The 56787-nt window shown below is 53.3% G+C and carries 56 protein-coding genes, 3 tRNA genes and 1 CRISPR repeat array; of the genes, 28 read left to right on the top strand and 31 right to left on the bottom strand.

Annotated elements, in window-relative coordinates; genetic code table 11:
- The first annotated feature begins 18 nt into the window (after positions 1 to 18).
- From NBE99_RS09155 to NBE99_RS09170, 4 genes are read left to right on the top strand one after another with little or no spacing between them, the layout of a single operon-like run.
- A complete protein-coding gene (locus NBE99_RS09155) occupies positions 19 to 159 on the top strand; it encodes a hypothetical protein (protein WP_250681784.1) in 141 nt (46 codons plus the stop codon).
- 42 nt (positions 160 to 201) lie between these two features.
- The gene (locus NBE99_RS09160; RefSeq protein WP_250681785.1) at positions 202 to 450 is read left to right on the top strand and encodes a hypothetical protein; all 249 of its coding nucleotides are present in this window, start codon (positions 202 to 204) and stop codon (positions 448 to 450) included.
- A gap of 13 nt (positions 451 to 463) precedes the next feature.
- Entirely contained in the window at positions 464 to 1840 is a 1377-nt protein-coding gene (mgtE, locus tag NBE99_RS09165) for a magnesium transporter (protein ID WP_250681786.1), read from the top strand.
- Between the two features lie 3 nt (positions 1841 to 1843).
- The gene (locus NBE99_RS09170; protein ID WP_250681787.1) at positions 1844 to 2545 is read left to right on the top strand and encodes an MgtC/SapB family protein; all 702 of its coding nucleotides are present in this window, start codon (positions 1844 to 1846) and stop codon (positions 2543 to 2545) included.
- Between the two features lie 5 nt (positions 2546 to 2550).
- On the opposite strand, the gene NBE99_RS09175 is transcribed toward NBE99_RS09170, so the two are convergent.
- A complete protein-coding gene (locus tag NBE99_RS09175; protein WP_250681788.1) occupies positions 2551 to 2952 on the bottom strand; it encodes a hypothetical protein in 402 nt (133 codons plus the stop codon).
- Positions 2953 to 3102: 150 nt separating this feature from the next.
- Positions 3103 to 4506 carry a 3-isopropylmalate dehydratase large subunit gene (gene leuC / locus NBE99_RS09180; RefSeq protein ID WP_250681789.1) on the bottom strand — a complete coding sequence of 468 codons (1404 nt, stop codon included), beginning with the start codon at positions 4504 to 4506 and terminating at the stop codon, positions 3103 to 3105.
- A gap of 613 nt (positions 4507 to 5119) precedes the next feature.
- Here leuC and NBE99_RS09190 point away from each other — a divergent pair.
- The 3 genes from NBE99_RS09190 to NBE99_RS09200 are packed head-to-tail and all read left to right on the top strand — an operon-like array spanning position 5120 to position 8902.
- Positions 5120 to 5428 (top strand): hypothetical protein, encoded by a 309-nt coding sequence (locus tag NBE99_RS09190; RefSeq protein ID WP_250681790.1) that lies wholly within the window; start codon positions 5120 to 5122, stop codon positions 5426 to 5428.
- Positions 5429 to 5436: 8 nt separating this feature from the next.
- Positions 5437 to 8175 (top strand): pitrilysin family protein, encoded by a 2739-nt coding sequence (locus NBE99_RS09195; protein WP_250681791.1) that lies wholly within the window; start codon positions 5437 to 5439, stop codon positions 8173 to 8175.
- Positions 8176 to 8179: 4 nt separating this feature from the next.
- Positions 8180 to 8902: a cytochrome c biogenesis protein CcdA gene (locus NBE99_RS09200; protein WP_250683714.1), complete on the top strand. Its 723-nt coding sequence runs from the start codon at positions 8180 to 8182 to the stop codon at positions 8900 to 8902.
- A gap of 294 nt (positions 8903 to 9196) precedes the next feature.
- A CRISPR array of direct repeats spans positions 9197 to 10026; the repeat unit is 35 nt; unit sequence GTGCTGGGATTCTTTCCCAGCCGAACTAATGGAAA.
- A gap of 44 nt (positions 10027 to 10070) precedes the next feature.
- On the opposite strand, the gene NBE99_RS09205 is transcribed toward NBE99_RS09200, so the two are convergent.
- Positions 10071 to 11252: a F420-0:Gamma-glutamyl ligase gene (locus NBE99_RS09205; protein ID WP_250681792.1), complete on the bottom strand. Its 1182-nt coding sequence runs from the start codon at positions 11250 to 11252 to the stop codon at positions 10071 to 10073.
- 75 nt (positions 11253 to 11327) lie between these two features.
- Here NBE99_RS09205 and NBE99_RS09210 point away from each other — a divergent pair, with 75 nt between their 5' ends.
- Together NBE99_RS09210 and trpB are read left to right on the top strand one after the other, a co-directional pair.
- On the top strand, positions 11328 to 12104 hold the full coding sequence (locus tag NBE99_RS09210) for a DUF1350 family protein (RefSeq protein WP_250681793.1): 777 nt from the start codon (positions 11328 to 11330) through the stop codon (positions 12102 to 12104).
- Positions 12105 to 12137: 33 nt separating this feature from the next.
- Complete coding sequence (gene trpB, locus NBE99_RS09215; RefSeq protein WP_315897331.1) at positions 12138 to 13382, top strand: tryptophan synthase subunit beta; 1245 nt, start codon at positions 12138 to 12140, stop codon at positions 13380 to 13382.
- Between the two features lies 1 nt (position 13383).
- Here the strand turns inward: trpB and asnS are convergent, their stop codons facing one another.
- From asnS to NBE99_RS09230, 3 genes are all read right to left on the bottom strand, one after another.
- Entirely contained in the window at positions 13384 to 14772 is a 1389-nt protein-coding gene (gene asnS, locus NBE99_RS09220) for an asparagine--tRNA ligase (protein ID WP_250681795.1), read from the bottom strand.
- Between the two features lie 11 nt (positions 14773 to 14783).
- Entirely contained in the window at positions 14784 to 17168 is a 2385-nt protein-coding gene (locus tag NBE99_RS09225; protein ID WP_250681796.1) for an endonuclease MutS2, read from the bottom strand.
- Between the two features lie 68 nt (positions 17169 to 17236).
- Complete coding sequence (locus tag NBE99_RS09230) at positions 17237 to 18223, bottom strand: FHA domain-containing protein (protein ID WP_250681797.1); 987 nt, start codon at positions 18221 to 18223, stop codon at positions 17237 to 17239.
- Positions 18224 to 18390: 167 nt separating this feature from the next.
- On the opposite strand from NBE99_RS09230, the gene NBE99_RS09235 reads away from it, so the two are divergent.
- Complete coding sequence (locus NBE99_RS09235) at positions 18391 to 18867, top strand: Dps family protein (RefSeq protein ID WP_250681798.1); 477 nt, start codon at positions 18391 to 18393, stop codon at positions 18865 to 18867.
- Here the strand turns inward: NBE99_RS09235 and NBE99_RS09240 are convergent.
- Positions 18864 to 19256, bottom strand: a complete 393-nt coding sequence (locus NBE99_RS09240) for a hypothetical protein (protein WP_250681799.1) — start codon at positions 19254 to 19256, stop codon at positions 18864 to 18866. The two genes, NBE99_RS09235 and NBE99_RS09240, sit on opposite strands and share 4 nt — an antisense overlap.
- 82 nt (positions 19257 to 19338) lie before the next feature.
- Positions 19339 to 21261 (bottom strand): bifunctional diguanylate cyclase/phosphodiesterase, encoded by a 1923-nt coding sequence (locus NBE99_RS09245; protein ID WP_250681800.1) that lies wholly within the window; start codon positions 21259 to 21261, stop codon positions 19339 to 19341.
- A gap of 25 nt (positions 21262 to 21286) precedes the next feature.
- Between NBE99_RS09245 and NBE99_RS09250 the strand changes: the two genes are divergently transcribed.
- A complete protein-coding gene (locus tag NBE99_RS09250; RefSeq protein ID WP_399371026.1) occupies positions 21287 to 22249 on the top strand; it encodes a transposase in 963 nt (320 codons plus the stop codon).
- Positions 22250 to 22272: 23 nt separating this feature from the next.
- Here the strand turns inward: NBE99_RS09250 and NBE99_RS09255 are convergent, their stop codons facing one another.
- The gene (locus NBE99_RS09255) at positions 22273 to 23751 is read right to left on the bottom strand and encodes a PAS domain-containing protein (protein WP_250681801.1); all 1479 of its coding nucleotides are present in this window, start codon (positions 23749 to 23751) and stop codon (positions 22273 to 22275) included.
- A gap of 289 nt (positions 23752 to 24040) precedes the next feature.
- Here NBE99_RS09255 and NBE99_RS09260 point away from each other — a divergent pair, with 289 nt between their 5' ends.
- Genes NBE99_RS09260 through mutL form a run of 3 tightly spaced genes read left to right on the top strand, consistent with a single transcriptional unit; the run spans position 24041 to position 27079 of the window.
- On the top strand, positions 24041 to 24256 hold the full coding sequence (locus NBE99_RS09260) for a DUF2555 domain-containing protein (protein WP_250681802.1): 216 nt from the start codon (positions 24041 to 24043) through the stop codon (positions 24254 to 24256).
- Positions 24243 to 25460 (top strand): bifunctional phosphopantothenoylcysteine decarboxylase/phosphopantothenate--cysteine ligase CoaBC, encoded by a 1218-nt coding sequence (gene coaBC / locus NBE99_RS09265; RefSeq protein ID WP_250681803.1) that lies wholly within the window; start codon positions 24243 to 24245, stop codon positions 25458 to 25460. The genes NBE99_RS09260 and coaBC overlap by 14 nt, the downstream gene beginning before the upstream one ends.
- Complete coding sequence (mutL, locus tag NBE99_RS09270; protein ID WP_250681804.1) at positions 25457 to 27079, top strand: DNA mismatch repair endonuclease MutL; 1623 nt, start codon at positions 25457 to 25459, stop codon at positions 27077 to 27079. Before coaBC ends, mutL begins: the two co-directional genes overlap by 4 nt.
- On the opposite strand, the gene NBE99_RS09275 is transcribed toward mutL, so the two are convergent.
- Positions 27076 to 27567: an NADAR family protein gene (locus tag NBE99_RS09275; protein ID WP_250681805.1), complete on the bottom strand. Its 492-nt coding sequence runs from the start codon at positions 27565 to 27567 to the stop codon at positions 27076 to 27078. The genes mutL and NBE99_RS09275 overlap by 4 nt on opposite strands.
- A gap of 243 nt (positions 27568 to 27810) precedes the next feature.
- On the opposite strand from NBE99_RS09275, the gene psb27 reads away from it, so the two are divergent.
- Both psb27 and NBE99_RS09285 read left to right on the top strand, forming a co-directional pair.
- Entirely contained in the window at positions 27811 to 28215 is a 405-nt protein-coding gene (gene psb27 / locus NBE99_RS09280; protein WP_250681806.1) for a photosystem II protein Psb27, read from the top strand.
- 11 nt (positions 28216 to 28226) lie between these two features.
- Positions 28227 to 28934 (top strand): M15 family metallopeptidase, encoded by a 708-nt coding sequence (locus NBE99_RS09285; protein WP_305879871.1) that lies wholly within the window; start codon positions 28227 to 28229, stop codon positions 28932 to 28934.
- Between the two features lie 14 nt (positions 28935 to 28948).
- Here NBE99_RS09285 and rpmB read toward each other — a convergent pair whose 3' ends face one another.
- From rpmB to pcrA, 5 genes are all read right to left on the bottom strand, one after another.
- Entirely contained in the window at positions 28949 to 29185 is a 237-nt protein-coding gene (gene rpmB, locus NBE99_RS09290; RefSeq protein WP_024125479.1) for a 50S ribosomal protein L28, read from the bottom strand.
- A gap of 81 nt (positions 29186 to 29266) precedes the next feature.
- On the bottom strand, positions 29267 to 29905 hold the full coding sequence (locus NBE99_RS09295; protein ID WP_250681807.1) for an LON peptidase substrate-binding domain-containing protein: 639 nt from the start codon (positions 29903 to 29905) through the stop codon (positions 29267 to 29269).
- 59 nt (positions 29906 to 29964) lie between these two features.
- Positions 29965 to 30048: transfer RNA gene (locus tag NBE99_RS09300), tRNA-Leu, on the bottom strand.
- Positions 30049 to 30107: 59 nt separating this feature from the next.
- Positions 30108 to 30542 carry a hypothetical protein gene (locus tag NBE99_RS09305; protein ID WP_250681808.1) on the bottom strand — a complete coding sequence of 145 codons (435 nt, stop codon included), beginning with the start codon at positions 30540 to 30542 and terminating at the stop codon, positions 30108 to 30110.
- A gap of 117 nt (positions 30543 to 30659) precedes the next feature.
- Entirely contained in the window at positions 30660 to 32981 is a 2322-nt protein-coding gene (gene pcrA / locus NBE99_RS09310) for a DNA helicase PcrA (protein ID WP_250681809.1), read from the bottom strand.
- Between the two features lie 295 nt (positions 32982 to 33276).
- Between pcrA and menB the strand changes: the two genes are divergently transcribed.
- Genes menB through NBE99_RS09330 form a run of 4 tightly spaced genes read left to right on the top strand, consistent with a single transcriptional unit; the run spans position 33277 to position 36409 of the window.
- Positions 33277 to 34113: a 1,4-dihydroxy-2-naphthoyl-CoA synthase gene (gene menB / locus NBE99_RS09315; protein WP_250681810.1), complete on the top strand. Its 837-nt coding sequence runs from the start codon at positions 33277 to 33279 to the stop codon at positions 34111 to 34113.
- A 44-nt stretch (positions 34114 to 34157) separates the two neighbouring features.
- Positions 34158 to 34406: a Ycf34 family protein gene (locus NBE99_RS09320; RefSeq protein ID WP_250681811.1), complete on the top strand. Its 249-nt coding sequence runs from the start codon at positions 34158 to 34160 to the stop codon at positions 34404 to 34406.
- 55 nt (positions 34407 to 34461) lie between these two features.
- Positions 34462 to 35880, top strand: a complete 1419-nt coding sequence (locus NBE99_RS09325) for a TrkA-related ion transporter (RefSeq protein ID WP_250681812.1) — start codon at positions 34462 to 34464, stop codon at positions 35878 to 35880.
- A gap of 4 nt (positions 35881 to 35884) precedes the next feature.
- Entirely contained in the window at positions 35885 to 36409 is a 525-nt protein-coding gene (locus NBE99_RS09330; protein ID WP_250681813.1) for an SRPBCC family protein, read from the top strand.
- Between the two features lie 43 nt (positions 36410 to 36452).
- Here NBE99_RS09330 and NBE99_RS09335 read toward each other — a convergent pair whose 3' ends face one another.
- Complete coding sequence (locus tag NBE99_RS09335) at positions 36453 to 37631, bottom strand: transposase (RefSeq protein WP_250681814.1); 1179 nt, start codon at positions 37629 to 37631, stop codon at positions 36453 to 36455.
- Positions 37632 to 37724: 93 nt separating this feature from the next.
- Here NBE99_RS09335 and NBE99_RS09340 point away from each other — a divergent pair, with 93 nt between their 5' ends.
- The 4 genes from NBE99_RS09340 to NBE99_RS09355 all read left to right on the top strand — a co-directional run bounded on the left by NBE99_RS09340 (position 37725) and on the right by NBE99_RS09355 (position 43043).
- Complete coding sequence (locus NBE99_RS09340; RefSeq protein ID WP_250681815.1) at positions 37725 to 38489, top strand: hypothetical protein; 765 nt, start codon at positions 37725 to 37727, stop codon at positions 38487 to 38489.
- 91 nt (positions 38490 to 38580) lie between these two features.
- The gene (gene clpB / locus NBE99_RS09345) at positions 38581 to 41244 is read left to right on the top strand and encodes an ATP-dependent chaperone ClpB (protein WP_250681816.1); all 2664 of its coding nucleotides are present in this window, start codon (positions 38581 to 38583) and stop codon (positions 41242 to 41244) included.
- A 32-nt stretch (positions 41245 to 41276) separates the two neighbouring features.
- The gene (locus NBE99_RS09350) at positions 41277 to 42149 is read left to right on the top strand and encodes a ParA family protein (RefSeq protein WP_250681817.1); all 873 of its coding nucleotides are present in this window, start codon (positions 41277 to 41279) and stop codon (positions 42147 to 42149) included.
- A gap of 90 nt (positions 42150 to 42239) precedes the next feature.
- Positions 42240 to 43043, top strand: a complete 804-nt coding sequence (locus NBE99_RS09355) for a ParB N-terminal domain-containing protein (protein WP_399370417.1) — start codon at positions 42240 to 42242, stop codon at positions 43041 to 43043.
- On the opposite strand, the gene NBE99_RS09360 is transcribed toward NBE99_RS09355, so the two are convergent.
- The 5 genes from NBE99_RS09360 to NBE99_RS09380 all read right to left on the bottom strand — a co-directional run bounded on the left by NBE99_RS09360 (position 43040) and on the right by NBE99_RS09380 (position 45865).
- Entirely contained in the window at positions 43040 to 43237 is a 198-nt protein-coding gene (locus NBE99_RS09360) for a hypothetical protein (RefSeq protein ID WP_250681819.1), read from the bottom strand. The two genes, NBE99_RS09355 and NBE99_RS09360, sit on opposite strands and share 4 nt — an antisense overlap.
- Positions 43238 to 43486: 249 nt before the next feature.
- Positions 43487 to 44011 carry a DUF192 domain-containing protein gene (locus tag NBE99_RS09365; RefSeq protein WP_250681820.1) on the bottom strand — a complete coding sequence of 175 codons (525 nt, stop codon included), beginning with the start codon at positions 44009 to 44011 and terminating at the stop codon, positions 43487 to 43489.
- Positions 43992 to 44681, bottom strand: coding sequence for a response regulator transcription factor NblR (nblR, locus tag NBE99_RS09370; RefSeq protein ID WP_250681821.1), 690 nt, complete (start codon positions 44679 to 44681; stop codon positions 43992 to 43994). Before nblR ends, NBE99_RS09365 begins: the two co-directional genes overlap by 20 nt.
- 63 nt (positions 44682 to 44744) lie before the next feature.
- Positions 44745 to 45224 (bottom strand): hypothetical protein, encoded by a 480-nt coding sequence (locus tag NBE99_RS09375; protein WP_250681822.1) that lies wholly within the window; start codon positions 45222 to 45224, stop codon positions 44745 to 44747.
- A 152-nt stretch (positions 45225 to 45376) separates the two neighbouring features.
- Positions 45377 to 45865 carry a hypothetical protein gene (locus NBE99_RS09380; protein WP_250681823.1) on the bottom strand — a complete coding sequence of 163 codons (489 nt, stop codon included), beginning with the start codon at positions 45863 to 45865 and terminating at the stop codon, positions 45377 to 45379.
- A 268-nt stretch (positions 45866 to 46133) separates the two neighbouring features.
- Between NBE99_RS09380 and NBE99_RS09385 the strand changes: the two genes are divergently transcribed.
- From NBE99_RS09385 to frr, 3 genes are all read left to right on the top strand, one after another.
- Positions 46134 to 46207: transfer RNA gene (locus NBE99_RS09385), tRNA-Arg, on the top strand.
- 64 nt (positions 46208 to 46271) lie between these two features.
- The gene (pyrH, locus tag NBE99_RS09390) at positions 46272 to 47000 is read left to right on the top strand and encodes a UMP kinase (RefSeq protein ID WP_250681824.1); all 729 of its coding nucleotides are present in this window, start codon (positions 46272 to 46274) and stop codon (positions 46998 to 47000) included.
- On the top strand, positions 46987 to 47535 hold the full coding sequence (gene frr, locus NBE99_RS09395) for a ribosome recycling factor (protein ID WP_250681825.1): 549 nt from the start codon (positions 46987 to 46989) through the stop codon (positions 47533 to 47535). The genes pyrH and frr overlap by 14 nt, the downstream gene beginning before the upstream one ends.
- Positions 47536 to 47586: 51 nt before the next feature.
- On the opposite strand, the gene NBE99_RS09400 is transcribed toward frr, so the two are convergent.
- The 3 genes from NBE99_RS09400 to NBE99_RS09410 are packed head-to-tail and all read right to left on the bottom strand — an operon-like array spanning position 47587 to position 50213.
- Positions 47587 to 48225, bottom strand: a complete 639-nt coding sequence (locus NBE99_RS09400) for a histidine phosphatase family protein (RefSeq protein WP_250681826.1) — start codon at positions 48223 to 48225, stop codon at positions 47587 to 47589.
- A 52-nt stretch (positions 48226 to 48277) separates the two neighbouring features.
- Complete coding sequence (locus NBE99_RS09405; protein WP_250681827.1) at positions 48278 to 49447, bottom strand: SpoIID/LytB domain-containing protein; 1170 nt, start codon at positions 49445 to 49447, stop codon at positions 48278 to 48280.
- A gap of 37 nt (positions 49448 to 49484) precedes the next feature.
- Positions 49485 to 50213, bottom strand: a complete 729-nt coding sequence (locus NBE99_RS09410; RefSeq protein WP_250681828.1) for an HpsJ family protein — start codon at positions 50211 to 50213, stop codon at positions 49485 to 49487.
- Between the two features lie 214 nt (positions 50214 to 50427).
- Between NBE99_RS09410 and glmU the strand changes: the two genes are divergently transcribed.
- Positions 50428 to 51777 carry a bifunctional UDP-N-acetylglucosamine diphosphorylase/glucosamine-1-phosphate N-acetyltransferase GlmU gene (glmU, locus tag NBE99_RS09415; RefSeq protein ID WP_250681829.1) on the top strand — a complete coding sequence of 450 codons (1350 nt, stop codon included), beginning with the start codon at positions 50428 to 50430 and terminating at the stop codon, positions 51775 to 51777.
- On the opposite strand, the gene NBE99_RS09420 is transcribed toward glmU, so the two are convergent.
- The 7 genes from NBE99_RS09420 to NBE99_RS09450 form a co-directional block, all read right to left on the bottom strand.
- Complete coding sequence (locus NBE99_RS09420; RefSeq protein ID WP_250681830.1) at positions 51774 to 52106, bottom strand: hypothetical protein; 333 nt, start codon at positions 52104 to 52106, stop codon at positions 51774 to 51776. The genes glmU and NBE99_RS09420 overlap by 4 nt on opposite strands.
- 54 nt (positions 52107 to 52160) lie before the next feature.
- Positions 52161 to 52232: transfer RNA gene (locus NBE99_RS09425), tRNA-Val, on the bottom strand.
- A gap of 52 nt (positions 52233 to 52284) precedes the next feature.
- A complete protein-coding gene (gene pyrF / locus NBE99_RS09430; RefSeq protein WP_250681831.1) occupies positions 52285 to 52989 on the bottom strand; it encodes an orotidine-5'-phosphate decarboxylase in 705 nt (234 codons plus the stop codon).
- Positions 52990 to 53021: 32 nt separating this feature from the next.
- A complete protein-coding gene (locus NBE99_RS09435; RefSeq protein ID WP_250681832.1) occupies positions 53022 to 53618 on the bottom strand; it encodes a DUF3611 family protein in 597 nt (198 codons plus the stop codon).
- Positions 53619 to 53648: 30 nt separating this feature from the next.
- Positions 53649 to 54485, bottom strand: a complete 837-nt coding sequence (locus NBE99_RS09440; protein WP_250681833.1) for a sulfurtransferase — start codon at positions 54483 to 54485, stop codon at positions 53649 to 53651.
- A gap of 6 nt (positions 54486 to 54491) precedes the next feature.
- Positions 54492 to 55643 carry an NAD-dependent epimerase/dehydratase family protein gene (locus NBE99_RS09445; protein ID WP_250681834.1) on the bottom strand — a complete coding sequence of 384 codons (1152 nt, stop codon included), beginning with the start codon at positions 55641 to 55643 and terminating at the stop codon, positions 54492 to 54494.
- Between the two features lie 93 nt (positions 55644 to 55736).
- Complete coding sequence (locus NBE99_RS09450) at positions 55737 to 56750, bottom strand: hypothetical protein (protein WP_250681835.1); 1014 nt, start codon at positions 56748 to 56750, stop codon at positions 55737 to 55739.
- Between the last annotated feature and the right edge of the window lie 37 nt (positions 56751 to 56787).

Here is a 56787-nt window from a genome sequence, read left to right on the forward strand (position 1 = left end):
TCGCAACGGAGAGTGTCTATGTTTGAAGTTTGTCTGTTCAGCCTGATGGCCGAAATGCTGGGGATCACCCTTTCGGAAGTTCTGGGTGTTGCCCTTGGACACCTAATCATTACGGCGATGAGTCAAGCGATCGCCACCTCAGGAGAGTTCTCCCGTTAGACCAAATAACCCTATTGTCGTTTCTCAATGGAGCGTAGAACCATGATGACCCGCGATGTCAAGCAGGCATTTCTGTGCCCTTATACCCTCTACCGTGGGCACGTCACCCTAGACGCGCTGACCTTTGATGCCTACTTACAGAAATTTGCTCACCGGGCTGGGTTTATTGCTGCCCTCCACACCAGTGGCAAGCTTTCCACCACCCAAGCCTACAACGAGTTGGCCAATCTCTGGCATCAATTGAGCGAAGCCTATGCCTCTGCCTCACCCACCCTAAATTCTCAGCCATAGAAGGAGCAACGCGATGGTAATCAATCCCCTCAATGATCTGCTGACCTATCCCCAAGGTCTCGGTGCGGCCAAACGGACAGCCAACCAATTGACGATTCCTGAGCTGGTGCGTGCCCTGCGCCAAATTGACCCCCATAAGCGGGTATTGGCCTTTCGCCTTCTGGAAAAAGACAAGGCGATCGCGGTCTTTGAAGCCCTCACCCCCGACGAGCAAGCAACCCTGACGGAAGGGATGACCGATCCAGAGATTCTGCATTTTCTCGAAGCCCTTGAGGCGGATCAACGGGTGCGTCTCTTTGAGGAATTGCCTGCCAAGGTCACCAAACGCTTGCTCAGCCAGTTGAGTCCAGAATCGCGGGAGGCAGTGAACCTGCTATTGGGCTATCCGGAGGGCACCATTGGTCGGCGGATGAATTTGCGCTACTTGGCGCTGCGGCAACATTTGATTGTGGCGGAGGCGATCGCTGCCATTCGCGAGAGTGCCTTGGATGCCGATGACCTGAGCATTATTTTTGTGATTGATGAACAGCGCTTTTATCGTGGCTTTGTGCGGCCGATTCAGTTGATGAAGGCCAATCCTGACCAACCGATTCAAGATTTGGTTCAAGGACAGGAGCTGGCGATCGCTGTGACCGCGCCGGAACTCGCAGCAGCCAAACTTCTCAAGGAATACGATGTCCCGGCCATTCCCGTTGTTGATCAGGAGGGGCGACTGGTGGGCGATATCAGCTTTGATGATGTGATTGACCTGATTGAGGAGGAAGCTACAGGTACAATTCTGGCGCAGGCGGGTGTGGGCAACCTGCTCAACCGCGATCAAGTGTGGAGTGAACGACTGGTACGTGGCCCCATTCGCTACGCGGTGCAATTGCGGATTATCTGCCTGATCATTACCCTCATTGGTGGCATGATTGTTGGTGGGGTCATTCAGTACTTTGAGGAAATTCTCGAAGCTGTCGTTGCTGTAGCAATTTTTATTCCTGTGGTCATGGACATGGGAGGGAATGTCGGTACCCAATCCACCACTGTGTTTGCCCGTGGCCTTGCGTGGCAGCACATTGATATTCGTCGCTATGGCGGTTATCTCTTTCGCGAGTTTCGCATTGGTGCGATTATGGGTCTCATCTTGGGAGCTGCTGGCGGCTTGATTGCCTTCCTCTGGCAAGGGCTGCCCAACAACATTCCCCAACTGGGCTTGGCCGTGGGATTGTCTCTGTTTGTGGTGATTACTTTTGCAGCGGTTCTCGGTGCCTTGCTGCCTTGGGTGTTGCTGAAATTTGGCTTTGACCATGGCCCAGCGGCGGATCCCTTTATCACAACCATTAAAGACTTCACAGGGCTGTTGCTCTATTTCTACCTTGTCAGTCTCTTCCTAGGGCTGTCGTTTTAACCCATGTCAACGAGTGATTTTATTGTGCGTTTGGTGGCGGCCTTTTGTCTTGGGGCAGCCCTCGGCTTGGAGCGACAATGGCGGCAACGCATGGCCGGTCTGCGCACGAATACCCTAGTGGCAACAGGGGCAGCACTATTCGTCATGCTCTCGACTCTCACCCCAGGGGAAGCGAGTCCAACGCGGATTGCCGCCCAAATTGTCTCTGGTATTGGGTTTCTCGGCGGGGGCGTGATCCTGCGGGAGGGTCTCTCAGTGCGGGGCTTGAATACGGCAGCTACTCTCTGGTGTGCAGCGGCAGTGGGGGCACTGTGTGGATCGGGATTACTCTATCAGGCAACCTTAGGGGCAGTGGCAGTGCTCATGGCCAATCTGCTCTTGCGTCCCCTCGGCTATCGCATCAATCAGCAACCCCTCAAGGGCACCGAAGTGGAATTATGCTACCGCTGTGATATTGTCTGTCGTGCTGAGGCAGAGGCTCATTTGCGCGCCCTCTTGTTACAGTCGCTGGCGGGCAGCCGCCTGAAGTTGCGATCGCTCCTCAGCGAGGATATTGAAGACACCCCCGATCGTGTCCATATTGAGGCAGAACTCCTCAGTCAAGAGCGCAATGATGACTTTGTAGAAGGGCTGGTGAGCCGCTTGAGTTTAGAACCCAGTGTTCTTTCGGCGCGCTGGCGGATTACAGAGCAGGAGTATGGTTGATTGCTCTAGGGGTAGAGGCGCATATTCAGACGAGCAGTGGTGCCCGCTTGCGGACATTGGAGACGCGGCGTATAGGTACCGCCAACTCGCCACACGGAAATATAGCGATTATCCCGCACCCATTGGATGGTTACTTCGCCACTACAGCCAAAATTGCCCCCCAGATCGCGATCGCTAAAAAAGCCGCGCACGAAGCCATTGCCAATTGCCGTGACGTTAATTGTGCCCTCATAGACTCGTCCATTGACCTTTGTCGTGTAGGACAAAACATCTCCCGGAAAGTGAGTAAACTGATAGTCGTAGATTTGGGTCAGACCGCTATCAGAAACTAGCGTCTCAGCGGCAGCAGGCAAGACAGAGGCCACCCCCAGAACGATTGCACCCAACCCGCCCTGTAACGTCTTCATAGAATAGCCTCCTGAGTAGAAAGACTTGTGGAGAGATAGCCAAAAGGAGACCTGTCCTCCCTGTCTCTATTCTCCAAAGGGCTGACGTTACGGATCGGTGAATGTAAAGGGTCTGAAAAGGAACTTTATCGGCATTCAAACAATCAAAGCCTAGAGGAATGCCCGTACATCTGTAACTTCGCCAGTAATCGCTGCTGCTGCCACCATCGCCGGACTCATCAGGAGCGTGCGCCCCGTTGCGGATCCTTGGCGGCCTTTGAAGTTGCGATTGGAAGAGGAGGCACTGATCTGACGCCCTTGCAGCTTATCGGGATTCATGGCGAGGCACATCGAGCAACCGGGATTGCGCCATTCAAACCCTGCGGCTTGGAAAATGACATCGAGACCCTCCGCTTCCGCTTGCGCTTTTACCCGTTCTGAACCGGGAACCACAAAGGCTTTGACACCGGGTTTAACTTTGCGCCCTTCCACCACTTTGGCAGCCTGCCGCAGATCACTGATGCGGCCATTCGTACAACTGCCAATAAAGCAGACATCAATCTTGGTTCCTTGAATAGGCTGCCCCGGTTGCAGATCCATGTAGGCATAGGCCTCAGCGGCAATGGTACGTTCTGCCTCCGGCAAACTCTCTAGGGTGGGCAAGGTCTCATCCACTGCAACGCTCTGACCAGGGGTAATGCCCCATGTTACTGTCGGTGCAATATCTGCAGCCGCAAATGTAACCACATCATCGTATTCAGCATCCGCATCACTGGCTAGCGATCGCCACCACGCCACCGCCTGATCCCAATTTTTTCCTTGGGGTGCAAAAGGTCGACCTTGCAAATAGGCAAACGTGGTTTCATCGGGATTGACATAACCACAGCGGGCACCCCCTTCAATGGCCATATTACAGACGGTCATCCGCTCTTCCATGGACATTTGGCCAAAGGTACTGCCAGCAAACTCATAGGCATAACCGACACCGCCCTTGACACCAAGGTGGCGAATAATGTGCAGGATGACATCCTTTGCATAAACCCCGCGGGCAAGAGAGCCATTCACTTCTACCTTGCGGACTTTTAGCTTATTGAGGGCAAGGGTCTGCGTGGCCAAAACATCCCGCACTTGACTGGTACCAATTCCGAAGGCGATCGCCCCAAAGGCACCGTGAGTCGAAGTGTGACTATCCCCGCAGGCGATCGTCATTCCCGGTTGCGTTAACCCCTGCTCAGGGGCAATCACATGGACAATGCCCTGACGGCCAGAACCAATCCCAAAAAACGGGATATTGTGGGCGCGGCAATTGGCTTCGAGGGCTTGTAGCATCTCTTCGGCAAGGGTATCTTGGAGGGGGCGCGCCACCGTATCTGTCGGGACGATATGATCCACCGTGGCCACGGTTCGCTGCGGATACAGCACCGGCAACCCCCGCTCCCGCAGCATGGCAAAGGCTTGGGGACTCGTGACTTCGTGAATCAGGTGCAGGCCAATAAACAGTTGTGTTTGCCCTGAGGGCAGTGTAGCCACCGTATGCTGTTCCCAAACCTTATCAAAGAGTGTGCCGCGACTCATAGACTCGTTAAAAAATCCAGTCTATCAATTATAGGCAAAAGCAAGAGATTGACATACTCCCCCGCCTAAAGGCGCAGGGCAAACGCATACTCAGGCAGTAGCAAGGAGGCGAGCAAGGCAGTCATCCTCCCCAAAAGCCACATTCAGCACCCAATGCCCTTGGTTTTCAATCCCCCAACGCACCACCTGCGCAAACCGCTCTACCCCACCGTCAAGACTCAGCAGAGAGTAGCGTCGCTCGATAGTTGGTGCGTGTCCAGAACACCGACGTGCTGACTGGCCGAAGCACTGACCCTGTGAATTGCTCCTCGTTTTCCGCCTTGCTCGTAAGAGTGCCGCAGGGTCTTGCTATCGATGGCAATGACTTCTCCTTCTCGCAGTTGAGCCACGGCTTGCCCCCAAAGTCTCTGCACCACAGAGGATGGTACAGATGGTTAGAGCAATGATGTCAAGGAGTTGATGGTCGAGCAGGCGGGCAGAGGCATGGTGGCATTCCCACCAACGATTGGCTTACTTTTCTAGTATGCGTTTGCCTTGGTGCCCTAGGTGCTTTTTCACCTTCTCTGCCAAGATTCATGCAAGATAGAGATAGAACGTTCAGGGGAGCTAGCAGATGAGTGAGCAGGAATTTCAAGCCAAGGTACTCAGTGAGTTGCAGGCACTGCGCACAGATGTGGAGAAGCTGCAAACAGATGTCACGAATCTTCAAACCGACCTACACAAGCTCCAAAGTGATGTGAGTGAGTTGGCCACTGAGGTGAAAAATCAAGAGTACAAATTTGAGGTCTATCAGCGGGGAACTGATGCCATGGTGCGGATGGTAACAACGATTATTATTGCGGCGGCATCGGTGGTGGTTCTGGCGAGTCTTTCCCCGTCGATTACGGCACTTGTGAGCGCGATCGCCCACCAAGGGAATTAACTGCAACGATGACCCTAGGGCTAGTTCCACGATTCGTTAAAATCTTCTTATTTATTGGCTTGATGCTCTTGAGTACCAGTTTAGCTGTGATTTTTCCCCTGCACACGGTAGAAGGACTCGGTAGTGGTGTGACCAAAACAGTTCTAGAGAATGGCCTCACGGTGCTGATCAAAGAGATTCCCACAGCACCCGTCGTGAGTTTGCAGGTGTGGTATCGTGTGGGTTCTCGCCATGAACCCAAGGGAGAAAACGGGATTGCCCACCAACTAGAGCATTTGATGTTTAAGGGCACCAAGAGCCGTCCCGTACAGTTTGGTCAGTTGTTTTATGCCCTTGGCAGTTCTTCCAATGCCTTTACCAGCTACGACATGACCGCGTACCATCATACGGTGCGCGCTGACCAACTGGAGCCACTGCTGATTCTCGAGGCCGATCGCCTGGGCAATACCCTGATGACGCCCGATGCCCTTGAGAGTGAAAAGCGGGTGGTGATCTCGGAGCTGCAAGGCTATGAAAATAGTCCCGAATATCGCCTCAGTCGAGCAGTGATGGCAGCCCTCTATCCCCATCATCCCTACGGCTTGCCGGTGGGGGGAACCGCTAGTGACGTTGAGCAATTCACGCTGCCAGCGGTGAAGGCGTTTTACCAGCAGTACTATCGTCCCGATAATGCCGTTGTTGTCATTGCTGGCGATGTTCGCCCTCCAAGGGCACTAGAACTGGTAAAGCAGACCTTTGGTGCAATTCCGCCGCCAACCGACCCCCTAAAGTCTCCCTCGTTACCACCCCCAATGGCAGGTTCATCCCGGCGAATTCGACTGACCGAACCGGGGAGTGCCCCCCTATTGCAGCTGGTGGTGCCGATTCCTGCCATGGCGCACCCGGATCAGGCAGCGTTGGATGTGCTGGATATGCTCCTGAGTGGCGGCCGCAGTTCGTACCTCTATCAGGAGTTGATGGAGACGGGTCAAGCCAGTTCAGCCTACTCCTATGTGGCAGCGTTACAGGAGGGGGGCTGGTTTGAAATTGGCGCGATCGCGGCTCCGGAGCAATCCCTTGAGACGATTGAGCAAACCATTGGCAAGATTCTGATCCAACTGGCAGAGCGTCCCTTGACCACCGCTGAACTGCAACGCGCCAAACAACAGTTGAAGGCCAATTTTATCCTGCGCAATCGCGACATTGATGCCCAAGCCAGTCAACTGGCCAATGATGAAACCCTGACGGGAGATTACCGCTTTAGCGATCGCCACCTTGCGGCCATTGAAAAGGTCACGGCTGCGGATGTTCAACGAGTGGTGCAAACCTACTTTGGGCGCGATCGCTGGATTGTCGGGGAATTTATTCCCAGTGAATTTGCTGATGTCGAGCTTTCAGGTCGGCCGAGTGCCCAAACCACAGCCCATAATCTTGTCGGTGAGCCAGAGGATCCCCAAACCATTGCCGCCTATTTACCCCAAGGGCGTGGGCAGGCTGCCCCTGAGGTCAAAAACAACGGGGTGGAAACCTTTACCCTGAAAAATGGCCTGCGGGTGCTCTTACTCGTGGATCGCAGTACGCCAACCATTACCCTAGCAGGACGCATTGATGCAGGAACAGCCTACGATCTACTGACGCAACCGGGGGTGGCCAACCTCACTGCCGCCAATCTGCTCAACGGCACGCGTCGCAAAAATGCCCTCACGCTGGCGCAAACTCTTGAGGATCGCGGTATTAGCCTAGAATTTAGTACCTTCCGCGATGGGGTGGATATTGAAGGCTATGCCCTTGCGAGTGAGCTACCCACCCTCTTGCAAACCCTTGGTGAAGTCCTCCAAGAAGCCACCTTCCCAGAACCGGAGTTTAAGCTCAGCCAACAACGCTATCTCACGGCCCTCAGTCTTGAAGCTGATGATCCCGTGCGCTGGGGACGCCGTGTCCTCCAAGAAACCCTCTATCCGCCCAATCATCCCCTGCATCCCTTTGCCACTCCTGAATCTGTACAGGCGATTCAACGCCAAGACCTACTGAACTTCTATTGTGCCGCCTATAGGCCGGATCACACGATTTTGACGCTGGTGGGAGATTTTGACCCAGTGGCGGTGCGATCGCGCCTCAATGAAATTTTTGGCTCTTGGCAACCCCAAACGCATCCCCTGTCCCTAACCTTTCCTGCGGTTTCGCCGCCCGAGCAAACCCTCTTTAAGAATGCGGTGATTGCCGGTAAAAGCCAAGCCATTACCTATCTTGGATCGCCGGGGATCGATCGCCGCGATCCTCGCTTCTACGCAGCAATGCTGATGAATCACATGTTAGGGGGAGACACGCTGGCCAGTCGCTTGGGCACAGAGATTCGCGATCGCCAAGGGTTGACCTATGGAATCTACAGCTTCTTTAGTGCCAGTCGTCAAGCAGGGCCTTTTATCATTCAACTGCAAACCGCCCCTGAAGATACCGCCAAGGCCATTCAGGCTACCCTCCAACTCCTAAGGGACGCCCGTCGCCAAGGATTCACCGTCGCTGAACTGGAAGCCGCCAAGCGCAGCCTCAGTAATACTTACCTTGTCGAATTGGCTAATGTGGATGTGGTGGCGCGGACACTCGTAGGCAATGCCAGTGTGGATTTACCCCCCGAAGAACTCCAAGAGTTCAGCGATCGCTTGCAAGCGGTGACACTAGAGGAAGTGAATCAAGCCCTACGCGATCTCCTTGATCCAGAGCGATTGGTGATTGTGACGGCGGGTCCCCCTGTTGCCTTTACCCCTTAATACCATGGCCAGCTTGACGCTCCAACTCTATGAACTGGAACAGTGGGCAAACCAATGGGTGAGTGGTCAACTGAGCAGCCTCACCGTGATCAGTGTCGGTATTGTCTTTCTCGCAGGACTCCTCACCAGTCTGACGCCCTGTACCCTCTCCATGCTGCCGATTACGGTTGGTTATATTGCTGGCTACGCCACAAAGCAAAATGGCTCCGTCGTCCGTCAGTCCCTTTGGTTTGCGCTGGGTCTTGCCAGCACGCTAACGGCTCTGGGCATGGTGGCTGCCGTTGCGGGACGGATTTACGGTCAAGTGGGATGGGGATTAACCATTATTGTGAGTGTCGTGGCGATTCTCATGGGCTTAAACTTGCTCAATGCCTTACCCCTGAGCTTCCCCCGCAGTCGCTTTCTTGAGGAATTACCCGATCGCGTCCCTGCTAGCTTACAGGCCTATACCTTAGGAGGAACATTTGGCCTAGTCGCCGCTCCCTGTAGCACACCAGTATTGGCAACGCTCTTGGCTTGGGTAGCCACGACCCAAAATCTCCTCGTGGGAGCCGGACTACTCTTGGCCTACACAACAGGGTACGTTGCCCCCTTGATCTTAGTGGGAGTGTTTAGCGGTACTCTGCAAAAGCTACTGGCACTGCGGCAGTGGTCGAGTTGGATCACGACGATGAGTGGCGTGCTCCTTATTGCTTTTGGGGTCATTGCCTTGGCCATTCGGCTTTAGTGGGCAAGCCAAGGGGTCAGTGGTTTGCCCGTCGAGGGGGCATGCAAGCACCTCTGGACAAAAATATCCTCTCAGCTCAGCAATTTTCTCAAACCCAGTCTCTACAACGCTTTGAGCAGTTTCTAACAGATTTGGAGGTGCTTGAATTTTCTCGAAACTCAGTTCCAGAGAGACTTTTGACTCCTGTCAACCCGCGGATCTAAAAATTTTACAAAAACAAAAAAATGATCTCGTCTAGGTGCTTGCAAATGACTTGTGCTATAGTACTCCTAGAGCACCTTCCAGAAGGGTGCTGTGCTGGGATTCTTTCCCAGCCGAACTAATGGAAAATCCTCGACAGTCAAAATTCTTTGGTTGGTCATATGCTCTGAAAGTGCTGGGATTCTTTCCCAGCCGAACTAATGGAAAATGGTAAACTCGATTACTGCGCCGGAAACCGTGATGTGCTGGGATTCTTTCCCAGCCGAACTAATGGAAACGCAAATAGGGACGAAAAACCCCTAGGGCGGGAGGTGTGCTGGGATTCTTTCCCAGCCGAACTAATGGAAACACAACCTGTGGTTGCCTATGACGATGGCCTCGATCGTGCTGGGATTCTTTCCCAGCCGAACTAATGGAAACGTTATGATCAATTAAATTTAAGAGGCCGGAAAATGATTGTGCTGGGATTCTTTCCCAGCCGAACTAATGGAAACTCACGAAAACTACTTTTTCGATTCCGGCTGCAGTGCGTGCTGGGATTCTTTCCCAGCCGAACTAATGGAAACACCTTTAGGGTAGGGACAGACCGCCTCGGGCTCGGATCGTGCTGGGATTCTTTCCCAGCCGAACTAATGGAAACGCGGATCTCGCGGAAACTTTTCTTGCGCCGAAGTGTGCTGGGATTCTTTCCCAGCCGAACTAATGGAAACTTGCGGCAGGTTGCCCTCTGTGTGACAACCGTTGGTGCTGGGATTCTTTCCCAGCCGAACTAATGGAAACGAAGTAATTCAAAAAATTAACGAAACAGCGAGGTTCGGTGCTGGGATTCTTTCCCAGCCGAACTAATGGAAACTCTCGTAATTTATCTCTTTTAGTAGGAACGGATAGTGCTGGGATTCTTTCCCAGCCGAACTAATGGAAAGAAACTTAATGGAAACAGGAAATGGAAATACAAATGAAAACAATCTTATTGGGAATAAGGTCGAATAAGCACGATCGGCGTCTGCTCATCGGCATTACCAGCAGGGTTTTTCTTCAGAGCAGCAGTTAGTAGTTCGGTGGAGACTCCCTTGCTGGCTGCAAGAACCTTGACTGCCCCTAGGTCGTTGACATCCACAATGGCGATACCCAAGCCCGTTTTTGCGGCCAGATCATCCACAACGGCTTGGGGGTTGGCCGGTCCCATGACAATGAATTGATCGTAGGGGGGAAGGGTACCAGTGACATCGTCAATCAGGCGAGCTTGTTCACCCGCCAATTGATAGAATCCACCCTTGTGGCCAAAGACTTTGGCGATCGCCCCCCCCAAAAAGGCCAAAAGCACCCGCAATTCCCCCACTTCCTCGACGAGGGCTTGCATGCCACAGGCCGTGGCCAAACTTGATGTTGGTAAAAAGAATTGACACGCCCGCGTTGCTACCCAGCCGGGGCGCAGTTGGGCGGGATCCTTGAGGCGGCCTTGGATAATGGCAATCGGTGTTTCGCCAATGGCAACAATATCTCCCGCTTGGGCATGGGGCAGCACATAGCGATTGATCACCTCTAGGGGAATATCTAACGGTGTCAGTAAATGGGTACGAATGGGCAGGACTTGACATCCCTCCGCTTGCCGCCAAAGACCGGTTTCCCCCCTTGCTGGAAACTTGAGGGGGATAAACTCATGGTGGGTTTTGGCAAAACGACCGTGGGGACCATAGGCAATGTAGTGAATTTTCACCCAAGCAGCCTTGACCTCAGTGAGACCCACACCCCGCAGATCCACACAAATCTCAACGCTGGTTTGCTTGGTGGATTTGACAATATAGGCAAACCAATAACCATCGGCACGGGGTGGAAACTCTGGCTCTGGGTGGCGGGGAATCACCTTGACATCCGTCTGAATTGCCTCCACACTGCCGTCGGACAGCAGCACCACCTCAGCCCGTAAATCGGGCACCATCACCTCCAACCCCCGATGGGGATTGCTCAGTCCCAACAGGCCAACAAAGCGGTAGTGGGTTGGTTCATAGACCTCCAGATTCCAAGTCGCGCGGATGACTTCGAGGGGATGGGCAGGCCGCTGCCGATACCACCATTCCAACCCCAAGAGCACTAGACCAACCAAAGACCCTAGGGCTGCTGCGCCAATGCCAACGATTGTCTCAACCATGCCGTTTTCCCTACCACCGCATCTCCCGTATTCGTTAGATTACAGTCAGTTAGGCATCTTTGGAGTGACTGGATTTTGGAGTGGCAAGAGGTTCGCGGCAACTGGCTATTAATCCCCCAGCGTCCCTTGGGATGGATTCACTTTTTGGGAGGTGCCTTTGTGGCAGCAGCACCCCAATTGACCTATCGGCGCCTGTTGGAGCATCTCGCAGAAGCTGGCTATGGCATTATTGCCACACCCTTTGTGAATCACTTTGACCATGGGGCGATCGCCCTCGATGCTCTCAATAAACTCGACTACGCCTTGGATTGGCTAGTGTACCGCCGAGGCTACCCGCCTGCCCTGCCGATCTACGGTCTGGGACACAGTATGGGCTGCAAATTGCATTTGCTGATCAACAGTCTCTACGATGGCGATCGCGCCGGCAATCTCTTCATGGCCTTCAACAACGCCTCCGCGAGTCAATCCATTCCTTGGATGGAAAACCTTGCCCCTGTGGGCGTCGAGTTTAGCCCCAGTTCCACCGAAACGGAGCAACTCATCCAACAGCGCTACCCCGTGCGCCGCAACCTCCTCATTCGCTTTCAAGACGACGACATTGATCAAACACCGCGCCTACGTAGCCTGCTGCGGGCGAAATTTGGCGACATGGTAACCGCCCTCAAGCTCCCCGGCAATCACCTCACCCCCCTCAGTCAAGGACTCAAGTGGCAAGTGGGCGCAGAATTTTCTCCCTTGGATGCTGTAGGCCAATGGCTCAAGCAAAGCCTCTTTCCAGAAATGCAAATTCTTGAGCAATCCCTCCTAGAGTGGCTGAATCCCTTCGGCACAGTCCGCCGTTGCCACCCGTAACATGGCACAATCTCATAAAGAACCCCCGAGAGTATAAGGACTTTGCCCGTGACTGCTGCCCTGAGTGCTGCTGTTCGCCCCGATTCCCGCGGTCGCTTTGGTCGCTTTGGTGGCAAGTACGTTCCCGAAACATTGATGCCCGCCCTCAGTGAATTGGAGGAAGCCTTTACCCACTACCGCCAAGACCCTGAATTCCAAGCAGAATTCCAGCAACTGCTGCGGGATTACGTCGGTCGCCCCAGTCCTCTCTATTTTGCCGAGCGCCTCAGCGCCCACTATGCCCACGACCAAGCACAGCCCCAGATCTATCTGAAGCGGGAAGACCTGAATCACACTGGCGCCCACAAAATCAACAATGCCCTCGGTCAGGTTTTACTGGCAAAACGCATGGGCAAACAACGCATCATTGCCGAAACGGGCGCCGGTCAGCATGGGGTGGCCACGGCAACCGTTTGTGCCCGCTTTGGCCTCCAGTGTGTAATCTACATGGGGGTTCAGGACATGGAGCGGCAGCGATTAAACGTGCTGCGGATGCGCCTACTGGGAGCAGAAGTAACCCCCGTCAGTGCAGGCACGGGTACCCTCAAAGATGCCACCTCCGAAGCCATTCGCGATTGGGTGACCAATGTGGAAACCACCCATTACATCCTTGGCTCGGTGGCCGGTCCCCATCCTTATCCGATGCTCGTGCGGGAATTCCATGCTGTCATTGGTGCCGAAACCCGACAGCAGTGCCTTGAAAAATGGGGAGGACTGCCGGATATTCTGCTGGCCTGTGTCGGCGGTGGCTCGAATGCCATGGGCCTCTTCCATGAATTTGTCGAGGAACCGCAGGTGCGTTTGATTGGCGTCGAAGCTGCTGGCCAAGGGGTGGACACCGGTCACCATGCCGCCACCCTCACCAAAGGGGAAGTGGGAGTGCTCCACGGCGCCATGAGCTACCTGTTGCAAGATGCCGATGGTCAAGTGGTTGAAGCCCACTCCATTAGTGCCGGTTTAGACTATCCCGGAGTCGGACCAGAGCACAGCTACCTCAAGGACATTGGTCGGGCAGAATACTACAGTGTCACCGATGATGAGGCTGTGGCCGCCTGTGTGCGTCTAACCCAATTGGAAGGCATTCTCCCGGCGCTTGAAACCGCCCATGCCTTGGCCTATCTGGAAACGCTATGCCCGCAATTGACGGGGCAGCCGCGCATTGTCATCAATTGTTCAGGACGCGGCGATAAGGACGTGGAAACGATTGGCCGCTACTTTGAGGCACAGCAAGCTCCCTGAGCTAGAACTCCGCATTCCCCGGTGTACGGGGAAAGGGAATGACATCACGGATATTGTCCATGCCCGTCATAAACTGCACCAGCCGCTCAAAGCCTAGACCAAAGCCGGCATGGGGGACACTGCCATAGCGACGCAAATCCAAATACCACCAGTAGGGGGCAGGATCTAACCCTTGGCTGACAATACGCTCCTGCAACACGTCAAAGCGTTCTTCCCGCTGCGAGCCACCAATAATCTCACCAATTTTCGGGGCAAGGACATCCATGGCAGCAACCGTTTTGCCATCGTCATTGAGGCGCATATAGAAGGCTTTAATGTGGGCGGGATAGTCATAGACAATCACGGGGCGTTGGCAGTATTCCTCGGCGAGGTAGCGTTCATGCTCCGACTGCAAGTCCAGCCCCCAGGCGACGGGAAATTCAAACGCACGGCCACTCTTTTCAAGGACTTGAATGGCTTCGCTGTAACTGAGGTGGGCAAAGGGTTGGGTTGCCATCTGCTCAGCGGTTGCCATGACGCTATTGTCAATGCGCTCCTGAAAGAAGGCCATATCCTCAGGGCAGTGTTCTAGAACATAGCGAAAGACGTACTGCAAAAAGGCCTCGGCCAGTTCCATATCTCCCATGAGGTCACAGAAGGCCATTTCTGGCTCCACCATCCAAAACTCGGCAAGGTGCCGCGAGGTATTGGAGTTTTCGGCGCGGAACGTCGGGCCAAAGGTATAGACATTGGTAAAGGCGGTGGCCATAATTTCTGCTTCTAGTTGACCACTCACCGTCAGGTAGGCGCGGCGGCCAAAAAAGTCCTGACTAAAGTCAATATTCCCCCCTGGGGTTTTGGGGGGCTGGGCTAAATCCAGTGTGGTGACGGTAAAGAGTTCCCCTGCCCCTTCACAGTCGCTGGCGGTGATGATCGGGGTATGCACCCACAGGAACCCCCGCTCTTGGAAAAATTGGTGAATGGCCGTGGCACAGGCATTGCGCACCCGCATTACCGCCCCAAGGGTATTGGTTCGCGGTCGGAGATGACCAATGGTGCGTAGAAATTCAAAACTATGACGTTTCTTTTGCAGGGGGTAGGTTTCTGGATCGGCACCGCCCCAGAGGTGAATGCGCTCAGCATGGAGTTCAATGGCTTGGTTTTTGCCGGGGGAGCGCACCAGTTCGCCACTAAATTCTGCTGCGGCACCGGTGGTGAGGTCTTTGATGGCGGGGGTGACCGCTGCCACAGTGTTGGGAATCACCACCTGCAACCCAGCGAGGGTTGAGCCATCATTGACGTTGACAAATGTGCATTCCTTGAGTTCGCGCTTGGTGCGCACCCAGCCCTTGACAGTGACGCGATCGCCCACTTGACCTTGATGGAGAATGTCCTTAATCCGCTGCTGCATGTGTGTCTCCCCTATAACTGCACAATGGTTACCCCACGGCCGCCCTCTGCAGGGGGAGCCAAGGTATAGCTTTGAACACTGGGGTGCTGCTCGAGAAATTGATGCACAAACTGGCGTAGGGCACCACTGCCATGGCCATGGATAATCCAAACAGTTCCTTGGTGGCGGTTGAGGAATTCCTCCAAAAGGGGTTCTGCTTGGTGGGTGCGCTTGCCCCGCAAGTCGAGGGTACGGCTCTCCGTGCGAATGGCGGGTGCTTGAGCGCTGGATGGGGGGGGTGGCGTGTTGGTGTGGGACTTGGGTTTCAGCGGTGGTTGCACAGGTTCTCCCTTGAGGGATTCGACCGCGTGGGGCGGCACAGTAAATTTCACGGAACCGACTTGGACGACAATATCCCCCTGCTGGCTGACACTGAGGACTTCGCCCACCTGTTGCCATTGGGGCAAACGCACGCGATCGCCCGGCTGGGGCACAAATCCGGCGGGGGGAGGGGGGGGGAGATAGGTTTTCTCAATCTGATCTAGAGCCGTTTGGGCAGCTTGTACCTGTTCAGGACTGTTGGCGCGTTGCAGTTGGGCAATGACTTTGGCAATTTCCTGCTGTGCCCTACTAAGAGCCGTGCGTACCTCTTCTTCCAATTGCTGCCGCAGTTGCTGCTGTCGCTGCCGCAGTTCCTGCGCCTTGGTGGCAATTTCTTGGTAGAGGGCTTCAGTATCCCGCAGGAGCGCCGCTGCCGCTGTGGTTTTGGCCTCCTGGGCTTGGCGTTGGGCCACTAGCCCTAGAATCATTTCATTGACGCTGTTGCTGTCGCTACTGAGAAAGGCTTTGGCCTCCTCAATAATGCTGGGATACAGCCCCAACCGCTCGGCGATCGCGAAGGCATTGGACTGTCCGGGAATGCCCCACAGCAGCCGATAGGTAGGCGCAAGGGTTGTCTCGTCAAACTCAACGGCGGCATTTTCAAAGCGGCTGTCCTGATACTGGAGTGCCTTGAGTTCACCATAGTGGGTGGTGGCCAATGTGAGACTGGCATGCTCAGCAAGATAGCACAACAGGGCGATCGCTAGCGCTGTCCCTTCACTGGGATCGGTACCGGCCCCTACCTCATCAAGGAGCACCAACGTATTGCCCCCTGTCATCTCTAGCTCCGTGAGAATGTCGTGGATATTGCAGATATGACTTGAAAAGGTGGAGAGATTTTGGGTGAGGGACTGCTCATCCCCAATGTCCGCCCAAATCCCCGTAAACCAAGGCAACTCCACAGGCACTGCCGCTGGTACATACAACCCCGCTTTCGCCATCAGTGCTGCCAAGCCCACGGTTTTCAGGGTCGCTGTTTTCCCGCCGGTATTCGGGCCTGTAATCGTCACCACTTTCGTGGGCGGCTGCAATTCAATGTCAATGGGAACCACTGGCTGTCCTTGCTCATGGTGCGCTTGCCATACCAAGAGGGGATGCCGCAACGCCTTCAGGTGCAGCCGCGTGTCACTGACAAACTGCGGCGGATTGCCCTGCAACCAAAGACTATAGTGGGCACGGGCGACCGCCATATCCAGCGTTGTTAGCACCTCTAGCAAATACCACAGATCATCGCTAATCGTGGCCAGCTGATCCGAGAGGGCTTGACAGATGGCGCGTTCTGCCTCTGCCTCCTGATGGGCCAGCTGTTGCAGGCGGTTTTGCAACTCAATCGTTTCCTGTGGCTCAATGTAGAGGGTGGCACCACTGGCCGAGAGATCGTGGACAATTCCCGGCATCTGGTCTTTGTGGCTTGCTTTGACCGCTAGGACATAGCGATCGCGCCGTTGCGTAACCACCGCCTCTTGAATGGCACTTGCTCGCTGCTGGAGAATCTGCTGAAGTTGCTGCTGGATGTGGGCACGGCACTGCCGTTGCTGCTGGCGAATCTGAGCCAATTCTGGACTGGCGCGATCGCTCACTTGCCCCTGATCGGTAATGCAGCGGTAAATTTCTTGAGTCACCTCAGGATAGGTACGGACACCGGCCACCAGTTGTTGGAGTTCATTGAGCTGCTCGTGTTCCTCAATTTGCCGCCGCTGTTGCCGCGCGGTACTCAACAGATGGGCGATCGCCAGTAGCTCCGTTCCCTGCAAACAGCCTTGGCGATCTAGCCGCGCCAGCGCAGGTTCAATATCTGTAACCTGACTGAAATCGAGGTGCACTTGGTGAACCGTTTCAAGGGTAATCACCTCTGCGGTTTGCGCCAACAGCACTTGACTGGCTGCTTGGGTATCCCCTAGAATCTCCCCTCCTTGAAGCTGGTGCATTCCCCGTTTTGTGGCAGCAAACGTCGCCAACTGCTGACACAGACGCGGCCACTCCAGCCGCCCTCGAGATTTGTCTAGTGCACTAACTTGTGACGTTGTAACAACCAATGTTCGCTATCTGCTGAAAACACTACTTTCACTGACTGTAGCACTGCTCAACAACCTCTGCAGCGGTTCTAGAGGACAATCCCCGACATTTCCGTATCCACCGCATCTTGCAGTTTCAGGAGGGTATTCGTCAGCGCTTCAGCATTGAGGTAAGGCCACTCAATCGCTTTGGCGATCGTTTGTAATCGCTCCGTGATGCTCGTCAGCTCCGCAAACATATTTTCGCGCGGTAAACCTGCAAATAGCGCCATGGCTCCTTGATTGACCGCCCACTTGCACTCCGATTCATGGACGCGGGTGCGCATGCCACTGAGGAGAATGACATTCATTGCTGGATAGCGCTGCCGATACTGGCGACAAAAGTCGTAGGGATTGGTTTTAGGCATCCCCAAATCCAAGAGCAAGAGGCTGATTTTGCAGTTGAGGGACTCCACATGGGCAACGATTTTTTCTAACTCAAAATGGGAAGTCGCCCAAATCGTCGAAATGCCTTGGGAGTTCAGCAATTCTCGCCACATCTCCCCTTGGGTGCGCGAAGAATGGGTCATCAGCACCGTGGCTTGGCCATAGCTTTCATGGGAGTGCTTGGTGTAGGGATGCGAACTGGGCACATCCCGCAGGTCAATGTATTCAAGTTCTGACTCACCAATGGAAATGCGATCGCCATGCTTGAGGATGTGGGGAGCATTGATGCGGTTGTTGCCAACAAACGTCCCGTTCATGCTCTTGAGGTCAGTGAGCCGATAGCGATGATCCGCTTGACGTTCAATGCGAAGGTGATGGCGCGAACACCAGCGATCCGGCAAGACGATGTCACAATCGCGACTGCGACCAATCTGCCAAACCGGTAACTGATCCAAGACAATTGAACGTTGCATGTAAACTGAATGCAATAATAATCTTGGTGTCGGTGCCGCCAGAATCAGCTCACTGGGACGCATAAATCCCCGTTGCTGTTCACCAGAGCGAGTGGATGATTGCAGGTGGGGAACGTAGGTGTCGGGGCGATTGGCCGAGGCATCCATAGCAGCAGCAAAAAACACTAAAATGAGCAACTTTATTTTTATGCTGCCTATCCTAACGTTGATGAGCAGCAAGGAACTACTTCCATCTTAAATGTCAATAGAATGGCAGTAGCATCCCCACAGGTTGCTAAAACATACTCGTTATGAGTATGATTAAGTAAGACAGGACAGTTGGATGACTGTCAAAGGAGACCGCTATGAGTGCAACAACCACGCTAAAAGAGCAAGTGCTGACCACGCTGAAACGGGAACAGGCCAATGCAGTGGTCATGTACCTGAACTATAAAAAGTACCATTGGCTGACCTACGGCCCCTTATTCCGGGATTTGCACCTGCTGTTTGAAGAGCAGGGGTCAGAAGTCTTTGCCATGATTGATGAACTGGCTGAGCGCAGCCTCATGCTTGATGGTCAACCAGTGGCAGACCCGGCAGATTACCTAAAAGTAGCAACGGTGACTCCCTCGACTGGCCAACTCACAGTCAAGCAAATGATCGAGGAGGCGATCGCCAACCATGAGTTGATCATTACCGAGATGCACCAAGATGCCGAAATCGCCACTGAGGCTGGTGATATTGGTACTGCCGATCTCTACACCCGCTCAGTGCAAACTCACCAAAAACACCGCTGGTTCCTCAAGGAGTTTCTGGCCAAAGGCGATGGCTTGGTCAGTTAGTTGCGGATTGGGCCGTTGTAGTCAATGGTGGTGCGACCATCGGGAGCCACAGTAGCTACGGTTTCAATGCTGGGCATGGATTCGGGGACACCATTTCTCACGCGGTAGCCCAAAATCCGAAACGTGTAGGAGCCGTCGGCATTGCGCACATAGGGGGCTTCACGTACAGGACCATGCATGGACTGCTCGGCTCGATAGCGGGTTAATCCACCATTGACCCGTTCTGCCGCTTGGCGGGCATAATTGCGCGCGCGTACTAACTCGGCAATGTTCACTGGCTCAGCAGCAGGGGTTGCTTGGGCAACGACCCTCGGCGAGAGGGCAAAGGGCGGGATCACTCCCCCAAGGAAAACACTGAGCAGGAGAGCTGTCACGGGTTGCTGTCCCATCGTTTTTTTCTCCACCATCTTACTGTTTCAACGATAGACAATGACTTCTCTTGGCCACCGGGTTCTTTTCTGAACGCAACAATTATTTGCTTTCCGTTTGATAAGACGTGACCCTCGCTTGTAATAACTGGCGGGCTTGCTTCTCAGGCAGTGGCTCACCAAAGAGAAACCCTTGCCCCCGTTGACAGCCCAACTGTTGCAGACAATTCCGTTGATAGGCATTTTCAATACCTTCGGCCACCACTTCTAACTGGATGGCCTGAGCCAAGCTAATGATGGCGCGAATAATTTCTAAATTGTGGAAACTGGTTTCGAGGCCTTGGACAAATGACTGATCAATTTTCAAGGCATACAACGGCAATTGACTCAGCCGACTGAGGGAGGAGTAGCCAGTGCCAAAATCGTCAATACTACAACGAATATTCATGGCTTGGAGTGCCTCTAGCTGCTCGCGCGCCAACTCTGGATTGGCCATGATCACTTGCTCAGTAATCTCAAGAATGAGTTGTTCCCCACGGATGCCATAGGTGTTTAAGAGGTACTTGAGTAAGTTCACTATTTGGCCAGAGTCAAAAAAGGCATCGGAGATGTTCACGCTGAGGGTGAGATCAGCCATCCTTGAGCCAAACCCTTGTTGCCATTGGTAAAGTGTGGCAACGGCTCGGTGGAGTACCCATTCATCTACCTTTGTGGCCAAGCCTAAGCCCATAGCGAGGGGCAAAAACTCAGCAGGGCCAATCCAGCCCATTTCCGGATGCTGCCAGCGAACTAACACTTCAAACCCGACAAGGTTCCCCTGACTGAGGGTGACAATGGGTTGATAGAAAATCTCCAGTTGCTCCTGCTCTAGGGCGCGGCGAAACTCCTGTTCGCGGTGTAGGCGGGTGTAGGCGACTTGGTGGTGCTCTGGTTGAAAGAGTTGCATGCAGTTGCGTCCACGTCCTTTGGCAGCGTACATCGCAATATCGGCATCCCGCAGGAGTTCACCCGCACTCTGGTAACGAGAGTTGACAATGGCGATGCCAATGCTGACGCCAACACTTACTTCAGTGCCCTTGAGCACATAGGGTTCACTGATGCGATAGCGCAGGCGATCGCCACACTCATAGACATCTTGGATTTGCTGGATGTTTTCAATGATGGCAATAAACTCATCTCCGCCTAATCGGCCAAGGGTGTCCTGCTCGCGCATACTCGACCGTAGGCGATGGGCAATTTCTAGAAGTAACTCGTCCCCGGCACTATGACCCAAGCTATCATTGACCACCTTAAAGCGATCCAAATCCAAGAAGAGGACAGCAAAGGGCGGAATCTCACCTCGATGATAGGCGGCTAGCAAGTGGTCAATTTTTTGTGTTAAAAAGGTGCGATTGGGGAGGCCAGTTAAACTATCTTGCCAAGCAGCATGGCGCAATTTCTCCTCGGCCAGCTTAATGTTGGTAATGTCAATCCCAGAACCAATGTAGCCAATACAGGTACCACTTTCGTCATAGCGAGGCGCGGCTTGCTCCAACACCCAGCGATAGACCTCCTGATGATTGCGGATGCGGTATTCAATTTCATAGTCCTGTTGCTGCTGAATCGCTTGGCGGACTTGCTCCTCAACCCGCTGGCGATCGCTAGGATGGACAAAGTTAAACCAGTTCCAGCCAAGGAGTGAGTCAAGGGAGGTACCCAGAAAGTCGAGAATGGTTTGATTAGCAAATTCAATCTCCCCCTTGGTGTTGGCTAGCCAGATCATCAAGGTTGAAGAATCCGCCATCTGACGAAAACGGGCTTCACTTTCAGCGAGAGCCAGAACTGCCTTTTTGCGTTGGGTAATATCCACGCCCACACAGGTAATGAGGTAACTCCCATCCGCCTGAGGCTCCGCCGTGGCATTGAGGGAGATCCACAAATAGTGACCGTCGCGGTGCTGAAAGCGATATTCCGTGTGGGCCAGAAGTGTTGAAAGATAGTTTAAGAGGCTAGAAAAAAGGGAAGAAATGTCGTATTCTTCCCTCAAAAGAAGAAAAATTAATCAGCTTACTATGGCATCTTTTTCAGTTCTTGTCAAGTCTATTCTCAAGCAGCTCAGCCCTTGCGACTACCCCGTCCTCAACTCTCAATTGTTCTTCAAAATCTGGTTGACCTACATTCTCGACCAAGGATTAACCAGCATGAGAGCCTTATTTTATCGCTTGAATCATTCGGGGATTACAGTGGATATGTCCACGTTTTCCAAGGCGAACAAAACTCGAACAACCACCTTATTTGAGAGGATTTACACTCATCTCATGTCTCAAGCTCGCAAGAGACATCGTTGTTCAAGTCTGATGCTGTTTCCTATTGATTCAACCGTCATTACCCTGACGAGTAAGCTCTTTTGGTTCTACAAATACCATCAAGTGAAGTTAATTACAGGATTTGATTTAACAGAGAACATCCTGGGTAAGGCAGTAGTCTCTTTTGGGGAGAGACATGACCTAAGCTTTCAAGACGAGATTTTAGAAATGATCCCTGAGAATGCCGTTGCCATCATGGATAGAGGGTTTGCGAGTTGGAGATTTTTAGAGCGGCTGAGTGAGAGGAAGTGTTTATTTGTTGTGCGTATCAAGAATAACATGAGAATGAAGCTCAATCATGAGAGATACCGAGTGGTTCAATTTTTTGATGAGCATGGAACAGAGTTTCGTATTGCGACGAATCTAATGCATCTAAGTGATGAGGAAGTGAGTGAGCTGTATCGGCATCGGTGGGGGATTGAGAACTTATGGAAGTTTCTAAAGATGCATTTATCATTAGACAAGCTGATTACGAAGAGTTTGAATGGGGTGATAAATCAGATTTATATGGTTTTGATTGGGTACTTAATTTTAGAGCTAATGGAGATACCTGAATACTTTGGCAGGAAGCTATTAGACAAATTGCGATATTTGCAACTGGAACTGAGTCGCCGCTGCTCGATAGTGCATTGGAGCTTTGATTGGCAGCCAGAGCTACTTGTCACTTAGGATGTTAAGTTTTGTTGCAGAATTCAACACTTCTGCGTGTGGGCAGCTCCCTCTTGGATCAGTTTCTCGCGGAAGGGACGATGATAAGCTTCCCAATCCTCGATTGGAACTCGCGATCGCCAAAGATTCGGGTTTTCCTGAAACTCAAAGGGGCTATAGCCGAGAATACGTAGATGCCCTTGGGACAGGTACTCATAGTGAAAAGAGTCATCTGCAAAAGCTCGCAGTTGACTGACAAAAGCATCGGCTCGATCCAACAGTTGGTTCAGCTTCTCCTCAGAGGCCTGTAGCTCGGTATTCACCTCAAGGAGATCTAGGGTGCGGGCAATGACTTGGGCCTCTAGTTCTGATTTGTGCGCCTCCAGTTGTTGCGTCATTTGGCGGTGCTCAGTCACATCCACAGCGGTCACTAAAACCAACTGTTGATTACTACTGGTTAATTGCAGAGGAATCGAGACCATCTGCCAAATGCGCTTTTCCCCCCAGCGAGTGCAAACGTTAACATCGCCATGCTCAACACGCTCATGGTTTTTGAGGCAACGCTGGAATTCTCTGTTTGCCCACTGCCGTTGGTCTTCTTCGGGAAAAGCAACCGCCAACCACTGCTGCCACGTGCTCACCTCGCTGGGGCTATAACCCGTTTCCTCCTGCCACGCTCGGTTCATCAGCCACAATTGACCATCCGCCGCCACCAAAACCATCGGAAAAGGCGATAAAAAGATACTGCTGCGAAAAATTTGCTCAATTTCGGTGTAGGCACGGTAAAACGATTGTCGTTCCTGCTCCAGTTCATTAATCCGACGGACACCAACAGCCAGCAATCCGACAAAAAACATGATGGTCGTAATGACTTGAGTTTCGTAGGCAACGGTACCGTGAACTAGATTGAGGTCGTGATGAATAAGTTCCACCACCCAGCCAATCACCGCTGGGCCAATAATGACCCAAGGTAACAATTGCCGCAACAAAATGCCGCCTGCCGTTGGTGCAAAGAAGTGGCGCATAAAGCCGCGATGGGGACGTAGCTGTAGCAGACAGACGCTAAGAAGGCACAGCAGAACGTCCGTCATCACTGTAGCAATACTGGTGGTGTCAAAGGACTGTGGCCACTGGTAAGCCACCTCCAACAATTCCAGTAACAACAAACTACTGCTAAAGATGGCTCCCCCTTGGCTGACCACCACTTGCCAGTGAGGTATGCCGCTGACCCCCCATAGTCCCAACCCCAACCCCACAAAAGCCAAAGGGCGCAACAGGGTTTCATAGCTTGTTAAGTTAAACGTTTCTCTGAGTTGAAGTCTCGGCCAAAGGTTCATGACCTCACCCGCGATCGCGAGACCAACAATCACGAGGCCAAAACCACTGATGCGGTGCAGCAGTTGCAGCCGATCCACCGTGGCTGAACGTGGCCAAACCGTCATTAAACTCACAAAAAATGCGGTTAACCAAATCGCGATCGCGCTGAAGACATCAACACCACTTTTGATAGGAGCCTGTCCCATCACCCCTGCCAACCCCAAATCCGCGAGAATTGCTGTTGCGACACCCAGGCTGAATAGAGCTATCCATCTCAAGAATCTAGGGTTGGGCATGCTTCAAAGTACCTTGATCTTGAATCCGCGAGGGGGGCCGCGACAGTACCTGCCAAAGACATCGGGCGATCGCAAACAAATCAACTAAAAATTAATTTCAGTGGCAATCCTAGTGTAGCCAAGCAAGCGATAGACCTGTCATTAGCGCCTATAATTGTGACTAGTAGGCGCACTCTCTAGGCCTTCTGCAGGAGGGGGTATGCAGACAACCCACCACTACTCTCAAGAATACATTAACCACATAACCCCCCAAGAAGTAGCTGCCTTGGCACGACGGCTTGAGGAGGATGATTACGATACACCCTTTGCCGCCCTCGAAGACTGGCATCTGCTGCGCTCCATTGCCTTTCAACGGCCAGAGCTGGTAGAGCCTTATCTGTATCTTCTGGATTTAGAAGCCTTTGACGAGTCCTAGGTCAGCTCCCCATCTATTGGTGGGGGTGGGGGGTGGCATTGCCGCCTATAAAATCTGTGATGTGATCTCCACACAGGGGAAGGCGGGGTGGCAGGTTTCTGCCATCCTTTCAGAGACCGCCTCGCAGTTCATTACGCCGTTGACCCTTTCCACCCTGTGCCGGCGATCGGTATTCACTGATGCTGATTTTTGGCATCCGCAGGCGCCGCGACCCTTGCATATTGAACTGGCGGAAACCGCAACACTGATGTTGATTGCCCCCCTGACGGCCAATACCTTGGCAAAACTGGTGCTGGGTTTGGCGGATAACCTGCTCACCAGTACGGTGCTGGCCTCGCAAATGCCAATTTTGGTGGCACCGGCCATGAACACGACCATGTGGGAGCAACCGACGGTGCAGACCCATTGGCAGCAACTACAACAGCAGCCCCGGTACCACTGTGTGCCGCCAGCCTATGGACGACTCGCCTGTGACAGTGTGGGTGTGGGACGCATGGCAGAGCCTCAGGAAATCATTGCCTATCTAGACTCCTTGGCTTATACCCACGGCAAGCGAGACTTGGCTGGCAAGCACCTGCTGATTACCGCCGGCGGCACCCGTGAATATTGGGATGCAGTGCGCTTCATTGGTAATCCGGCAACGGGGAAAATGGGGATCGCTCTGGCAAGGGCAGCAATTCATCGCGGTGCAAGGGTGACGTTGATTCATGGGGCGATCGCCGAACCCCTACCTCCCCAGGTGCATGCCATTGAAGCCATTGACAGTGAGGCCATGTCCAGAGCAGTCATGGAGGTTTGGCCAGAGGCCGATTGGCTAGTAATGGCGGCTGCGGTTGGGGATGTCCGCCCGGCGCAGCAGTGGTCGGGAAAGCTGCCCAAATCCGAGTTACCGGCGGCCTTGCCCCTGAAGCCTGTGCCCGATATTGTGCACATGGCCGCTCAACGACGCCAGCCCCACCAACGGCTGATTGGTTTTGCCGCGCAAACGGGGGATATTGTGACGCCCGCTCGCGAGAAGCTAGAACGCAAGGGCTTGGATTTGATGGTTGCCAATGCGGTGGATCAAGCTGATTGTGGCTTTGGCAGCAGTGAAAACGCGGCGGTGGTTCTGGATCGGCAGGGGAGATCGCAAGCCCTGCCAAAAGTGCCAAAGCTGATTCTAGCGCACCAAATTTTTGATCTGGCTCAAGATTGGCTCTCATGAGCAGTGCTGAGGCTCTGACAGTTGTCCCCTTACCGCTGGAACTGCAACGGGCGATCGCTGCCGCTGAAACCCTCGACTCCCTTGCTACGGTAGTACAGGAACTGGTGGAAAATGCCCTTGATGCTAGGGCAAGTCGGATTCATCTCCACTGGCAGTCCGCAGCATGGCGCCTTGAAGTCACGGACAATGGTGAAGGCATTCGCTGGGCAGATCTCACCCAAGTGGCTTTGCCCTACACCAGTAGCAAATTGCCCGCCACAGGGAAGTTGGCCGACATCACCACGTTAGGATTTCGTGGTCAGGCTCTCCACAGTCTAGCCCAAATGGCTCAGTTAACGATTTGCAGTCGCCACCGCGAGGCGGATACTGGCTGGCGAGTGAGTTATGATGCCCAAGGCCAAGTGCGCAGTCAACGACCGCAGGGAATGGCAGTGGGGACTCGCGTGATGGCTGAGCAACTGTTTCAGAACTGGCCACAACGACAGCAGGCAGTCAACCCGAAACAAGTTCAGCGGCGCCTTCAGGAAATTGCCCTCTGTTTCCCCCAAGTGGCTTGGCATCTCCTTAAGGATGGTAAGCGATGGGGTCACTGGCCGGCGGTGGCGTCTTTGGGCGATCGCCTGCTGCAACTGATCCCGCAACTCCATCCCCAAGATCTGCGCCAAATGAGCGATGCGCAAATTGAATTAGTTTTGGCACCGCCGGATCGCCACCATCGCCCTCGCCCCGATGGGTTAGGCGTTGCCGTCAATGGCCGGTGGGTCGAACTCCACAGCGATCCCTCGTGGCAGCAGGTGATTCTTGAGGCCTTTGGGCGCGGCCTACCGCGGCAGCGCTTTCCCCTGTGCATTGCCCATCTCCATTTGCCCCCCACCGCAATTGATTGGTTCGCAGAACCGCAAAAGCGCACGATTTATCTGCGGGAGCCAGAGCAATGGCAGGCTCTTTTGGGAGAACGCATTGGCCAACTGCTGGCCTCGCCCACTGTCCCCACAACCAGCTACCACCTGCTCAAGGCGGCGGAACCCCCTGGCCACTATCGTACGCTGTTGTCGCAACAGGCACCTCAACGTTCCTTGCCTGCCCTCAAAGTGGTCGGGCAGTTGCACAATACCTACATCGTTGTTGAGCATGCAGAGGGCATTTGGTTAATTGAGCAGCACATTGCCCATGAACGGGTACTCTATGAGCAGATTGAAGCGGATTGGCAGGCGGTGGAGCTAGAGCAGCCGGTGTTGGTGGAAGCCCTCACAGAAACGCAAGTGCAACGCTGTCAAGACTGGGGGTTAGCGATCGCTCCCTTTGGGGTACAGCTTTGGGCAGTGCGCAGTGTCCCCTCTCTTTTGCGCGATCGCCCAGATGTAGTGGCCGCCCTGATTGAACTCAGCCAAGTAGCGGATCTAACGGCTGCCAAGGTCGCCGTTGCCTGTCGCAGTGCCATTCGTAACGGCACGCCCCTCACCCTTGCGGAAATGCAAACCTTGGTGGATCAGTGGTATCGCTGTCGTCAACCCCACACCTGTCCCCATGGCCGTCCGATCTGCCTGCAATTACAGGAATCTGCCCTTGCCCGTTTTTTCCGTCGTCACTGGGTAGTGGGCAAAAGCCACGGTATTTAGCTGGATTGAGGATGGTCTATTGTCGTGAACCGATGCAAATCTGCCCCTTGGCGCAGACAGTGCCGTAGATGCATCAGCAACCGCCCTAGGTAGTTACAGCCTTGGCGATCGCGCCCACAGCCCCAATAGCTATCCACGGGTGAATCCTCCACCAACTCCTCATCTCCCGTTGCCAACAGCAGTTCCCGCAGCTCGGGATGGGTGGTAAACTTCGCCACAAGGGCACGCCACATGACCTGCTGTTTCAGTTGATCCCAGTGGGGATGAACCGGATAGCGACCACTGCGGCCAAGTTGGGCAGCGGCTTCAGGGGTTGGGGCAGTGCGAATCCTATGACCAAAGGCTTCATGGGGGGTGCCGAAGAATTTATGGGCTTGGTAGTAGTGCTCCGCTGTTGGCCAGTAATAGCCCTCCAAGGTAAACCCATGGGGAGAGAAATTGGAAAAACTGCCGTAGGCCTCGTTGACGCGATAAAAGTAGATTGTCATTGCCAACCGCGTTCCCGCACCCCTTGATCACCTAAGCATTAATGAGGACTGAGATCATCATGCCCCAAATACAGCCCTTTTCGCAGGGAGACAACGCGCTCAAAACAGTTCAAATTGCCGTGGGACATTCCAAGTCCCTATTTTAGGAAGGGGCGGTCGGCAAACTTGAGAATCTAGGGACGGATCCTTGCTAAGATGAGCCTCATGGGTACGTTGAGACCTACTTTGTTGTTGGGGTTTGATATGAAACGTTTTTGGGCGATGGTTTGCGCACTTTTCCTAAGTGTGTCACTGCTGCTGACCAGTTGTGCCAATGTGCCCACGGGGCTAACGGGGAATTTTCGTGAAGATACCCTTGCGCTGATCAGTAGCTTGCGCGAAGCGATCGCCCTACCTGAGAATGACCCCAACAAGAAGGCGGCTCAAGCAGAGGCGCGCAAAAAGCTGAATGATTTCTTTGCCCTCTATCGTCGCGATGACTCCCTGCGATCGCTCTCCTCCTTTATGACGATGCAAACTGCCCTCAACTCCCTCGCGGGTCATTACAGTTCCTATCCCAATCGTCCCCTGCCGGAGAAGCTGAAAGCTCGCCTTGAACAGGAATTTCGCCAAGTCGAACTCGCCCTTGAACGGGAAAGCAAATCTTAGGTGTGTTGAGCGTGGCAAAACCCTACACCCACATTCCTATTCAAGAGTGTGGGGAACCCCTCGTGCCTATTCCGGATGCATTTCTAAAGCTACAACCCCATCCCTATCAATCCCTTGGTGCCCCCTATGGCAAGGCCTCTCCCTTTTGGTTACGGCTGGGGGTTATTGCTGCCCTTGAGCGTGCCCAAGCCTTCCTCGCCCCCTACGGCTGGCAACTGGCAATTTTTGATGCCTACCGCCCCATTGCGGTGCAGCAGTTTATGGTGGCGCACACCTTTGCCACCCTTTGTCGCCAGCAGGGATATGATCCCCAAATAATAGAGCCAGCGATCGCCAGCGAGATTTGGCAGCAGGTTTATCAATTTTGGGCCGTGCCCAGTTCAGACCCTCAGCAACCACCGCCCCACAGTACCGGTGCTGCCGTCGATCTCACCCTCGCTGACCCAGCAGGCCATCCTTTGGAGATGGGGGGCGCTATTGATGAAGTTTCTGCACGTTCCTTTCCCGATTTTTATGATCGCTACCCTGAAGAGACCCATGCCGCCTGCTTTGCCCAACGCCGCCAAATTCTTTATCAAGCCATGCACCGTGCCGGATTTCAACGCCATCCCCATGAGTGGTGGCACTTTTCCCTTGGGGATCAGTTGTGGGCTTGGCAACTGCGGCAAGAAACTGGTCAGCAGGACATCATTGCTCGCTATGGCCGCATTGATCTTTGAGGCTGGGTCATCCCTTAGAGTTTGTTGAGATTCAAGCCGGCTTCTTTGGCAAAGGCACTCAGCCCTTTGCGCTCAAGGGTTTTAATGGCTTTAGTAGAAAGGCGCAGTCGCACCCAACGTTTGCCCTCTGGCCACCACACCCGTTTCCATTGCAAATTCACTTCCTGCAGTTTTTTTGTCCGCCGGTGGGAGTGGGAAATCGCGTAGGCGTTATTGGCTTTTTTTCCAGTCAGTTGACAAACGCGGCTCATTGGTTTTCTCCCCTGCAAGGCAATGTGATGCAAAATAACCAAGACTCTTAGCGTAACATATTCCACCGTGAAAGGCACGGCCTATTTGAAGGTTTCCTTGAGGACGGTGCGGGCCGCCAAGTGATTGCGGGTGGTGGTTAAAATTTCTGCTTCTCGCAGCAGGCGATCGTAGGTGGACTGTAGTTCCAAAAGCCGTTGCTGCTCTTGGGCGACACCGCGAAAATTGCTGGCGATCCAGTAGGACAGTTCAAGGGCAGTGGTCGGCACATCCGGCGGCAGTTCCATGGGTTGCTCAGTCAACTTCGCTGAAAGCCGCACCACATCCTCAAGAAGTTGCCGCACTTCCTTGGCCAAGGGGCGCAGGTCAATGCTGGTGGGTTCATCCTCAATCCACTCCACCAGTCCAACCCGATAGGGTTTTTCGCGCACATAGTCCAGAATGCGAAACCGCTGCTGTCCGAGGGAGTCAATGAGCATGCGGTCATCGGGGAGCCGTTCGTAGCGACGCACTTCGGCACAACAGCCCACAGTGGCTGGCCGCCCCGTTTGGGGATCCCACATCACGATGCCAAAGCGGCGATCGCTCTCGAGAATCGTATTCATCATGATGCGGTAGCGAAATTCAAAAATATGCAGTGGCAGGGGTCGCCCCGGAAAGAGCACAAGATCGGGCAGAGGAAAAATGGGGAGTTCGCGAACGGCAATGGACGAAAAAGCCATAATGACAGCGCACAGAAGCCAATGCTTCTATCGTACCGCACTTTGCAGGCTTGCTAGGATGCGGAACCGGGGACTTGAACCCCGAAGTCCTTGCGGACACTAGAACCTGAATCTAGCGCGTCTACCAATTCCGCCAGTTCCGCTCTCAATCGCTTTGGTCAGCGATCTTTTATTATCCTTGGTTCAGCTGAGTTCTGTCAACTCATGAGTTGCCCCTAAAGGTGAGCACAAAGGGCTGACCATCCAGTTGACCATTGCCCGCCAAGTTGAGAATCGACTGCTGACGACCATAGCGGATATTGAGCGTGCCATCGGCATCAGCCATCCCAGAACTGGTCAAGCGAATGCGCAGCGTGTAGGCATCTTGCTGAATCACCTTGCCGGCGAAGGCAATGAAGTTCCCACTGTCAAGCTGCATGTTGATGTCCGCCACCTGCTGCGGATCAATCACAATGCTCATAAACGTCACTTTTTGGCTTGGACGCCCACCCATACGGAATAGCCCCTCTCCTATATCGGCGTAGAAGGTGATGCCCGCCGGTTGTGCTGGCTGCGCCACCATTGGCGGCAGTGGCGGGGCGATCGCCCCGATAGTCAGGGCAAGAAGACTAGCCACAATACTGCTGCTGTTGCTCACGGCAAATTCCTAGGCCACTTCTGTCCATCATGACGCTCAACAGACTGGACTCCCCTCGCCGCTGTCGAATCCTGCCACAAAACTTAGCATTTAGAGCTGTATTAAAGTGGGCTTGACTCAGGAACTGAGCCGTTCGAGGGGCGTCAGCTGAGGATCAACCACTTTTTGCCCGCGGCGCGGGAAACGAATCGCCAGGGAGAGCTTCGGACCAGTATGAAAGACATGGGTAATTTCCCCTTCGCCATAGACGGGATGGAGAATGCGATCGCCCACCCGCCAAGGAGAGGCCGCAGCCTTGCTCAACCGCAGGGGGGATACCTTGGTGGCCATTTTCGGGCGTCGCTGCACATGCCCTGTGAGCAGTTCTGGGGGTAGCTCCGTCAAAAATTGCGATGGAATCGTATCTTCACTGCCACCGTAGCGGCGGCGGCTTTGGGCAAAGGTGAGAAACAGTTGTTCTTGGGCACGGGTAATGCCGACATAACACAGGCGGCGTTCTTCTTCAAGGGCCATGGGGTCGTTGAGACTGCGAAAGTTGGGAAACAGTCCCTGCTCCATCCCCACCAAAAAGACAACGGGAAATTCTAGCCCCTTGGCCGCATGTAAGGTCATCAGCGAGACCACTCCTTCCCCTTCGGACAATGTATCCAAATCCGAGGCAAGGGCAGAACTGTTGAGAAAGTCGCTGAGACTGGCACCCTCATTTTCTTCACTCAATTGCTGGGCGGCATTGACCAATTCCATCAGGTTTTGCAGCTGCTCTAGGCTGTCGTCGGTGCCCTCGTTTTCTAGCTCACGGCGGTATCCCGTCTCTTCAATGACAGTTTTCACTAGGTCAGGCAGTTCAATATCATCCACCAGCGATCGCAGGTGATTCATTAAAGTCACAAACTGCTGCACTGCCCGACTCGCCCGCCCCGCCAAGGGAGTCATAGACTCAGTGTCAGCAATTAAGTCCCACAGGGAAATGCCAAGGGTTTGCGCGGCCTCACTGAGGCGATCCAAACTGGTTTTGCCAATGCCCCGTCGCGGCATGTTGATAATTCGCCGCAGACTCACGGTATCTTGGGGGTTTTGCAGCAGCCGCAGATAGGCCAGAATGTCTTTAATTTCCTTGCGCTCATAGAACTTGAGACCGCCAACCACGGTGTAGGGAATGTTGGCACGCACTAGGGCCTCCTCAAAGGGGCGAGATTGGGCATTGGTGCGATAGAGAATGGCAAACCGTTCCCAGTGGGGTTCAAGGGAGCGGCGACCCAAGGCCTTGATCGTTCGAGCAACGAAGTCGGCTTCATCGGTTTCTGTGGCACAACACTCACAGTGAATGGGGGCGCCTTCCCCCTTGGTGGGACGCAGCACTTTATCAATGCGTTCGTTGTTGTGCTCAATGAGATGATTGGCAGCCTGCAAAATGTTGGCAACGGAGCGGTAGTTTTCCTCCAACTTAATCATCGTGCGGCTATCGTCATCGGGCAGGCGATCGCCAAAATCCTGCTGAAAATTCATCAAGATCGTGAAATCGGCACAGCGGAATGAATAAATGGACTGATCCACATCGCCCACGACAAAAATCGAGCGATCGCGCCAATCTTGAAACTGCTGGGGGGGCGTGCCATTGGTCGCCAAGAGCCGAATCAGATCGTATTGGGTGCGGTTGGTGTCTTGGTACTCATCCACCAGAATATGTTGGAATTGCTGATGCCAATACTCAAGGCGCTCAGGATGCTGTTGTAGCAGATGCACCGTTCGCAAAATCAAATCATCAAAGTCAAGGGCATTGTTCTTGGCAAGGGCTGCCTCATAGCGACGATAAACCTCTGCGGCCACCCGAGCAGCCGGCGATCGCTGTTCCTGTTCCAATTGGTCGGGTCTAAGACCACGGTTTTTGGCATGGCTAATTTTGTAGCGGATAGCGCGCGGATCATGCTTGCGCTCATCAAGGTTCATTTCAGCCGTGGCAATTTCCTTAATCAGGCTCTGCACATCCGACTCATCAAAAATGGTGAAATGCCGCGTCCAGCGATACCCTTGGGGATGCTGATAAGCCTCAATTTCTAGGCGCAGGAGTCGGGCACACAAGCTGTGGAAGGTGCCAATCCACAGGGGTTTGGTGTAGGTTTGATAGACTCGCGATCGCACCCGTTGTTGTTCAAGGGGGGCTAGATCCAGCCAGTCTCGCCCATAGAGTTGCTTGGCCATCTCTTGACCAAAGAGGGCTTCAATCCGCTCCCTCATTTCACGGGCGGCCTTGTTGGTAAATGTCACCGCCAAGATATGCTCTGGTGCCACCTGGTGATGGCGAATCAAATGGGCAATGCGATAGGTGAGCGTGCGTGTTTTTCCAGACCCCGCGCCAGCCACCACTAACATCGGGCCCCCATAGTGCTCCACCGCTTGCCGTTGTGACGGATTCAGTCCTGCGAGAAAATCACTGCTCATTTACTGCTCTGCCCATGCGCCTAAAGCTTTATGATACCTGACGATTACTGGCCAACTGGTTGGCGCCTCCAGCCGCTAGCACTGCGGGTATCGCATCGCCGCCGTCAAGATTTGCTGTCAAAAATTTCCGAAAACAGAAAATCAAGTCTTGCGTTGCGGCTTGCCGCTAGTGGGGTTGCTGGTTCTTCTAGCCTCCCCTAGGTGGTGGATGTTAATTTTTTTGTGCTTTTGCCCCCCTCTAAACCCGAGAACCCCTCAGGGTACAATGGGAATCCATCCTAACTGATCGCACTCTATGGACAGCGTCCACTGGCAGCAGGTTCACAACTACACTGACATCCTTTACCACAAAACCACGGGCATTGCCAAAATTACGATTAACCGTCCCCACAAGCGCAACGCCTTTCGCCCGCAAACCATTGTTGAAATGAGTCAAGCCTTTGAAGATGCCCGCAACGATCCCACAATTGGCGTTGTCTTGCTGACAGGTGCCGGCCCCCACACCGATGGCAAGTATGCGTTTTGTGCGGGTGGTGACCAAAGTATTCGCGGTGAGGCGGGTTATCTGGACGAGCAGGGGGTGGCGCGACTGAATGTTTTGGATCTACAACGGCAAATTCGCTCCCTGCCGAAGGTGGTGATTGCCCTTGTGGCTGGGTATGCCATTGGTGGTGGCCATGTGCTGCACTTGGTGTGCGATCTGACGATCGCGGCTGAGAATGCCATTTTTGGTCAAACGGGACCACGAGTGGGTAGTTTTGATGCCGGGTTTGGGGCTAGTTATTTAGCCCGCATTGTGGGCCAGAAAAAAGCTCGCGAAATTTGGTTTCTCTGTCGGCAATATACAGCTCAGGAAGCCCTTGCCATGGGGTTGGTCAACGCCCTTGTCCCCGTTGAAGAGCTGGAGGCTGAGGGGATCCGCTGGGCGCAGGAGATTCTCACGAAAAGTCCCTTGGCCATTCGCTGCTTGAAGGCGGCCTTTAATGCTGATTGTGATGGTCAGGCCGGGCTACAGGAATTGGCCGGGAATGCCACCCTCCTGTACTACCTCACCGAAGAGAGTGCCGAGGGCAAAAATGCCTTTTTAGAAAAGCGTCCGCCCAACTTTCAGCAATTTCCTTGGCGTCCTTAGGGGATGCGCTAGAGTAGGAGTATGTGGCATTGGGAGAGTCCGCCATGTGTATCTGTGTTAACTGCGCCCTTGTGGACCGCTGTACCACATACTATGCCGTTGAGGAGCAGCACCAACAACCCCATCTGACCCTGACGCCAGACTTTGACCCGATTGAGCCGACGATCAATGTGAATATCCGCACCCAAGGGGAAGAAATTCAACTGGAATGGGATGTCGTTGGTTGTGCTAGTTTCGTGGAAGATCAGGGACGGTGGGCACGCCTGCGCCCAGGAGAACTGATTCCGACCTAAGGGTAGCGCCAGTTGGCGATCGTCCCCGACTCCATGTTTTCTGTTCCTACCAGCAATGGGACGCAGCCAACGGCAACAACAACTGGATGTATTTATTCACTCACCACAGGTTGAGATAGCCCTTTTCGTCCTGATTTTGGCATGGGCACTATTGGTGGTGCTGGATGTCCTTTGGATTCAGCCGGGGCAGCCTAATTTTTATATCGTCTTAGCAGAGGTGCCGTTACGCCTCTGTTTTTTTATTGAACTATTTTTGCGCTTTGCGATCGCCCGCAAAAAGAAACGATTTTTCCGCCACTATTGGCTAGATCTCGTGGCGATTTTACCGATGCCGCCGCAGTGGACGTTGTTTCGTTTGCTGCCCCTTTTGCGCCTACCCCGTGCTTCGATTCTGATTAACCGCAACCTGCATTACGTTTCCCCCCACATTTCTGGTCTCTACGGCGCTCAAATTTCAGCACTGTTAATCATTGTGTTGATCATGCTCTTTGGGGGGCTGGCTTTTTATATCATCGAAGGAACGTCAAACCCAGATATTCACAGCCTTGGGGATGCCCTATGGTACAGCTTTTTCTCCTTGGTGTCTGCCGAACCCATCGGCGCCTATCCCAAAACCCACGCAGGACGTGTCATTACACTGGTGGTCGTCTTGTCTGGTTTAACCCTATTTGCAGTCTTCACCGGGGTGGTGTCAGCCTTCATGGTGCAGCGATTGCACTCGGTCATGAGCATTAAGCACTTTGACTTGGATGAGTTGCGCAACCACATTATTCTCTGTGGATGGAATCGCAGTGCCCCCCTTGTGTTACAGGAGTTGCAAACCGATCCCCAAACCCGCCATGCGCCGATTGTCATTGTTGCCGAACTTGAACACTTGCCCTTAAATGAGTTGCGAGCTGTGGATCAAAATCGTCTTTACTTTTATTCCGGGGACTATACCCGCATTGATGTGCTAGAGAAAGTGCAAATTTACCATGCCTCCCGCGCCATTCTCTTGGCAGACACTAGTCAGCCCCGCAGTGATCAAGACCGCGATGCCCGAACAGTTCTCGCTGCACTGACCATGGAAAAACTCAATCCAACGATTTACACCTGTGCCCAGCTTTTGGATCGCAATAATAATGTGCAACTTCAGGCGGCAGGGGTGGAGGATGTGGTAGTGGCCGATGAAATGGCAGGTCACCTCATTGGCAATGCTGTGCGCAATCAGGGGGCGATGGATGTTTTTGCTGAACTCCTAACGGTACAGGTGGGGAATCAGTTTTATCGGCTCCCTTTGCCCGCAGTCCTAGCAGGCAAAACCTTTTGGTATGCTCAAAGACACCTAAAGGAGCGGGATGATGCCCTCCTCGTCGCTGTGGAGCGTCGCATTGAGGGGCGTCGCCAGACGGAGATTAATCCGCCAATGAACTATGAGTTACAGGTGGGAGATTACTTGGTGGTGATTGCGCGGCAGTGTCCACAGTGGGGATAAGGCAATGGAAATTTCTTCCCAAGTAGAGCTGCCCTTTCCCCGTGACTCTGTCTATCGCATCTATCGCGATCGCCTGCCTGAGCTGGTGAATTGGATGCCCAATGTACGGGAAATTGAAGTGCAGGAGCGCAAAGAACACCCCCAAGCCCTAGAGATGGTCTTGGTTTGGCATGGTGGTGGCGAAATTCCGGCAGCAGCACGGGCGCTCTTAAGTGAAGCGATGCTTTCGTGGACAGACTATACCCATTGGGACGATCGCGACTATCTCACGCGCTGGCGCATTGCCCCCCATGCTTTTACCGAGGCGATTGACTGCCGAGGGGAAAATCAATTTATTGCTGCGGGCAACTCAACTATTATCACTAGCCGTGGCCATCTACGCATTGATCCAAAACGCATTCCGGGAGTACCTTCATTCCTAGCTGGCATGATTGCCCGCGCTGTGGAGGAGTATCTCGGCCAACGCATCGAACCCAATTTTCAGCAACTGGCAGCGAGTGTGGCAGCATTTTTGCAGGCTGAGGGATGACAATTAGCATTGACATCCTCCCCCTGCTTTAGCAGGGGGATTCCTAAGCCTCACGACTTAGGTTTCTGTTTCTTCGCGGTTGCCCTTTAGACGTATGCCTATCAGGTCTTACACCTGCTCCACAGACTGCAACCGTGTGTCCCACGGCCAAAATGTTTTGAGCCGCATTCACATCTCGGTCGTGGTGTGCCCCACATTCAGGGCAGTCCCATTCCCGGACGTTCAGCGGCAGCTGCTCAACCACGTGACCACACTTTCCACAGCGTTTAGAACTGGGGAACCATTGGTCAATTTTTACCAGTGTCCGACCATACCACTGGGTTTTATAGTCCAATTGCCGTATCAGTTCACCCCATCCAGCATCGCTGATGGATCGGGCAAGCTGACGGTTCTTGACCATATTTTTCACAGCCAATGACTCGACCACAATCGTTTGGTTTTCACATACCAATCGAGTCGTCAACTTGTGCAAATGGTCTTTTCTGCAATCAGCGATCTTCTGTTGAATCTTGGCGACTTTCAGCCGCGCCTTATCCCAATTGCGAGAGCCTTTTTGCTTGCGACTCAAAGACTGCTGAGCCTTACGGAGTCGTTTGTAATGGCGGTCAAAGTGCTTGGGGTTGGCGACCTTTTCCCCTGTACTCAGGGTAACGAGACTGTTAAGTCCTGCATCCAAACCAACCGACTGGTTGACGGGTTGCAGTGTCAGGTCTCTGGGGTCGTCAAACCTCAGACTGACATACCACTGTCCAGCGGGGTTAAGCCGGACTGTAACGGTGGATGGCTCAACGCCTTCTGGCAATTGCCTAGACCATCTAATATTCAATGGCTCCAGACACTTTGCCAGAAACAATTTCCCGTCTTTCCACCTGAAAGCAGACTTGGTGAATTCTGCGCTGCCACCATGGCGTTTCTTTTTGAAGTTGGGATATTTCGCCCGACCCGCAAAGAAGTTGTTGAAGGCAGATTGCAGATGCCTCAAGGCCTGTTGCAACGGAACAGAGCTAACCTCATTCAAAAACTGGAGGTCATCTTGCTTCTTCCACTCGGTAAGCAAAACAGAGGTTTGGGTGTAATCAATTCTCTCCTGCCGTTCACGCCAAGCTTCTGTTCTCACTGCCAACGCTCGGTTATAAACCAACCGAACACAGCCCAACGTTTTCCGAAGCAGGGATTCCTGCTCGGTCGTCGGGTAGAAGCGGTAACTGAAAGCCTTTTCCATGCCTTAGATTGTAACAGTGAGTGTACTTGGCAGTCGTAGACTGCCGCTCCTATCCCTCCCCTTCCTAAAGGAAGGGGTCTCCCGGAGGTAACGATGAAGGTGCTGGAGCAAACAGACTATCGCTTGCGTTTGCAGGAACGGCCTTTGGCTCTTTGGCTTTTTGGCGGGCTGTTTTGTCTGGTTCCTGTTCTCATTTTGAGTGTCTTTCCTGTTGCTGACATTGAGTGTCAACGCCAAACGTTTCCCTATGAGTGTGTGGTCACCACCACGTCCTTTGTCACTCAAGAGCGGGTCAAAATTCCACTCTCGGTGCTGCGACAGGCAAAGTTGGAGGACTACATTGACAGTGAGGGCGATCGCATGTACCGGATCGTCCTTGAGGGTGTGGCTGACTCAATACCCTTGGGCATCGCCTCCTCAGATGCGGGCGATCGCGCCACCATCGTGGAGCAAATTAACCAGTTCTTAGCGAACCCCAACCAAATGCAACTGTCTGCTCGTGTGGACGATCGCTGGCTGATTCAGATAGTTGTAGGGGTGTTCTTTTTGGTGGGGGCGAGTCTGATTGCCTTGACTCCTGTCTTGACCCTCGATCTGGATCGCAGTAGTGGCACCTTGACGATTTTCCATGCCAATTTCTTCCGCCGAACTCACAAGGAATTGCGCCTGCGCGAGATTAGTGACATTACTATTGAAAGCTCCGTGGATTCCGAGGGCGATCGCCTGTATCGCGTCGTTGTTCACCTAGCCTCTGGCGAGAAAGTCCCGCTGCGGCACTACTACAGTAGTGGCTATAACAGCAAGAAAGAACTGGCCAATCACCTGCGTCAGTTTCTCTATCTGCCGCCCTACGACTAATTCTGGCGGTGCGCAGACTGGCTGTTGATTACACTGGAGATGATGGCATAATGCAGTCACGGTCAGTGGGATTCTGCCCTCAATTATCACTATGCAACCAACGGATCCAACAAAGTTTACTGATAAAGCATGGGAAGCCATTGTTAAGTCCCAAGATGTGGCACGGGAGTATCGCAGCCAATATCTAGAAACAGAGCACGTGATGATTGCTCTGCTGCGGGAGGAAGGTTTAGGCCAACTCATTCTTGAACGGGCGGATATTGACACTGAATGGGTACTCAAGCGGCTGATGGATTTTGCGAAGCAGCAGCCCCGTGTTCCCACAGGGAGTGAACTGTACTGTGGCCGTAGTTTGGACGCCCTTCTGGATGAAGCCAACCGCCTGCGCCAAGAGCATGAGGATCAGTTTATTTCGGTTGAGCATCTGCTGCTTGCCTTTGTCGGCGATCGCCGGATCGGTCAACGCCTCTTCCGCGCTTTGAATTGCGATCGCGAGCAGTTGGCGGCCACGGTTAAAGCCATTCGTGGTTCTCAAAAAGTCTTAGATCAAAACCCCGAAAATAAATACGCCGCCCTTGAAAAATACGGCCGCGATCTCACCGAAGCGGCACGCCAAGGCAAATTGGATCCCGTCATTGGCCGCGATGAGGAAATTCGCCGTGTCATTCAAGTCCTCTCCCGCCGCACCAAAAACAATCCCGTGCTGATTGGTGAACCCGGCGTTGGCAAAACAGCAATTGCCGAAGGTCTGGCGCAACGAATTATCAATGGCGATGTACCGGAATCTCTGAAAAATCGGCGGCTGATTTCCCTTGATCTCGGTAGTCTGGTGGCGGGTGCCAAATTTCGCGGCGACTTTGAAGACCGCCTCAAGGCCGTTCTCCACGAAGTAACCCATTCCGACGGTCAAATTGTTCTCTTTATTGATGAGCTGCACACCGTTGTCGGCGCCGGTGCCAATCAAAACTCCTCGATGGATGCCAGCAACTTGCTCAAACCCATGTTGGCGCGGGGTGAACTGCGCTGTATTGGTGCCACCACCCTAGACGAATACCGCAAGTATATTGAGAAGGATGCTGCCCTCGAGCGGCGTTTTCAGCAGGTGTATATTGGCCAGCCCAGTGTTGAGGATACGATCTCGATTTTGCGCGGCCTCAAGGATCGCTACGAAATTCACCACAACGTCAAAATTACTGATTCTGCCTTGGTGGCAGCCGCCACCCTTTCAGATCGCTACATTAGCGATCGCTTTTTGCCCGACAAGGCCATTGACCTCGTGGATGAAGCAGCAGCCAAGCTGAAAATGGAAATCACCACCAAGCCTGCTGAACTAGAAGCCCTTGAACGGCGCCTGCGGCAACTGGAGATGGAAAAACTCTCCCTCAAGCAGGAGGAAAGCCTACCCCTTAGCCAAGTGCCACTGCAAGCCACCCGCGATCGCCTGCAGCGCATTGAAGAGGAAATTGCCCAACTGCAACCACGGCAACAGGCCATGCAAGCCCGCTGGCAAGCAGAAAAAGACCTCCTAGAGCGCATCAACAGCCTCAAGGAAGAAGAAGACCAAGTGAAGTTGCAAATCGAGCAAGCAGAGCGCGACTATAACCTCAACAAAGCGGCTCAACTTAAATATGGTCGCCTCGAAACTCTACAACGCGAACTGGAGGCCACTGAAGCGCAACTCTTGGAACTTCAGGCCGAAGGTGGCACCTTTTTGCGCGATCAAGTTACCGAAGCCGATATTGCCGAAATTGTCTCCAAATGGACGGGAATTCCGCTGCAAAAACTCATGGCCTCAGAACGCCAAAAACTCCTGCAACTGGAACATGTCCTGCATCAGCGGGTAATTGGTCAAACCGATGCTGTGGCAGCCGTGGCCGCAGCGATTCGCCGAGCGCGAGCCGGCATGAAAGATCCTGCCCGTCCCATTGGTTCATTTCTCTTTATGGGGCCGACGGGAGTGGGCAAAACAGAACTCGCCCGTGCTCTTGCTGAAGCCCTCTTTGACGATGAAAATGCCCTTGTGCGCATTGATATGTCGGAGTACATGGAAAAACACGCCGTCTCCCGTATGATTGGCGCACCGCCAGGGTATGTGGGCTTTGACAGTGGCGGGCAACTAACGGAAGCGATTCGCCGTCGTCCCTATGCCGTAGTTCTCTTTGACGAGGTGGAAAAAGCCCATCCGGAAGTTTTTAATGTGCTTCTGCAGGTGCTGGATGATGGCCGCATTACTGATTCCCAAGGGCGGACGGTGGACTTCCGCAATACCGTGATCATCATGACTAGCAACTTGGGCAGCGAACATATTTTAGACTTAGCCGGCGATGACAGCCGCTACGAAGAAATGCGCCAACGGGTGCTTCAAAGTGCGCAAAAGTATTTTCGCCCTGAATTCCTCAATCGCATTGATGATTTGATTCTCTTCCATGGGCTAGGGCGGGCTGAACTGGCACAGATTGCCCAAATTCAACTGCGGCGGGTGGAGAGACTCCTTGCTGAGCAAAAAATTCGGCTGCGCCTCACTCCAGCAGCGCTGGATCATTTGGTGGCAGTCGGCTTTGATCCAGTCTATGGAGCACGTCCTCTGAAGCGTGCTATTCAACGGGAATTGGAGAACCCCCTCGCCGTGAAGATCCTTGAAGAGGTCTTTGCACCCGGCGATACGATTTTGGTAGATTTGGTCAATGGTGAGTTGACCTTTAGCGCTGCAAACCTCGCAGGGGCAGGCGATCGCGACACCGTCACTGCTTCCTAGGCTCTCTATCACCAACTTGGCAGGAAAGGCATGTGAAAGTTCTTACCATTTATCACAACAAGGGTGGTGTAGGGAAAACGACGATCGCTGTGAATTTGGCAGCTGCCCTTCGTTGTCGGGGCAAGCGGGTTTTAGTTATTGACATGGATTCTCAAGCCAATACAACCTTTGCCACCGGCTTAATGAGTTTCCTGTTTGAAGAGGAGGATACCCTGCGTGATGCCCATATCTTCCATGTGCTCAGATATGCAGAGGAGTATCCCATTGAAACCGTTGTGCGGAAATCCCAGTCTTTTAATCACCCGGAGATTGATGTTGTCCCTGCCCATATTGATTTAGTCAGCATTGAAACCCGTGATCTACTTAGAGAGATTGATGGGATTCATTTGCAACTCCTCATGAAGTTAGAAGCCATCAAAGAAGCCTATGACATTGTGATCATAGATGCACCGCCAGCTTGGGATCTCTACGCTGAAATTGCCCTGATTGCCTCGGACTATCTAATTATTCCCTCAGATTTTAAGCCCTTTGCCAATCAAGGCCTAAAGTACGTCCTGTCGTTTGTTAAAGATATTAACCGACGATTTGCAGATTTGCGGATAAGACTAGGTAAAAAAACCTTAGAGATTTTGGGAATCTTGCCCTCGAAAATTCATGGCAGCACTAGGAATTCAAAGAAGTTTATTGCTCTTCAAGAAGCAATTAGGGATAAGTATCCCCTCAAAATCCTAGAGACAATTATCACTGAGTGTGTTGATTTATCCAGTAGCCTCAATCGCGTGATTACCATTGGCGATAGTCAAATACCAGCACCTCAGTCCATTTTTCGCTTTAAGCCCAATTCAGATGCTGCCCGCGAATTTAATGATTTGGCCGATGAACTCCATTGGCTCACTCAAGTCTAAAAAGCAATGGTCAATAGTAAGCGTATTCAGTTAACGGCGATTGAACTGGGTTCTGAATCTCCTCCCCTAGATCAAGGGCGTGTCGAGCAATTGGCCAGTTCAATTCTCAAAGCAGGTATTTGTTTTCCACCGCTAGTGGTGCGGCGATTGGGCGATCGCTTGGCCTGTCATCGCTTCAAACTCTTGTCGGGTCATCGCCAGTATTATGCTGCCCAAAAAGCCAATCTTAAGGAAATTAATGCCCTTATTCTTGAGGAAAATGACCCGCCGGAAATAGAAGCTGCTATTCTCAGTCAAATTCAGCCCAATGCACCAGTATCTGAGGTTCCAGAAGAACAAAAAGAAGAAAAAGTAACCGAGCCTTCAGACCTTAACCAACCAGTCATCAACTCCAGCGAAGACCTGATCAAGAAACTCTACCAGCAAAATCAGCAGCTTCTTGCTCACAATGAGGCTATTCATCAGTCTCTCAAGCAGATGTGTGCCTATACTCAGCAGCTCTTAGCACAAAATCAGTCCATTTGCCAGTCTCTACAGGAAGTGCAAGCAGCCCTAGCAAATATCAATACCCAAATAGCGAGCGTCCCGACTTCACAAGTGCCACCGCCCACACCAACAGCAACGCTATCAGGCTCCTTGGAAGATCGCAACCAACCTCAGTTAAAAATACGCTTGATTAATCAAGGCTCTCAAGCTGAAATCAAACAGTGGCTTACAAATGCAGGAATCAGTGAAAAAAGCAGTGGAAAATATATCAAAAAGATTATTGAATATCGTGCTCAATCTCCCTTTCAGTCTCTCATTCATCTGAAAGAAATTTTGAAACTGAAGTCTCAGACCCTTACAAAACTCGAAAAGTGCCCTGTACCAGCAAGCTCGAGTTTTCCTCACTAGCCACTATCAGTTAACCATTGGCTACCAAATAATCCAGCTGTTGCTCCCACGGCAAGGGCGATCGCTGGATGCCATTTGCGGCGGATCATCACCCCAAGAGAAAAGACTAAGAACAAGCTGTTGACGGCGAGGCTGACGGGCTGATGGAGATGAACAATTGCAAGAGCAAGGTTACTGGCCGCTGACAACACCATACCCACCACCGCAAGATAATGAATTCCTGCTGCCTCAGCCAAATCCCAAAACGATGGCCACTATTGGCGTAGTGGGTCTAATTTTTACCTAGATTGAAGAAAAGAGAAGTAGAGATAGAGGAGATATAAAAGCGGCAGAAGAGGCTAGGAAACTACAAGAGTCTCTTACCAAAGTTACGTCGCGCAGTTTAAGTCAGGTGTTTTGGGGCGATAACACTTTTTAAGGATTAATTAGCCTTGTAGCTTCAGCTATCTTCCAGCACTTTCGGGTTCAGCGGTAAACTGTATCTCTACAGAGTCATTGACCTTCAGTCCTAATTCGGCGGCGCGGCCACCCGCCAGTTCTAAAACGGCATCCACTGGAACCCCGGACTCGTAGGTCGGGCAGGGGAGAGTTTTGCAGGGGGGAGCTTCGGGGGCGATCGCCACCACTTTACCCTCCCTGAGAAAAATCAAGTCGAGGGAAATGAGGCAATTTTTCATCCAGAAGCTGGCCACTTGGGGTGGCGACATTGGAAACAGCATGCCGCGATCAGGGGGCAATTCAGAACGAAACATCAAGCCCAACTGTTGCTGTGCTGGCGTGCGCGCCACTTCCAATTGAATCCAGGTGTCGTGAATGCGTGCCCTAGCAGTAATCGGTAGATACTGGGGAACCCCGCGAACCCTCTGAGGTGGGACATCCCCCTGGCCAAAGCTTTGACACCCCAGCAGCAACCCTAGGGTCACTAGTCCCAAAACCAACCCGCGTACCTTAGGCTTCACGGAGAACATATCCCACTCCTCGCACCGTATGGATGAGTCGTTTTTCGCCATCGGGTTCAATCTTCAACCGTAAATAGCGAATATAGACTTCAATGACGTTAGATTCTCCCAAAAAGTCATAGCCCCAGACATTTTCCAAAATTTGCTCACGAGTGAGGACTTCGCGGGGGTGCTCCATAAGAAACTTCAGCAGTTCATACTCTTTCATCGTCAGGTCGATCGTGCGCCCATTGCGCTCTGCCCGCCGCGTCAATAAATCAAGGGTCAAATTATCAAATCGCAACACCTCACTTTGGGTCACAGGGGGCTTCAAATACAACTGAATCATCTGGAGAAAGGGCTTGGGACTATAGGGCAGCAATAGGTAATCATCGGCACCCGACTCCAGCACAGCGACCCGATCTTCTAGGCGATCGCTCTCCAACATCAACAGAATCGGCAAGCTAATCTCCTGCTGACGCAACCGCTGGCACAACTCCATACTGTTGAGCCGCCCCAAATAGCGATCCATGATGATCAGGGCAGGTTGCCATTCTGCACAGGCCAAGTGGCATTCTTTTTCCGTCGTCGCAATTACGGGATCGTAGCCCGCTGCTTGGAGGTCTTGTCCCATCCGTTGCGACAAGTGGTTGTCGGCGCACACTAAAAGCAAACGTGCAGGGGGAGACATTAACTCCATTGAGACCATCCTCACTATGGGGATCTTACCTTTAGCTTATTCCCTGTGGGAAAATGATGAAGCTCACTCCACCAGCTGACGCGAGGTGGAGGTGTCAGTGCTAACCTGAAGATTGCGAATCCACAGATCACACAGACAAGCCCAGCTTTGAGGCAAGCTTCGGGAACGTTTGCCCAAAGACTCCTCACTGTCCTTTCGCCAAGTGAGCTGAAGAATTCCTCTGGCCGCAATGCTTTGACTCCCATTTAAGTCGCAGTTATACCGCTTGCCAGAGGGAAATTGTGCCAGAGCATGGTTTTTAGGATCGCGCGTCACCACCCCAGAACCGTCATAGGTCAGCTTGGACCTGTAGGCAGCCACCACATCCATCACCTGACCCCCCACCTCTTGCCACTTCTGCTCGGTGAAGGTGCGAATCATCCCCTTTAACCACCCGTGAAACCGTTGACGCAAGGTAGACCCTTTTCTACCGCCACTCGGCCTCCAGTCCGTCAGTCTCTCAAACACAATCGCTTGAGCATTGAATCGTTGGGCAATGTCCACGATTCGCTTCGAGACATGGTGAGCAATGTTCTAGTTGATATGGCGACATTTGCGATAGGTGTGAGAGCAGAACCCCTTGTGGAGCTTTCCACCTTTTCCCATCATTTTCCCTGCTCTGGTTGACACCGATTTCAGGCGCTTGTCTCTGCGGTCTATGTCTGTTCCGGGGTGAGATTACAGTACCGTCGAAGGTAACCACTGAAACCGTTGTTGTCGGGCTGCCGCTTTTCGGGATGACACTCAAACGGAACGGCGAGATGGCATTTGCGCCCATTGCAAATGAGGGAAGGGGATAGTTGTTTGTTGCTATCCACGGTATGCCGTTCTCTTCGTCCTGAAATCTGAACAGTTGTCCAGACCCAATCTTTGCCTGTGAATACCTTGAGTTCTACTTGGTCATACCCGTGCAGTCTGTAGCACTGTCCTCGGTACAACGTGGGGTAGTATCCCGTCTCCCCATTCAGGGTGGGGGGCTGGGCATCCCGACGGTAGTAGCTGGGGAACTTGTGAAACGTGCGGTCGCTTGGGTATTTCGGGTTGGGATTTTGGCGGATTGCATGCACCAGCCCTTCGACCGCAGGAATCACCTGCTGACTGTTTAAGCTGCCTATCTCCGACCAATGGGTCAACACGATTCCCATGAAATGCCGGCACAAGCGGCGATAAATCTTCACCGTTTCAGCCAAGAGGACACGCTGGTGTGCCGTTGGGTTCAGGCGCCATTGGTCCCCGTGCGAATGATGGGATTTCGAGTTAGCATAGAGTGATTATAGGAAGTATAGTGATTGCTTTGGCGCGCTTAGCGTCCATGATGAATCAATTGGCAACTCCGCTTCGCTCCCTTGCCGCGCCTTAACCCCCACCTGCTATGCGAGGATGAGGGAGTGCAGGCTAGTTTTGTTCAAAAATGCGCCCGTAGCTCAGCGGAATAGAGCACTCGCCTTCTAAGCGATTGGTCGTTGGTTCGAGTCCAACCGGGCGCGTCTGTGGTGACAGCCAACCTGCTATCGTTGATGGGGAGCGTATTGGAGTGCAAGAATCCTCGCAATGAGTCCTAAATATCGCCGCGTTTTGCTCAAATTGAGCGGTGAAGCCCTCATGGGCAACCTGAACTATGGCATTGATCCAAAGGTAGTTCAATCTTTTGCCAGCGAAATTGCTCAGGTGGTGCAAGCAGGGGTTCAGACTGCCATTGTGGTCGGTGGTGGCAATATCTTTCGCGGTATGAAAGGAGCTGCGGCTGGCATGGATCGGGCAACGGCAGACTACATCGGTATGATTGCCACTGTCATGAATGCCATGACCCTTCAGGACGCCCTCGAACAAATGAATGTGCCCACGCGCGTGCAAACTGCCATTGCCATGCAGGAGGTGGCTGAACCCTACATTCGCCGCCGTGCTATCCGACATCTGGAAAAGGGACGGGTGGTCATCTTTGGAGCAGGGTCAGGGAATCCCTTTTTTACCACGGATACCACCGCCGCCCTGCGTGCCGCCGAAATTGATGCTGAAGTGATTTTCAAAGCCACGAAAGTCGATGGTGTCTATGATGCAGATCCCCACAAAAATCCGAATGCGCGTCGCTACCGCAGTCTCACCTATACCCATGCCCTCACCCACAACTTGGCGGTGATGGACAGTACCGCGATCGCCCTGTGTAAAGATAATGATATCCCCATCATTGTGTTTAGTTTAGAAACGGCCGGTAATATCTACCGCGCCTTGACTGGGGAACCCATTGGTACGATGGTTGGAGGCTCCTGTGAAATTAGCTGATGTCGAAGAGCGGATGCAAAAATCCGTTGAAGCAACCCAGCATGACTTTAATAGCATTCGTACGGGTCGCGCCAACGCGGCTTTGTTGGATCGAATCATGGTGGACTACTACGGCACCGAAACCCCTCTGCGCTCTCTAGCCAATATCTCCACGCCCGATGCAACCACCATTTTGATCCAGCCCTACGATCGCTCAACGTTGGCGAGCATTGAAAAAGCCATTCAACTGTCGGACTTGGGTCTGACGCCCAGCAACGATGGCTCTACTATCCGCCTCAATATCCCCCCCTTAACCACGGAGCGACGCAAGGAACTGGTGAAAACCGCCGCCAAAATTGCTGAAGGGGGCAAAGTTGCCATTCGCAATATCCGCCGTGATGCCATTGACCACATTAAAAAGGAGGGTAAAGCCGGAGAACTGACTGAAGATGAAGTGAAGGACTTGCAAGAGAAAGTGCAAAAGCTCACGGACAAATACATCGGCAAAATTGATGCGCTTCTTGCCGAAAAAGAAAAAGACATTATGACGGTCTGACAGACGCGCCTGCCCTAAAGGGCGGGGATTTAGACCCCCATTTTTGATCAACTAGGTGCCGGGTAACTGGCGCAGCTCTGGACTCAAGTGCGATCGCTCGGCAAGGGCAAGGAGCAATGGCCCACGGGAGGTATATTCCACAATACTGACGCTGGCAACAGGAGCAGCAATGCGATCGCGAAACCGCCCCACATCAATACCAAGAAGCCCACAGAGCATAATCCGAATCGTTGCCTTGTGGGAGACAATTAGCACATTGCCGTCGGGATACTCCCGCTCAATTTCTAAGAGAACGGCATTACTGCGGTAGTAGATGTCAATCCCCCGCTCACCCCCCGTGGGGGCATTCCAGCCCGGATCCGCCAGCCAGCGCACATAGTCATCGTGGAACTTGGCATTCACCTCTTCCGGGGAAAGGCCTTCCCACTGACCATAGTAAATTTCCCGCAGACCATCGCGAACCTGCATCGGCAGACCCACGCGATCGCACAAAAACTGTGCCGTGGTTCGAGTGCGCAACGTTGGACTGACAAAGACTGCCTGCCAAGGCAACTGAGCATAGTGTTCGGCAAAGGCTTCAGCCATCGCTAGACCAGCCTCTGTCAAGGGTGGATCTAGTTCTCCACAGTAGGCATTGGCGCGACTAAAGCTCGTTTGCCCGTGGCGCAAGAAATAGAGTGTCAAGACCACAACCTTCACCCCATACCGCTAGGGGCAGCATAGTCGAGGGGCACAAAGCTCGTCAACGCTGAGTTGTGTCCAATACACTCAATGTAACGCCTTGGTAATAATGCCCCAAAATTTGGTCGTAGGTGTAGCCCTGCAATGCCATACCGTAGGCACCCCATTGACTCATGCCCAAGCCATGGCCGTGACCCCGCCCGGTAATCGTAAAGGCCACTGGTACACTTTGCCCCGTTTGACTCGCTACATTGCCGTACTCTGGGGTGATTGTCAGCAGCGTACTGTGCAGCCCCAACACGCGCCGTAGTTCACTGCCTGAAATCGTACGACTACCCGCCGTGCCCACCACTTCCACTGCCATGACTCGCCCTTGGGGGGTCAATTGCAAGGGGCGAAAGCCAACGATGGTACCAATCCCAGGGAGGCGTTGTTGCAGTTGTGCTGCGGTGAAACGCACCGTCCACTGAAAGTTGGGGGAGACTTGGTCAAAGTCAGGGGTACCGCGCAGGTAGGGAACGGGATTTTGCCAAACGTGCTCTGCATTTTCGGTGTGTCCCCCTGAGGAGGCATGGAAGACGGCTTCAATGATTTGGCCATTGTAGGTGAGCACTTGACCGCGTGTGGCGTCAACGGCAGCTAGGGTATTGGCGGTTTCTGAACTTACTCCCGGATACACCTGATGGGTGACGGTGGCACCGACATCAAAAAGACTCCCAGGACGGCGACGCTCGCGATCGCGCCGAAAGAGGACAAAGGAACGGGAGGCCACTGCTTGGGCTTTCAGGGCTTCCAGCGGCCAAGAGGGATACATCTCCTTGCCCACGACGCTGGGCAGATAGTCCTCTACATCCACAAGGTTGATGGCAATAATGCCCTCACTGGTACTCACCAATTGCAGCCGCCCCCGATACCAGCGATCGCCCACGCGGACGAGGCCGTTGTTTCGAGGCTCTAGAACAATTTGCCGCCCACGGAGTCCCCCTGCTTGCAGGCCAACCCCTGTAAAGACAGCCGTAACACTCTGTTGCGGTGCCAGTGTCAACACCCGACCGGCCTCATCCCGTAACTGGCCCGGCGTTGAGCTACTAATCGTAACTTGACGGACTCGTTCTAGCACCGCGACCCGCAATTCCACTGCTGCGGCTGTCAGTTGGAGCAGCAGGCTGATCAAGCAGCCGAGACCCACCGACTGCGACAGAAGACGCCAACGCACAATGAGGTAAAGCATGTTTTACTCCTCAGGTAGGCGGCAATGGTGACGATGCCTAGCGGTGCTCGCGCAGACCACTCCAACCAATGGTAATAAAGCCCACTGCCAAGAGAAAACTACGAATTCCTACCCTTAGACGATTCACAAAGGCTTCCTGTTGCGCCCGATTCACCGCTTCCTGTTGTTGGCTGCGAATGCGCTCTCGTGCCTGACCTGCTTGTTTATCTAGGGCTTGGGGGTCTTTTTGTAACTGCTCGAGAATGGTTCGTTGATCGGGCGGGAGTTGATTGCTCTTGAGGAGTTGCTCCAGTTGACCGCTACTGGCCAGTTGTTTGATTTGTTGTTGTTCCTGATCAACGCGAATTTCGGCTTGGGCTGCCTCTTGATTGATTTGGTTGACTGCCTGCTCCGTAATTTGCCCTGTAATTGATAGATAGAGCGGAATGCCTAACAGGCACAATAAGCCAAGTAGGCTGGAGAGAACAAAGACCCAAAATCGCCAATCCTTGAGGGCAGGTTCTCCCGGCTCCGGCTGCGTCGCACTCCCAGAGACCGCTTGAATCCAAAAGCCAGTGTAGATAAAGACAAACCCAATCAAGGGGGTGGCACCGCGCTCAATGAATTGGTTGACGACCGTGAGTTGCCACTGGCTGTTATTGAACTGGGGAGTAATAAAGAGAATGCCCCACTCGACCAGAAAGGTGAGGAGTAGGATGATTCCCACCAGTTTCAGGAACTGAGCCGCCAAGGGGACAGGTCGCTTGGTTGATTTTGAAGCGGTCATGGACTGTGAGTGACTCGTCAACTACTGCATCAACCTTACTGGATTTTGGTGCCGTTGATTCATCTTGGGCGCATGGACTCCCCTGTGGCGCTGCTATCTTTGGCTACCGCAACCTTGGTATACTCCAATTGTGCATGGCGTTGATGCGGCTGGGCTGCTTCCCCCCAGTATTGCTCGTTCGCCATCCCTTTGCGCATTGAGGCACAACAAATCCATGATCATTGTGGCAGTCTTAGCGGCAGGACGAGGCACACGGATGAAATCCTCACTGCCCAAAGTTCTTCATCCCCTCGGCGGACGATCCCTAGTGGGCTGGGTTTTGCACCAAGTTCAATCTCTGCAACCGCAACGGCAGTTTGTGATCATTGGCTATGGGGGAGACGCTGTCCGTGCCGCGCTAGCTGATCAGCCCCACGTGGAATTTGTCGAGCAGCGGGAACAACTGGGAACGGGTCATGCTGTACAGCAGCTTTTACCCCACCTCAAGGACTATGAAGGCCATCTTTTGGTGCTCAATGGCGATGTGCCCCTCTTGCGTGGGGAGACACTGGCAAAGTTGCTCGAAGTCCACCAGAAACACAACAATGCGGCTACGATTTTAACAGCCCAAATTCCCAACCCCCAGGGCTATGGTCGTGTGATTTGTGACAGTCAGAATATCTTGAAGCAAATTATTGAAGATCGTGACTGCACCACAGCCCAAAAGCAAAACCGCCGCATCAATGCTGGGGTGTATTGTTTCCACTGGCCGCAACTGGCTGCTGTGTTGCCCTATCTCCAATCCAACAATGATCAGCAGGAATACTACCTCACCGATGCTGTCAATGCCCTCAGTCCTGTGATGGCGGTGGACGTGGAAGACTATGAGGAAATTTTGGGAGTCAACGATCGCGTTCAGTTAGCGGCGGCTTACCAAGTTCTGCAAAATCGGATTAAAAAAGCGTGGATGCAGGCGGGGGTGACCCTGATTGATCCTGCAAGTACCACCATTGAAGACACCGTGGAGTTGGCACCCGATGTGGTGATTGAACCGCAAACCCACTTGCGCGGGCACACCCGTATTGGCAGTGGCAGTATCATTGGACCTAGCACTTTGATTGAAAACAGTGTCATTGGTGAACGGGTGACGGCTCGCTATGCCGTGATTACCGACAGTGAGATTGGCAGTGATACTCAAGTGGGCCCTTTTGCCCACATCCGGCAGCAAAGTGTGGTTGCTGAGCACTGCCGCATTGGTAACTTTGTCGAGCTAAAAAAAGCGCAGTTGGGCAGTGACACCAAGGCCTCTCATCTGTCCTACTTAGGTGATGCCACCTTGGGCGATCGCGTCAATATCGGGGCAGGAACCATTACCGCCAACTATGATGGCGTCCGCAAGCACCCCACCCATATCGGTAGCGGCACCAAGACCGGTGCCAACAGTGTTTTAGTGGCTCCGGTGACCCTCGGCGAAAATGTTACGGTGGCAGCGGGTTCGACGGTCACAAAAGATGTACCGGATAATGCCCTTGTCATTGCCCGCTGTCGTCAAGTAGTTAAACCGAACTGGCACCCCCAAGCCTAGCCCGCCCCACAGCAGGGTTCAATGCCCAGCCGCCGCAGGAGCAGATCACTCACCGCATTGGCGACTGCAAACTCGCTATAGAAGCTTTGGGAAAAATCAAACTCTTGCAGCTCCGTGACGAGTGCCAAGAGAATGCCCCCCAGATCATGCTCCCCTTCCAGCCGCTGACGGCGGTACACTTGGGCGGCCCGCTGAGCGATCGCCAGATTCACAGCTTCTGGTAAATACTCGGTATTGAGCCAATCGAGAAGAGCCGCCTCCAACCATGCCGCATCCGCAGTGCAGTCACCACAGGGGGGAAGCTGAATCGGCGGAATGGGGGTACTCATGGCAGAGTCCTAAACTCGTCTGAATGAGTTCATCTTATAACCTTAAGAAAATAATGGGCGATACTGGATTCGAACCAGTGACCCCTTCCGTGTGAAGGAAGTGCGCTACCACTGTGCTAATCGCCCTAGTTCAGACGATTTTTAATCATATCTTGGTTTGCAGGCTTTTGTAAATCGCTCAGACGAGGCTGTGGCAAATTTCATCAAAGGCCTCAGCGGGATCCGCTGCTTGTAAAATCGGACGGCCAATCACAAGGTAAGATGCGCCGGCAGCAAAGGCCGCTTTAGGCGTGAGCGATCGCGCTTGATCCCCTGTGGCGGTACCAAGGGGGCGAATCCCCGGACAAATGCGCAGGAAGGCGTCTCCCCAGCGTTGTTTCACCCGTGCAGCCTCCTGAGGGGAGCAGACAATGCCCGCTAGTCCGGCCTGATGGGCGAGATCAGCCATACGCTCGACATAGGTGGTGGGATCAAGGGGGATCTGGAGTTCCTGCTGGAGGGTGTCTGCGTCAATGCTGGTGAGTAGGGTCACCCCAATGAGTTGAGTGGTGCTTTCCCCTAGGGCAGCCTGAGCGCTTTTTAGACCCGCTAGCCCCGTTGCGGCATGGATGGTCACAAAGTCCACCCCATAGGGGGCGATCGCCCGTGCGGCTGCTGCTACCGTATTGGGAATATCGTGGAGCTTCAAATCGAGAAAGATACGCTTTCCCTGATCCTTGAGCACATCAAGAATAATCGGCCCACTGGCACAAAAGAGTTCTAGCCCCACTTTCCAAAATTGCACTTGGGGCAGGGTATGAATGGTGGCGATCGCCACCTCCAGATTGGGCACATCCAAAGCCACAATAATTTTGCTGGCAACAGCGTCTTGAGAATCAAACAAGTTTATTTGGTCTCCTCACCCACTGAACATTCCTAAACAGGGCGGCGCACACAGCGCAACAACCACAGCGCCACAATAATACCCGTCAACTGAGCCGCAATCGTATTCACCTTCGCCTGAATCACAAAAATCTCCAACGGCTCAATCAGCACATTTGTCGCATAGACTGCTGCCCCTTGGGGAATTGACAGCACCTTGAGCAACAACATCCCCACATTCCACTCTGCGGCTGCTACGGTAAAAATCATGCCCGCGATATTTACCCAAAGACCAATATTCAAACTGCGAATTACATGCTCCTTAGTCGGGCGTTTTGCCGGTTGATCTAACCGTCGTCCCAGTTGTGGATAGCGATAGCAGCAGTAAATACTCACGCCTAAAAACACCAAACCAATAATCGCCAGCACTAACCCCAAGGTGGGACTATTCATGCCGTTGGCTGGCCGATTGATATTAAATTGGCGACTAAAGATGACAATAATGACGATCAAAAGTGAGACAAAGCCTAGGACCACCTGTGTCCAAAAGCCAATCCAGCCAAAGCGTCGCAGTTCACGGCCAAGACGGTGCAGGGGTTGGGTGGTACCTCGATGGGATGGCGGCGGAGCATTACCGGGAAGACGTTCCATGGTTCGGTGAGGAAGGGGGCTTAGGCTCGATCATAGCGAACGGCTGTCGGGTGCCGTCAAATAGGAACACCAATCGCTCCAACTACCGGCGTAGAGCTTAGTTTGATCAAGGCCAGCGATCGCCAGCCCCAAAATATCCACACAGGCCGTCACCCCCGATCCACAATAGACAATGATTTGCTCAGCCTCCGCAATAGGCTGCCAGTGGGCTTGCAGGTCGGCAACCGATTTAAGGCGCCCCTGCTCATCGGAGATGGCCTGCCATGGATAGTTCACCGCTCCGGGAATATGACCTGCCACAGGATCAATCGGTTCAATTTCACCGCGATAGCGCCGAGGTTCACGGGCATCCACAATCACTGTCTGGGGGTCGGCTTGAGCCGCCAGCACCGCAGCACGATCTACCACCCACTCCGGATGAGGGTGGGGCTTGAAGTTCCCCTGTCGCGGCGAGGGCACCTCAGGGGTGGTTGGATACCCGGCTTCAACATAGGCACGATAGCCTCCATCGAGCACCGCCACGCGATCGTGACCCAACCAGCGCAGGAGCCACCAGCAGCGAGCCGCATAGGCAAACCGCGAATCATCATAGGCCACCACCAGCGTTTGCGGGGTAACCCCCATTTGATTCAGCCGTGCTGCCAACTTCTCTGGATCAGGTAGGGGATGACGCCCGCCATGTTCTTGCCGAGGACTGGAGAGATCCTGCTCTAGGTCGAGATAGTAGGCTCCTGGAATGTGTCCTTGAGCATACTCCCGTTGGCCGCGTCTGGTGTCCATGAGGTCAAAGCGGCAATCCACAATCACCACTGTGGGATCTGCCAAATGGTCAGCCAACCAAGACGCCGTTACGGCATAGGGGGTCATAGGAGCTTAGGCGCGCCATTTCACTTTGGGCAGAATATGATTGACATCCACCCGGTCTTTGTACTTGATGGCAAAGTTCAGTAGGGAGTCAAGGAGCGAATCCGACAGATAGTGGGGTTGCAGTCCCAAATCCAGCAATTTTGTGTTTTTGGCGTTGAAGTAGTGCTCTTCTTTCTCAACACGGGGATTTTCGAGGTGTTGAATTTCCACCTTGAGGCCGAGGGCTTTACCCGCTTCTTGCACTTTGTGGGCAAGGTCACCGACACTAAACTGTTCTGTGAACTGGTTGAGAACGCGGAACTCACCCGGTGCTGCGGGGTTGTTAACGGCCAATTCAATGCAGCGAACCGTATCGCGAATATCTAGGAATCCACGGGTTTGCCCCCCCTTGCCATAGACGGTGAGGGGATGACCAATGGCGGCTTGAATGCAGAAGCGGTTGAGGGCAGTACCAAAGATACTGTCGTAGTCCAAGCGGTTGATCAACAGTTCATCCATGCCCGTTTCTTCGGTAAGCACCCCATAGACCACCCCTTGGTTCAAATCGGTGGCTCGCAAGCCCCAAATGCGGCAGGCAAAGTGGATGTTGTGGCTATCGTGAACTTTACTGAGGTGATAGAAACTCCCCGGCTGCTTGGGATAGGGCAGGGTATCTTTGCGACCATTGTGCTCAATCGTGATGTAGCCTTCTTCAATGTCAATGTTGGGGGTGCCGTATTCACCCATCGTGCCTAGTTTTACAAGGTGGCAGTCAGGGTTGTGGGTATGGATGGCGTACAGCAGGTTGAGGGTGCCGACAACGTTATTGACTTGGGTGAGGACAGCGTGTTCACGATCAATCATGGAGTAGGGGGCGGAGCGCTGTTCGCCAAAGTGGACGATCGCCTCAGGCTGAAACTCGAGCATGGCGCGCTCAAGGAAGTGATAGTTGCAAATATCGCCAATGTAGAGACCAATTTTCTTGCCGGTCAGATCTTGCCAACGTTGCAGACGATGCTGAATGGGCGCGATCGGTGTGAGGGTCTCCACACAGAGTTCGGCATCCCAGTGGCGCCGAATCAGGCTATCCAAAATCGCAACATCATGGCCACGATTTGAAAGGTAGAGGGCTGTTGCCCAGCCGCAATAACCATCACCGCCAATTACGAGGACTCTCATGCTAACCGCGCTGAAATCGATAACTACTCCGCCAGCTATTAGATGGCTTCCATACCACGTTACCAGTAATCGGGACGCCGTTGATCCACTGGTTTAGAATTCGGCAGGAGAATCAGGGACACTCGTTTCTCTTTCTAAGAGGATATGCAATTTAACAATTTGCCCCGCTAATTCAATTTGCACCACATCCCCAGAGAGAAAGTCCAAAGCCTCCAATAGCGCCTGTAATTGCGGGGTGCTGGCACCCGATTCTTGGTAGAGGAGATCGCTCAAATGGCTGACGCGCTGCCATGTGGTATAGAGGCGAGCAATGGCGCTTTCCAGTTGGGCGGCCTGCTGCAGGAGATCGGCAACGGTTTGGAGTTGCTCAAGGCGCTGGGCTTCGATCAGGACTTGTTCCAAATCCACAGGGTGGGCGTTGAGGGCTTGAATCTGGGGGGCAGCCTCCAGATAGCGGCTGAGTTGGCGAGCCGTCGCCGTGACTTCCTTAACTGTATCCACACTGGGATCACTGGCTAGGACTTGGGAGAGTTCCTGTTGCTGCTGGGGAGGAAGTTTTTCTAATTCTTTGACTAAGGGGGCGACGTAGCGGGGGGCAAGAGTGCGATCGCTGGCCTTTTGCCGCACCACTGGCGGTAAGAGATCAGAGTGCAGGGCAGTCCATTCCTCTTGCAGTTGGCGTACTTCACGGTGGGTAATGCGATCGCCCCCTGCCGCTGCTTGGGTAATCAGGGCTTGCACCTCAGGATCTGCTGCGGCGGTTTCCAAAAAGGCGCGTTTACTAAAACGAGAAATGGCTTCGGGAGGCAGAGGACGTTCCTTGAGCAATTCATCGGCACGATCTGCCAACTGAATCAAATCATAGGCACGGCGTTTACTAATCTCCTGTTCTTGGAGCCACTGTTGGAAGCCTATCCCTCGTTCATCTCCTTGACGGCGATAGCGATCGCGCACCGCTCGCAAAATTTGTCCCCGCCAGATCTCCGTTTGCAGGTCAAAGCGCTCACACACCTGCCATGCTTGGCGTACCTGTTGGAGAAATTCCTCTTCCGAAAGGGGCGTATCCGCCGCAGGAATGGGCAAAACAAAATCAGGCGTTGGCTCCATCGGTCGGAGAAAAGCACAGCTTCAGCAGTATAGCCTA

The sequence above is a fragment of the Thermosynechococcus sp. HN-54 genome, from assembly GCF_023650955.1.
Classification (GTDB): Bacteria; Cyanobacteriota; Cyanobacteriia; order Thermosynechococcales; family Thermosynechococcaceae; genus Thermosynechococcus.

Bases quoted from the DNA above. Each gene is read 5' to 3' on its own strand.
- NBE99_RS09155 (WP_250681784.1), top strand. From the start codon at position 19: ATGTTTGAAGTTTGTCTGTTCAGCCTGATGGCCGAAATGCTGGGGATC.
- NBE99_RS09160 (WP_250681785.1), top strand. From the start codon at position 202: ATGATGACCCGCGATGTCAAGCAGGCATTTCTGTGCCCTTATACCCTC.
- mgtE (WP_250681786.1), top strand. From the start codon at position 464: ATGGTAATCAATCCCCTCAATGATCTGCTGACCTATCCCCAAGGTCTC.
- NBE99_RS09170 (WP_250681787.1), top strand. From the start codon at position 1,844: ATGTCAACGAGTGATTTTATTGTGCGTTTGGTGGCGGCCTTTTGTCTT.
- NBE99_RS09175 (WP_250681788.1), bottom strand. From the start codon at position 2,952: ATGAAGACGTTACAGGGCGGGTTGGGTGCAATCGTTCTGGGGGTGGCC.
- leuC (WP_250681789.1), bottom strand. From the start codon at position 4,506: ATGAGTCGCGGCACACTCTTTGATAAGGTTTGGGAACAGCATACGGTG.
- NBE99_RS09190 (WP_250681790.1), top strand. From the start codon at position 5,120: ATGAGTGAGCAGGAATTTCAAGCCAAGGTACTCAGTGAGTTGCAGGCA.
- NBE99_RS09195 (WP_250681791.1), top strand. From the start codon at position 5,437: ATGACCCTAGGGCTAGTTCCACGATTCGTTAAAATCTTCTTATTTATT.
- NBE99_RS09200 (WP_250683714.1), top strand. From the start codon at position 8,180: ATGGCCAGCTTGACGCTCCAACTCTATGAACTGGAACAGTGGGCAAAC.
- NBE99_RS09205 (WP_250681792.1), bottom strand. From the start codon at position 11,252: ATGGTTGAGACAATCGTTGGCATTGGCGCAGCAGCCCTAGGGTCTTTG.
- asnS (WP_250681795.1), bottom strand. From the start codon at position 14,772: ATGCAGCAGCGGATTAAGGACATTCTCCATCAAGGTCAAGTGGGCGAT.
- NBE99_RS09235 (WP_250681798.1), top strand. From the start codon at position 18,391: ATGAGTGCAACAACCACGCTAAAAGAGCAAGTGCTGACCACGCTGAAA.
- NBE99_RS09240 (WP_250681799.1), bottom strand. From the start codon at position 19,256: ATGGGACAGCAACCCGTGACAGCTCTCCTGCTCAGTGTTTTCCTTGGG.
- NBE99_RS09250 (WP_399371026.1), top strand. From the start codon at position 21,287: ATGGCATCTTTTTCAGTTCTTGTCAAGTCTATTCTCAAGCAGCTCAGC.
- NBE99_RS09255 (WP_250681801.1), bottom strand. From the start codon at position 23,751: ATGGGACAGGCTCCTATCAAAAGTGGTGTTGATGTCTTCAGCGCGATC.
- NBE99_RS09260 (WP_250681802.1), top strand. From the start codon at position 24,041: ATGCAGACAACCCACCACTACTCTCAAGAATACATTAACCACATAACC.
- mutL (WP_250681804.1), top strand. From the start codon at position 25,457: ATGAGCAGTGCTGAGGCTCTGACAGTTGTCCCCTTACCGCTGGAACTG.
- NBE99_RS09275 (WP_250681805.1), bottom strand. From the start codon at position 27,567: ATGACAATCTACTTTTATCGCGTCAACGAGGCCTACGGCAGTTTTTCC.
- psb27 (WP_250681806.1), top strand. From the start codon at position 27,811: ATGAAACGTTTTTGGGCGATGGTTTGCGCACTTTTCCTAAGTGTGTCA.
- rpmB (WP_024125479.1), bottom strand. From the start codon at position 29,185: ATGAGCCGCGTTTGTCAACTGACTGGAAAAAAAGCCAATAACGCCTAC.
- NBE99_RS09295 (WP_250681807.1), bottom strand. From the start codon at position 29,905: ATGGCTTTTTCGTCCATTGCCGTTCGCGAACTCCCCATTTTTCCTCTG.
- pcrA (WP_250681809.1), bottom strand. From the start codon at position 32,981: ATGAGCAGTGATTTTCTCGCAGGACTGAATCCGTCACAACGGCAAGCG.
- menB (WP_250681810.1), top strand. From the start codon at position 33,277: ATGGACAGCGTCCACTGGCAGCAGGTTCACAACTACACTGACATCCTT.
- NBE99_RS09320 (WP_250681811.1), top strand. From the start codon at position 34,158: ATGTGTATCTGTGTTAACTGCGCCCTTGTGGACCGCTGTACCACATAC.
- NBE99_RS09325 (WP_250681812.1), top strand. From the start codon at position 34,462: ATGGGACGCAGCCAACGGCAACAACAACTGGATGTATTTATTCACTCA.
- NBE99_RS09330 (WP_250681813.1), top strand. From the start codon at position 35,885: ATGGAAATTTCTTCCCAAGTAGAGCTGCCCTTTCCCCGTGACTCTGTC.
- NBE99_RS09335 (WP_250681814.1), bottom strand. From the start codon at position 37,631: ATGGAAAAGGCTTTCAGTTACCGCTTCTACCCGACGACCGAGCAGGAA.
- NBE99_RS09340 (WP_250681815.1), top strand. From the start codon at position 37,725: ATGAAGGTGCTGGAGCAAACAGACTATCGCTTGCGTTTGCAGGAACGG.
- clpB (WP_250681816.1), top strand. From the start codon at position 38,581: ATGCAACCAACGGATCCAACAAAGTTTACTGATAAAGCATGGGAAGCC.
- NBE99_RS09360 (WP_250681819.1), bottom strand. From the start codon at position 43,237: ATGGTGTTGTCAGCGGCCAGTAACCTTGCTCTTGCAATTGTTCATCTC.
- NBE99_RS09365 (WP_250681820.1), bottom strand. From the start codon at position 44,011: ATGTTCTCCGTGAAGCCTAAGGTACGCGGGTTGGTTTTGGGACTAGTG.
- nblR (WP_250681821.1), bottom strand. From the start codon at position 44,681: ATGGAGTTAATGTCTCCCCCTGCACGTTTGCTTTTAGTGTGCGCCGAC.
- NBE99_RS09380 (WP_250681823.1), bottom strand. From the start codon at position 45,865: ATGGGAATCGTGTTGACCCATTGGTCGGAGATAGGCAGCTTAAACAGT.
- pyrH (WP_250681824.1), top strand. From the start codon at position 46,272: ATGAGTCCTAAATATCGCCGCGTTTTGCTCAAATTGAGCGGTGAAGCC.
- NBE99_RS09405 (WP_250681827.1), bottom strand. From the start codon at position 49,447: ATGCTTTACCTCATTGTGCGTTGGCGTCTTCTGTCGCAGTCGGTGGGT.
- NBE99_RS09410 (WP_250681828.1), bottom strand. From the start codon at position 50,213: ATGACCGCTTCAAAATCAACCAAGCGACCTGTCCCCTTGGCGGCTCAG.
- glmU (WP_250681829.1), top strand. From the start codon at position 50,428: ATGATCATTGTGGCAGTCTTAGCGGCAGGACGAGGCACACGGATGAAA.
- NBE99_RS09420 (WP_250681830.1), bottom strand. From the start codon at position 52,106: ATGAGTACCCCCATTCCGCCGATTCAGCTTCCCCCCTGTGGTGACTGC.
- NBE99_RS09435 (WP_250681832.1), bottom strand. From the start codon at position 53,618: ATGGAACGTCTTCCCGGTAATGCTCCGCCGCCATCCCATCGAGGTACC.
- NBE99_RS09440 (WP_250681833.1), bottom strand. From the start codon at position 54,485: ATGACCCCCTATGCCGTAACGGCGTCTTGGTTGGCTGACCATTTGGCA.
- NBE99_RS09445 (WP_250681834.1), bottom strand. From the start codon at position 55,643: ATGAGAGTCCTCGTAATTGGCGGTGATGGTTATTGCGGCTGGGCAACA.
- NBE99_RS09450 (WP_250681835.1), bottom strand. From the start codon at position 56,750: ATGGAGCCAACGCCTGATTTTGTTTTGCCCATTCCTGCGGCGGATACG.